The 57,671-nt window shown below is 33.8% G+C and carries 55 protein-coding genes (1 of these 55 running past the window's edge); 37 read left to right on the top strand and 18 right to left on the bottom strand.

What is annotated here, in order from left to right:
- The 4 genes from M0D21_RS00275 to M0D21_RS00260 all read right to left on the bottom strand — a co-directional run.
- A protein-coding gene (locus M0D21_RS00275) for an HAD family hydrolase (protein ID WP_248325399.1) crosses the window boundary here: on the bottom strand, positions 1 to 581 show its 5' portion. It extends 106 nt beyond the left edge of the window; only the first 581 of its 687 coding nucleotides appear in the window; the start codon lies at positions 579 to 581; its stop codon lies off the left edge, out of view.
- Positions 582 to 613: 32 nt separating this feature from the next.
- Positions 614 to 2,305, bottom strand: coding sequence for an energy-dependent translational throttle protein EttA (gene ettA / locus M0D21_RS00270; protein WP_248325397.1), 1,692 nt, complete (start codon positions 2,303 to 2,305; stop codon positions 614 to 616).
- Positions 2,306 to 2,348: 43 nt separating this feature from the next.
- Positions 2,349 to 2,531: a CAL67264 family membrane protein gene (locus tag M0D21_RS00265; RefSeq protein WP_103068099.1), complete on the bottom strand. Its 183-nt coding sequence runs from the start codon at positions 2,529 to 2,531 to the stop codon at positions 2,349 to 2,351.
- 204 nt (positions 2,532 to 2,735) lie between these two features.
- On the bottom strand, positions 2,736 to 4,151 hold the full coding sequence (locus M0D21_RS00260; protein ID WP_248325396.1) for a DNA/RNA non-specific endonuclease: 1,416 nt from the start codon (positions 4,149 to 4,151) through the stop codon (positions 2,736 to 2,738).
- A 217-nt stretch (positions 4,152 to 4,368) separates the two neighbouring features.
- Between M0D21_RS00260 and M0D21_RS00255 the strand changes: the two genes are divergently transcribed.
- The 15 genes from M0D21_RS00255 to M0D21_RS00185 all read left to right on the top strand — a co-directional run bounded on the left by M0D21_RS00255 (position 4,369) and on the right by M0D21_RS00185 (position 19,696).
- Positions 4,369 to 5,997: an acyl-CoA carboxylase subunit beta gene (locus M0D21_RS00255; RefSeq protein ID WP_248325394.1), complete on the top strand. Its 1,629-nt coding sequence runs from the start codon at positions 4,369 to 4,371 to the stop codon at positions 5,995 to 5,997.
- An 8-nt stretch (positions 5,998 to 6,005) separates the two neighbouring features.
- Positions 6,006 to 7,841: a tetratricopeptide repeat-containing sensor histidine kinase gene (locus M0D21_RS00250; RefSeq protein WP_248325392.1), complete on the top strand. Its 1,836-nt coding sequence runs from the start codon at positions 6,006 to 6,008 to the stop codon at positions 7,839 to 7,841.
- A 23-nt stretch (positions 7,842 to 7,864) separates the two neighbouring features.
- The gene (locus M0D21_RS00245; RefSeq protein WP_248325390.1) at positions 7,865 to 8,620 is read left to right on the top strand and encodes a LytR/AlgR family response regulator transcription factor; all 756 of its coding nucleotides are present in this window, start codon (positions 7,865 to 7,867) and stop codon (positions 8,618 to 8,620) included.
- A gap of 132 nt (positions 8,621 to 8,752) precedes the next feature.
- The gene (locus M0D21_RS00240) at positions 8,753 to 9,382 is read left to right on the top strand and encodes a hypothetical protein (protein ID WP_248325388.1); all 630 of its coding nucleotides are present in this window, start codon (positions 8,753 to 8,755) and stop codon (positions 9,380 to 9,382) included.
- Between the two features lie 99 nt (positions 9,383 to 9,481).
- A complete protein-coding gene (locus M0D21_RS00235) occupies positions 9,482 to 10,117 on the top strand; it encodes a VWA domain-containing protein (RefSeq protein ID WP_248325386.1) in 636 nt (211 codons plus the stop codon).
- Positions 10,118 to 10,122: 5 nt separating this feature from the next.
- Entirely contained in the window at positions 10,123 to 10,833 is a 711-nt protein-coding gene (locus M0D21_RS00230) for a TapB family protein (RefSeq protein ID WP_248325384.1), read from the top strand.
- A gap of 64 nt (positions 10,834 to 10,897) precedes the next feature.
- A complete protein-coding gene (locus M0D21_RS00225; RefSeq protein ID WP_248325382.1) occupies positions 10,898 to 11,209 on the top strand; it encodes a hypothetical protein in 312 nt (103 codons plus the stop codon).
- A gap of 174 nt (positions 11,210 to 11,383) precedes the next feature.
- Positions 11,384 to 13,129 carry a helix-turn-helix transcriptional regulator gene (locus M0D21_RS00220; protein ID WP_248325380.1) on the top strand — a complete coding sequence of 582 codons (1,746 nt, stop codon included), beginning with the start codon at positions 11,384 to 11,386 and terminating at the stop codon, positions 13,127 to 13,129.
- 115 nt (positions 13,130 to 13,244) lie between these two features.
- The gene (locus tag M0D21_RS00215; RefSeq protein ID WP_248325378.1) at positions 13,245 to 14,771 is read left to right on the top strand and encodes a CARDB domain-containing protein; all 1,527 of its coding nucleotides are present in this window, start codon (positions 13,245 to 13,247) and stop codon (positions 14,769 to 14,771) included.
- 36 nt (positions 14,772 to 14,807) lie between these two features.
- The gene (locus tag M0D21_RS00210) at positions 14,808 to 15,005 is read left to right on the top strand and encodes a hypothetical protein (protein WP_248325376.1); all 198 of its coding nucleotides are present in this window, start codon (positions 14,808 to 14,810) and stop codon (positions 15,003 to 15,005) included.
- A 306-nt stretch (positions 15,006 to 15,311) separates the two neighbouring features.
- Positions 15,312 to 15,938 (top strand): hypothetical protein, encoded by a 627-nt coding sequence (locus M0D21_RS00205; protein ID WP_248325374.1) that lies wholly within the window; start codon positions 15,312 to 15,314, stop codon positions 15,936 to 15,938.
- 50 nt (positions 15,939 to 15,988) lie between these two features.
- Positions 15,989 to 16,528 (top strand): hypothetical protein, encoded by a 540-nt coding sequence (locus M0D21_RS00200; protein WP_248325372.1) that lies wholly within the window; start codon positions 15,989 to 15,991, stop codon positions 16,526 to 16,528.
- Positions 16,529 to 16,809: 281 nt separating this feature from the next.
- Complete coding sequence (locus M0D21_RS00195; protein WP_248325370.1) at positions 16,810 to 17,901, top strand: hypothetical protein; 1,092 nt, start codon at positions 16,810 to 16,812, stop codon at positions 17,899 to 17,901.
- A gap of 91 nt (positions 17,902 to 17,992) precedes the next feature.
- Positions 17,993 to 18,157: a hypothetical protein gene (locus M0D21_RS00190; protein WP_248325368.1), complete on the top strand. Its 165-nt coding sequence runs from the start codon at positions 17,993 to 17,995 to the stop codon at positions 18,155 to 18,157.
- A 12-nt stretch (positions 18,158 to 18,169) separates the two neighbouring features.
- Entirely contained in the window at positions 18,170 to 19,696 is a 1,527-nt protein-coding gene (locus M0D21_RS00185) for a PI-PLC domain-containing protein (protein ID WP_248325367.1), read from the top strand.
- A 38-nt stretch (positions 19,697 to 19,734) separates the two neighbouring features.
- Here the strand turns inward: M0D21_RS00185 and M0D21_RS00180 are convergent, their stop codons facing one another.
- From M0D21_RS00180 to menA, 6 genes are all read right to left on the bottom strand, one after another.
- Positions 19,735 to 21,051, bottom strand: a complete 1,317-nt coding sequence (locus M0D21_RS00180) for a M24 family metallopeptidase (RefSeq protein ID WP_248325366.1) — start codon at positions 21,049 to 21,051, stop codon at positions 19,735 to 19,737.
- 127 nt (positions 21,052 to 21,178) lie between these two features.
- Positions 21,179 to 22,291: an AMP-binding protein gene (locus tag M0D21_RS00175; protein WP_248325364.1), complete on the bottom strand. Its 1,113-nt coding sequence runs from the start codon at positions 22,289 to 22,291 to the stop codon at positions 21,179 to 21,181.
- Positions 22,292 to 22,346: 55 nt separating this feature from the next.
- Positions 22,347 to 23,270 carry a CPBP family intramembrane glutamic endopeptidase gene (locus tag M0D21_RS00170; RefSeq protein ID WP_248325362.1) on the bottom strand — a complete coding sequence of 308 codons (924 nt, stop codon included), beginning with the start codon at positions 23,268 to 23,270 and terminating at the stop codon, positions 22,347 to 22,349.
- Positions 23,271 to 23,283: 13 nt separating this feature from the next.
- Positions 23,284 to 24,324 (bottom strand): o-succinylbenzoate synthase, encoded by a 1,041-nt coding sequence (locus tag M0D21_RS00165; protein WP_248325360.1) that lies wholly within the window; start codon positions 24,322 to 24,324, stop codon positions 23,284 to 23,286.
- Complete coding sequence (locus M0D21_RS00160) at positions 24,324 to 25,004, bottom strand: metal-dependent hydrolase (protein WP_248325358.1); 681 nt, start codon at positions 25,002 to 25,004, stop codon at positions 24,324 to 24,326. Before M0D21_RS00160 ends, M0D21_RS00165 begins: the two co-directional genes overlap by 1 nt.
- A gap of 32 nt (positions 25,005 to 25,036) precedes the next feature.
- On the bottom strand, positions 25,037 to 25,975 hold the full coding sequence (menA, locus tag M0D21_RS00155; protein WP_248325356.1) for a 1,4-dihydroxy-2-naphthoate octaprenyltransferase: 939 nt from the start codon (positions 25,973 to 25,975) through the stop codon (positions 25,037 to 25,039).
- 84 nt (positions 25,976 to 26,059) lie between these two features.
- Between menA and M0D21_RS00150 the strand changes: the two genes are divergently transcribed.
- From M0D21_RS00150 to M0D21_RS00130, 5 genes are all read left to right on the top strand, one after another.
- Positions 26,060 to 27,253 (top strand): helix-turn-helix domain-containing protein, encoded by a 1,194-nt coding sequence (locus M0D21_RS00150; RefSeq protein WP_248325354.1) that lies wholly within the window; start codon positions 26,060 to 26,062, stop codon positions 27,251 to 27,253.
- A gap of 81 nt (positions 27,254 to 27,334) precedes the next feature.
- On the top strand, positions 27,335 to 29,041 hold the full coding sequence (locus M0D21_RS00145; RefSeq protein ID WP_248325352.1) for an alpha-amylase family glycosyl hydrolase: 1,707 nt from the start codon (positions 27,335 to 27,337) through the stop codon (positions 29,039 to 29,041).
- A gap of 133 nt (positions 29,042 to 29,174) precedes the next feature.
- Positions 29,175 to 29,699: a DoxX family protein gene (locus M0D21_RS00140; protein ID WP_248325350.1), complete on the top strand. Its 525-nt coding sequence runs from the start codon at positions 29,175 to 29,177 to the stop codon at positions 29,697 to 29,699.
- 32 nt (positions 29,700 to 29,731) lie between these two features.
- Positions 29,732 to 30,613: a GIN domain-containing protein gene (locus M0D21_RS00135; protein ID WP_248325348.1), complete on the top strand. Its 882-nt coding sequence runs from the start codon at positions 29,732 to 29,734 to the stop codon at positions 30,611 to 30,613.
- 363 nt (positions 30,614 to 30,976) lie between these two features.
- The gene (locus tag M0D21_RS00130) at positions 30,977 to 31,345 is read left to right on the top strand and encodes a hypothetical protein (RefSeq protein WP_248325346.1); all 369 of its coding nucleotides are present in this window, start codon (positions 30,977 to 30,979) and stop codon (positions 31,343 to 31,345) included.
- A gap of 49 nt (positions 31,346 to 31,394) precedes the next feature.
- Here M0D21_RS00130 and M0D21_RS00125 read toward each other — a convergent pair whose 3' ends face one another.
- The 4 genes from M0D21_RS00125 to M0D21_RS00110 form a co-directional block, all read right to left on the bottom strand.
- The gene (locus M0D21_RS00125) at positions 31,395 to 32,195 is read right to left on the bottom strand and encodes an alpha/beta hydrolase (RefSeq protein ID WP_248325344.1); all 801 of its coding nucleotides are present in this window, start codon (positions 32,193 to 32,195) and stop codon (positions 31,395 to 31,397) included.
- Complete coding sequence (locus M0D21_RS00120) at positions 32,188 to 33,057, bottom strand: alpha/beta hydrolase (protein ID WP_248325342.1); 870 nt, start codon at positions 33,055 to 33,057, stop codon at positions 32,188 to 32,190. Before M0D21_RS00120 ends, M0D21_RS00125 begins: the two co-directional genes overlap by 8 nt.
- Before the next feature lie 102 nt (positions 33,058 to 33,159).
- Complete coding sequence (locus M0D21_RS00115) at positions 33,160 to 33,750, bottom strand: outer membrane beta-barrel protein (RefSeq protein ID WP_248325341.1); 591 nt, start codon at positions 33,748 to 33,750, stop codon at positions 33,160 to 33,162.
- A gap of 118 nt (positions 33,751 to 33,868) precedes the next feature.
- Positions 33,869 to 34,219, bottom strand: a complete 351-nt coding sequence (locus M0D21_RS00110; protein ID WP_248325339.1) for a 4Fe-4S dicluster domain-containing protein — start codon at positions 34,217 to 34,219, stop codon at positions 33,869 to 33,871.
- Positions 34,220 to 34,285: 66 nt separating this feature from the next.
- Here M0D21_RS00110 and M0D21_RS00105 point away from each other — a divergent pair, with 66 nt between their 5' ends.
- From M0D21_RS00105 to M0D21_RS00080, 6 genes are all read left to right on the top strand, one after another.
- Positions 34,286 to 35,347, top strand: coding sequence for an acyl-CoA reductase (locus M0D21_RS00105; protein WP_248325337.1), 1,062 nt, complete (start codon positions 34,286 to 34,288; stop codon positions 35,345 to 35,347).
- A gap of 126 nt (positions 35,348 to 35,473) precedes the next feature.
- Positions 35,474 to 36,538, top strand: a complete 1,065-nt coding sequence (gene serC / locus M0D21_RS00100; protein WP_248325335.1) for a 3-phosphoserine/phosphohydroxythreonine transaminase — start codon at positions 35,474 to 35,476, stop codon at positions 36,536 to 36,538.
- Positions 36,539 to 36,600: 62 nt separating this feature from the next.
- Complete coding sequence (locus tag M0D21_RS00095) at positions 36,601 to 37,551, top strand: D-2-hydroxyacid dehydrogenase (RefSeq protein WP_248325333.1); 951 nt, start codon at positions 36,601 to 36,603, stop codon at positions 37,549 to 37,551.
- A 173-nt stretch (positions 37,552 to 37,724) separates the two neighbouring features.
- Entirely contained in the window at positions 37,725 to 38,363 is a 639-nt protein-coding gene (locus tag M0D21_RS00090; RefSeq protein WP_248325332.1) for a DUF937 domain-containing protein, read from the top strand.
- 22 nt (positions 38,364 to 38,385) lie between these two features.
- Positions 38,386 to 38,889: a DUF6146 family protein gene (locus M0D21_RS00085; protein WP_248325330.1), complete on the top strand. Its 504-nt coding sequence runs from the start codon at positions 38,386 to 38,388 to the stop codon at positions 38,887 to 38,889.
- Positions 38,890 to 38,918: 29 nt separating this feature from the next.
- A complete protein-coding gene (locus tag M0D21_RS00080; protein WP_248325328.1) occupies positions 38,919 to 39,440 on the top strand; it encodes a DUF6787 family protein in 522 nt (173 codons plus the stop codon).
- Here the strand turns inward: M0D21_RS00080 and M0D21_RS00075 are convergent.
- From M0D21_RS00075 to msrA, 3 genes are read right to left on the bottom strand one after another with little or no spacing between them, the layout of a single operon-like run.
- The gene (locus M0D21_RS00075) at positions 39,437 to 39,745 is read right to left on the bottom strand and encodes a hypothetical protein (RefSeq protein ID WP_248325326.1); all 309 of its coding nucleotides are present in this window, start codon (positions 39,743 to 39,745) and stop codon (positions 39,437 to 39,439) included. The genes M0D21_RS00080 and M0D21_RS00075 overlap by 4 nt on opposite strands.
- Before the next feature lie 57 nt (positions 39,746 to 39,802).
- Positions 39,803 to 40,399 (bottom strand): GTP cyclohydrolase I FolE, encoded by a 597-nt coding sequence (gene folE, locus M0D21_RS00070; protein WP_248325324.1) that lies wholly within the window; start codon positions 40,397 to 40,399, stop codon positions 39,803 to 39,805.
- Positions 40,400 to 40,406: 7 nt separating this feature from the next.
- The gene (gene msrA, locus M0D21_RS00065; RefSeq protein WP_248325323.1) at positions 40,407 to 40,949 is read right to left on the bottom strand and encodes a peptide-methionine (S)-S-oxide reductase MsrA; all 543 of its coding nucleotides are present in this window, start codon (positions 40,947 to 40,949) and stop codon (positions 40,407 to 40,409) included.
- A gap of 157 nt (positions 40,950 to 41,106) precedes the next feature.
- On the opposite strand from msrA, the gene M0D21_RS00060 reads away from it, so the two are divergent.
- The 7 genes from M0D21_RS00060 to M0D21_RS00030 all read left to right on the top strand — a co-directional run bounded on the left by M0D21_RS00060 (position 41,107) and on the right by M0D21_RS00030 (position 51,624).
- Entirely contained in the window at positions 41,107 to 43,539 is a 2,433-nt protein-coding gene (locus tag M0D21_RS00060) for a DUF5916 domain-containing protein (RefSeq protein ID WP_248325322.1), read from the top strand.
- A 54-nt stretch (positions 43,540 to 43,593) separates the two neighbouring features.
- Positions 43,594 to 44,475 (top strand): ABC transporter ATP-binding protein, encoded by an 882-nt coding sequence (locus tag M0D21_RS00055; RefSeq protein ID WP_248325321.1) that lies wholly within the window; start codon positions 43,594 to 43,596, stop codon positions 44,473 to 44,475.
- 5 nt (positions 44,476 to 44,480) lie between these two features.
- The gene (locus M0D21_RS00050; protein WP_248327245.1) at positions 44,481 to 45,245 is read left to right on the top strand and encodes a TIGR02757 family protein; all 765 of its coding nucleotides are present in this window, start codon (positions 44,481 to 44,483) and stop codon (positions 45,243 to 45,245) included.
- A 206-nt stretch (positions 45,246 to 45,451) separates the two neighbouring features.
- A complete protein-coding gene (locus M0D21_RS00045) occupies positions 45,452 to 46,654 on the top strand; it encodes a sensor histidine kinase (protein WP_248325319.1) in 1,203 nt (400 codons plus the stop codon).
- Positions 46,655 to 46,875: 221 nt separating this feature from the next.
- A complete protein-coding gene (locus M0D21_RS00040; protein WP_248325317.1) occupies positions 46,876 to 48,333 on the top strand; it encodes a PhoX family protein in 1,458 nt (485 codons plus the stop codon).
- A gap of 3 nt (positions 48,334 to 48,336) precedes the next feature.
- On the top strand, positions 48,337 to 50,178 hold the full coding sequence (locus M0D21_RS00035; protein ID WP_248325315.1) for a cytochrome-c peroxidase: 1,842 nt from the start codon (positions 48,337 to 48,339) through the stop codon (positions 50,176 to 50,178).
- A 240-nt stretch (positions 50,179 to 50,418) separates the two neighbouring features.
- A complete protein-coding gene (locus M0D21_RS00030) occupies positions 50,419 to 51,624 on the top strand; it encodes a sensor histidine kinase (protein ID WP_248325313.1) in 1,206 nt (401 codons plus the stop codon).
- A 4-nt stretch (positions 51,625 to 51,628) separates the two neighbouring features.
- Here the strand turns inward: M0D21_RS00030 and M0D21_RS00025 are convergent, their stop codons facing one another.
- A complete protein-coding gene (locus M0D21_RS00025) occupies positions 51,629 to 53,185 on the bottom strand; it encodes an NAD(P)/FAD-dependent oxidoreductase (protein WP_248325311.1) in 1,557 nt (518 codons plus the stop codon).
- Positions 53,186 to 53,370: 185 nt separating this feature from the next.
- Here M0D21_RS00025 and M0D21_RS00020 point away from each other — a divergent pair, with 185 nt between their 5' ends.
- The 4 genes from M0D21_RS00020 (at position 53,371) to M0D21_RS00005 (ending at position 57,571) form a co-directional block, all read left to right on the top strand.
- Positions 53,371 to 53,889, top strand: a complete 519-nt coding sequence (locus M0D21_RS00020; RefSeq protein ID WP_248325309.1) for a porin family protein — start codon at positions 53,371 to 53,373, stop codon at positions 53,887 to 53,889.
- Between the two features lie 128 nt (positions 53,890 to 54,017).
- A complete protein-coding gene (locus tag M0D21_RS00015) occupies positions 54,018 to 55,943 on the top strand; it encodes a vWA domain-containing protein (protein WP_248325307.1) in 1,926 nt (641 codons plus the stop codon).
- The gene (locus M0D21_RS00010; RefSeq protein ID WP_248325305.1) at positions 55,940 to 57,193 is read left to right on the top strand and encodes a dihydroorotase; all 1,254 of its coding nucleotides are present in this window, start codon (positions 55,940 to 55,942) and stop codon (positions 57,191 to 57,193) included. The genes M0D21_RS00015 and M0D21_RS00010 overlap by 4 nt, the downstream gene beginning before the upstream one ends.
- A 51-nt stretch (positions 57,194 to 57,244) precedes the next feature.
- Positions 57,245 to 57,571 carry a DUF4870 domain-containing protein gene (locus tag M0D21_RS00005; protein WP_248325303.1) on the top strand — a complete coding sequence of 109 codons (327 nt, stop codon included), beginning with the start codon at positions 57,245 to 57,247 and terminating at the stop codon, positions 57,569 to 57,571.
- Positions 57,572 to 57,671: the final 100 nt, after the last annotated feature.

Below are 57,671 nucleotides of genomic sequence, written 5' to 3'. Positions count from 1 at the left end.
TGAAACGCATAAGCTCCTATATTCAAAACAGGTAAAATATCTGATTTTAGAGAATTTCCTACCATTAAGAATTCTTCTTCAGCAATATCTAGATGTTTTACCAACTTACGATATTGCTTTTCTGTCTTGTCTGACACAATTTCAATATGATGAAAGTACTTTTCTAATCCTGACTTAATAAGTTTACGCTCTTGGTCTAACAAATCTCCTTTGGTCGCCATGACCAATCTATATTTCTGCGATAACACATTAAGTGTATGATCGATACCATCAATAAGCTCAACTGGTTCCTCTAGCATTTGCTTTCCTTTTTCGATAAGCTTTTCTACCAATTCGATGGTCATATTACCATTAGAGATTTTTATTGCCGCTTCAATCAATGATAATGTAAAAGGCTTAATACCGTATCCGTAGAGCGGTAAATTTTGCATTTCGATATCAAAAAGCAATTTATTAGCCTCTTCTTTGGGCATATAATCTTGCAATAATTCACAAAACTCTTCTTCTGCTCTTCTAAAAAAAGTTTCGTTCACCCAAAGGGTATCATCTGCATCAAAAGCAATAACTTTTATATTCTCCACTAGTATGTTGTGATTAGTTACTAAACTTCTGTTTATCTCACCAATTTCTTATACTTAATTCGTTTTGGCATGAGATCACCACCCAATCGTTTCTTTTTATTTTCTTCATAATCTGAGAAACTACCTTCAAAAAAGTATACTTGAGAGTCTCCTTCAAATGCCAGAATATGTGTACAAATTCTATCTAAAAACCAACGGTCGTGTGAGATCACAACAGCACATCCTGCAAAGTTTTCCAACCCTTCTTCTAAGGCCCTTAATGTATTGACATCTAAATCATTAGTAGGCTCGTCTAAAAGTAAAACATTACCTTCTTCTTTAAGGGTCATAGCAAGATGCAAACGGTTTCTTTCTCCTCCAGAAAGAGTCGATACTTTTTTATTCTGTTCACTACCGCTAAAATTAAAACGACTAAGGTAAGCTCTAGAATTTACTTGTCTACCTCCCATCATAACGAGCTCTTGCTCTTCACTAAAGTTTTGCCAAATCGTTTTGTCAGGATCTATATTACTATGACTCTGATCTACATAGGCTATTTTTGCTGTATCTCCTACTGTAAAGTTACCCTTATCAGGATTTTCTTCATCCATGATCATTTTAAAAATGGTTGTTTTACCAGCACCATTTGGACCGATTATTCCAACAATTCCTGCCTGTGGTAATTTGAAGTTTAAATCTTCATACAACAATTTATCTCCAAAAGCCTTACTCACTCCTGTTGCCTCAATAACATTTGTTCCTAGTCTAGGACCATTAGGAATGTAAATCTCTAGCTTTTCATCGACTTGCTTTTGATCCTGATTCAATAATTTGTCATAATTACTTAAACGAGCTTTTTGTTTGGCTTGTCTTCCTTTAGGAGCCATACGAACCCATTCTAGCTCCCTTTCCAGAGTTTTTTGACGTTTAGAAGCTTGTTTTTGTTCTTGTGCCAGTCTTTTTGCTTTTTGATCTAGCCAAGAAGAATAATTTCCTTTCCAAGGAATTCCCTCTCCTCTATCAAGTTCTAATATCCATCCAGCTACATTATCAAGAAAATACCTATCGTGAGTTACTGCTATTACAGTACCTTTATACTGCTGTAGATGGTGTTCTAACCAATGTACAGACTCCGCATCAAGGTGGTTGGTTGGCTCATCAAGCAAAAGTACATCGGGTTCCTGAAGCAAAAGACGACATAAAGCTACTCTACGTTTTTCTCCACCAGAAAGTACCCCAATTTTTTTATCAGGTTCTGGAGTTCGCAAAGCATCCATTGCTATTTCTAGTTTGGTGTCTAGTTCCCATGCATTACTTGCATCGATTTGATCTTGTAGCTTTGCTTGCTTATCCATAAGTTCCTGCATCTTATCTGCATCCTCATAAACTTCAGGAAGGGCAAACATATCGTTAATCTTATTGTATTCATCAAGAACAGCTACGGTCTCTGCAACACCTTCTTTTACAACATCTAACACCGTTTTTTCTGGATCTAACTGAGGTTCTTGCTCTAATAAACCTACGGAATAGCCTGATGCAAAAACAACATCTCCCTGGTAGTTTTTATCAACTCCAGCTATTATTTTGAGTAACGTCGATTTACCAGAACCGTTAAGTCCCAGAATACCAATTTTTGCTCCGTAGAAAAAACTAAGATAAATATTCTTAAGTACCGGGGTATTGGCACTTTTATAAGTTTTACTTACTCCAGACATGGAGAAGATTACTTTTTTATCGTCTGACATAAGCCTTAATTAAATTTTTTAATTTGATGAATTGTATTGAAGATTATACTCTTCCTTTTAGTGCATTAAAAACCCATGCAATTGCAAAGAAACCTACTCCCACAGCAGCAAATCCGTATCCAGATACATCTCTATATCTAAAAGCTCCTAACGCTATAAGTGATAACCCAACGACAATCATTATAAATGTAGCCCAGGCTAACACCGTATTTTTATTCATTCCCATAAAATGTTATTTAGTACAGTATAGTTGTGTTATTATAAATAATAAGATGCAAATATCGGTATTTTATCTTCATAACATATATTTTTACCGAGTAGTTAAGATATTAATTTAGCTTAGTATTTGTTTTACAGTTAATTAAAAATTAACTTTTTATAAAAAACGGGCATTTCTTGCAAAACACCCGTCTTTAAAATATTTTTAAGTTTATAGTGCCACATTATCAATACGTGATTCTAATACAGCTTCAATAGTATTAGGGATATTTTCGAACAAATCATAACCAGTAAGACTTTCAATCGTATTCACAGTAGTTTTAAACTGAGTCCAATCACTACTTACCCCTTGGTCATTAGGAACATTTATAGCTATTACTCTGGTTGATGTGGTCACCCTATTAATATCATTTGATCCGTTCGGCAATATTAACGCTACTTTCCAAAAGGAGTCTGGTACTGTGATATTACCTCCATCTATAGTTGAAGCAAAACCATTGCTTCCAGTTCCACCACTACCAGCAACTCCTGCGACAATATGAATTTCATTTCCTTCTAAAATTAATGTTCTTAAATAGTTTTCAAAATTAACCCAAGTTCTGCGGTTGTTATCAGGAGATTGAGGAGCTATATTGGTCATAAAGTAAGTGTTTTCATTAGATGCTTCACTGCCATTTCTATCGGCCGAAGGACATATATGCCCTCTATCAAATCCAGAACCGGTATAATCGCTGGTAGTAGCTCTAAAAAAATTACTGGGTAAGGTTCTATCTTGTTTAAAACAATTGCAACGCGGGGAACTACCTGTCCAAGCACTACTTAAATGCCAACTTACCCAATTAGGAGTTCCTTTACTATTATTGTATGACAAAACGAAATCGGGTTTTGATAAATAATAATTATTCGATGAAGAACCTGCGTTAGAAGGGTTTCCAAACGTAATATTACTATCTCTGGTAGCAGCACCTCCTCCTCCAGTTGTACTAGTTATTATTTCAATATTATCGATATTAATCCTATTTGAGCCTCCCGATGTTTTGTAGATACCATATCGTACCTGCTGGTTTTCATTCACATCAAAACTTACAGTATTCAAAGTTGTTGATGTAGTATTAACCGTAGACCCCACATAAAACCAGGATCCTCCGTTATCATAAGAAGCGATTAACCTCCAGGAAGAATTTCCATCATTCCCATATTTGGCATGACGAACTCTTATCGTTCTTGCTCCATTATCCATATCAAAAGACATGGTAATGTATCCGGTATTTCGTATACGTGCAGATTTAGATCCAAATTTGCGATCACTAGACAATGTACCAATTAATGCATCATTGAAATACCAACTCCCGGAGTTTGATAAATTAATGGTTGCTCCTGCATAACTTCCTTTAGAGCCTGATTCTAGGGTTTCTGTAAATCCAGCTGATCTTTTCTCTGAAAAATTATGTTCGTGCGGCCCCATATTATCATAAAAATTGGTTTCCGCTTTTAATTCACCGTTTATATTAATTTCTTGTACTGATTCGATTGATTCGAACACATCCTGATCGTCTGTAGAACAGGCAGAGAAAATAAGTGAAAAAATGAATAATTTGAAAATGAAATTAATGTGTAATAGTCTCATTAGTAAAATGTTTGGTTTATGAATACCTCAAATTACTCTCAAAAAGATTACGAGATTGTTAAACACAAACCAAGAAATGGTTATTTTATGCAATAAAATGTTGATAACTTTGAAATATAACTAAGCTCACAACGACTCCGTTAAACATTTCTAAATTGATTGAAGTTCCTGTAAAAACTCAGTGTTTTTTGTATTTTCGTGCAAACAATACACACATATGGATTTAAACTTCAACAAGAACGAAGATCACAATAAACTTTTAGTATCAGAATTACGCCGAAGACTTACCAAAGTGAAATTAGGAGGAGGCGAAAAAAGAATTCAAAAACTACATTCTAAAGGCAAAATGACTGCCCGGGAACGAATTGATTATTTATTAGATAAGGATTCAAAATGTATTGAGGTCGGAGCTTTTGCTGGTGAAGATATGTATGCAGAACATGGAGGGTGCCCAAGCGGTGGTGTTGTTGTGAAGATAGGATATGTTAGTGGTAAACAATGTATCGTTGTAGCAAATGATGCCACGGTAAAAGCAGGAGCTTGGTTTCCGATTACCGGAAAGAAAAACTTAAGAGCTCAAGAAATCTCTATTGAAAATAATCTTCCTATCATTTATTTGGTAGATAGTGCTGGTGTATACTTACCAATGCAAGATGAAATTTTTCCTGACAAAGAACATTTCGGAAGAATATTTAGAAATAATGCTGTAATGAGTAGTATGGGTATTACACAAATTTCGGCGGTTATGGGTAGTTGTGTAGCTGGAGGAGCCTACTTACCAATTATGAGTGATGAAGCACTTATTGTAGATAAAACCGGAAGTATCTTTTTAGCAGGAAGTTATTTGGTAAAAGCAGCTATTGGTGAAACAATAGACAATGAAACTCTTGGTGGTGCAACAACACATTGCGAAATTTCTGGTGTTACAGATTACAAAGCCAAAGATGACAAAGATGCTTTAGATACTATTAAAAACATCATGTCTAAAATTGGAGACTTTGAAAAAGCAGGTTTTAACAGAGTGAAGCCTGTAAAACCAAAACAAGACCCAAAAGACATCTATGGGATACTACCCAAAGCCAGAAATGAGCAGTATGATATGATGGAAATCATCAACCGTCTTGTAGATGATTCTGACTTTGAAGAATATAAAGCAGGATATGGTCAAACCATTATTACTGGTTATGCTCGTATAGACGGATGGGCCGTTGGAATTGTAGCAAATCAAAGAAAGATTGTAAAAAACAAAAAGGGTGAAATGCAATTTGGAGGAGTAATTTATTCAGACTCTGCAGATAAAGCTACTCGATTTATTGCTAATTGTAATCAGAAAAAAATACCGCTGGTTTTCTTACAGGATGTTACCGGATTTATGGTAGGTAGTAAAAGTGAACATGGTGGTATTATAAAAGATGGTGCCAAAATGGTAAATGCGGTTAGTAATAGTGTAGTACCAAAATTCACTATTGTAGTCGGAAATTCTTATGGTGCTGGTAACTATGCGATGTGTGGTAAGGCATATGACCCAAGGTTAATTTATGCATGGCCAAGTGCAGAACTTGCTGTAATGGGAGGTGCACAGGCAGCAAAAGTATTACTACAAATCGAAACTGCTTCCTTAAAAAATAAGGGCGAAGAATTATCTAACGAAGATGAAAAAGCTCTTTTTGATAAAATCAAGCAGAGATATGACAAACAAATATCTCCGTATTATGCTGCGGCCAGAATTTGGACCGATGGAATTATCGACCCTCTAGATACCCGTAAGGTAATCTCTATGGGTATAGAAGCAGCAAACCATTCCCCTATCGACAAGAAGTTCAATTTAGGAGTGATCCAGGTATAATTAAATTAATGCAGTTTACACATTTCATTTTCATTTTGGGGCTATGCTTTTTACCTTTTCAAGGTATAGGGCAATTAAAGGGAAAAGAGCAAAAGGTTGAGCAAAAACTGAAGAAATCTAAGGAGCTATTACAAAAAAACATCGATAGTTCCCTCTATTATTCAGATGAAGCTTTGGCACTATCAAAAAGTCTAGCTAATGATACATTATTAGCTAAATCTAATTTACAAAAAAGTAGTGTACTTATCCTTAAAAGGAATTTTTCTGAAGCCGATTCATTGTTACAAGATAATCTCAGCAAGCAGCTGCCAAAACATATCGAGGGGCAAACCTGGCATAATTTGGGAACAATTCAATATTATAAACAGGATTTTCAAAAAGCTCTTGATATTTATCTCAAGGCAGCTAAAGTGCTAGAAAAAGCCAAAAACTCTAAACAACTTGTAAACACATATACCAATATTGGTTCTATAAATGCATCATTAAAGAACTTTAAAAATGCTCAATTATATCTGGAAAGAGCATTGCCTCTAAGTGATTTCAATGAAATTTTAAGGCTACAAATCCTTGTTAATCTTAGTACAATTTACAAAGATCAAAAACTGTTTAAGAAATATACACGTAGTGTTTTTGAAGCTGAAGAACTAGCAAAGAAATATCAGGCTAAAAGTATTCTTTCAGTAATCTACAATAATCTTGCTACCTATTATACTGAAGATGTTTCAGATTATGATAAGGCTCTTTCGTATGGTAAGAAAGCTATAGCTCTTAAAAAGGAATTGAACCTTACTCAAACGTTGAATGTTAATTATAACAATGTAGGTCTCGCTTATCTCAAAAAAAATGAGTATCGTAAGGCTATTTCTTATCTCGATAGCGCTATCCCAAATGCCAAAGGCACCTTACACGTTTATGTTCTCAATAACCTAAAGGAATCTTATGAAGGTCTAAATGATTATAAAAAAGCAATATATTATGCCGATTTAAAAGACAGTCTTAAAGATTCTATAACAGAGGCACAACAGAGAGAGAAAGTTGCAGAACTAACCGAAAAATTCGAATCTGAAAAGAAACAACAACAAATTGATATTTTAGATACCAAAAATGAGTTACAGGCACTTACCATATCTCAACAACGCTATGCTTTAATCATATTTGCTATACTGGCTTTGTTATTTTTAGTTTTGGGGTATTTAGGGTTTAAAAGTTATAAGACTAAACAACAATTAAATACAGTACTCCTTCAGCAAAAACTTAGAAAAACTCAACTCAACCCGCATTTCTTATTTAATGCTTTACAAAGTATTCAAAACTATATCTACCAAAATGAGAAAGAGAAATCTGGAGCTTATCTCACCAGCTATTCAAAGCTCATACGAATGATACTTGAAAAATCGGAAGATAATTTTGTTTCCGTAGCAGAAGATAAAACGGCATTAGAGTCATATTTAAAATTACAGCAATTAACCCATAACGATTCTTTTTCATATGAAATCGAAGTTGACTCTAATATTGAAGAAGACTTTGAAATGATTCCTTCATTAATCACCCAACCCTTTGTAGAAAATGCCATTTTACATGGAATAAAAGATATTGTAGATGGAAAAATAAGGATCAAATACTATAAAAATGCAGATATGATTTACATCTCCATTTCTGATAACGGTAAAGGATTTACTACGAAAACGGAAGAATCGAAACGTCTTCATAAATCTATGAGCATGGGTATTATAAAAGAGCAATTAAAAAATCTTGGTCGCTCTTCCAAAGGTTTCGATGGAGATATTGCAATTAATTCTTCTACCTCAGGTACAGAAGTTGTATTGTCTTTTACTGCTGCTTAAAAATTGAGTAGTATATTTACCTTATGAATCACACCCAAATATCATGTTTTATTGTAGAAGATGACCCTCAGGCACTGGCCTATGCCTCTTCTATCATAGAAAAGAACACCTCTATTGATATTATAGGGAATTCTGACTCTATACAAGAGGCTTCAGAAAAAATAAAGCTCTTAAAACCAAATTTTATTATTCTTGACGTTTTCTTGACCGATGGTAATGCCTTCGAATTTCTTTCGCTATTCGACACCATTGATTTTAAGATCATTTTCACCACTTCATTTGCCAAATACGCCATAGATGCTTTTAAATTTAGTGCTTTAGACTATTTACTCAAGCCCTATGCAGAGGAAGATTTAAAATTTGCTTTAGACAAGGTATTAGCAAATATACAGCAGCAAGATTATCAACTACAATTATCTACATTACTTCAGAATTTTTCAAATAAAGAACAGCCTAAAAAACTTGTTCTAAAAAATGTAGATGAGATTAACATCGTCAAAATCACAGACATACTCTATGCGCAATCTGATAATAATTATACCACTTTTACCTTAAAAAAAGGAAAAGAGATATTGGTATCTAAGCCATTAAAATCTTTTGATAATAAATTGAGCCCATTCGGTTTTCTAAGGATTCATCAAAGTTTCCTCATCAATCTGACCTATATTACCTCATTCAATAAAAGAAATGAAGAGGTAGTCTTAGATCAGACCTACTCTATTCCTGTAGCACAGAGTAAAAAACGGCTTTTAATCGATCAAATAGATAAATATCTATAAAACTCTCACTAGATTAGCCCTATTACTAAAATTATCAGTTCAAATTCTCATTGAACCAAAATCTTGTGATTTTAACATTTAACTTAGTTCGTAGAACTAATTTTTATATCACAACAAAATTCACCAAAAGCAATGAAAAAAACGATCATTATGTTGTTTTGTCTTGTATTTTTTATTTCCTGTGGGAAAGACAAAAAAAAGGACGAACCAGGGATACTTGACGCCATAGAGAGTGTATCAGACCTAAACAATTTTGCTAAGGAAGCAGAAAAAATTGAAGAAGAAAATGAAAAACTTCTTACAGCTACACCTATTTCTAATGAAGCTCTCAAAAAATTATTACCAGAGGATATACTCAATTACCCAAGGAAGAAATTTTCGATTGGAAACCAGTTTATGGCAGACATCGCTATGGCCGAAGCAGAGTATGAAAATGAAAACGGAAACCTTATCTCGTTCTCTATTGTAGATGGAGCTGGAGAAACAGGAAGTGCAATGGTTACTTTGGCTCGATTAGGGTTTACCAGAGATTTTGAGGAACAAAGTGATCGAGGATATCGAAAATCGACCACTATCAACGGGTACAAAGCTGTTGAAGAAGTTGAAAAAGATGACTATAACGATTATCAAAATTCAAAGATTGATCTTATGGTAGCGAATAGGTTTTTACTGTCGATCGAAGGGGAAGGATTATCAGTAAGCCAACTAAAAAAGGCTATAGAAGAATTAGATCTAAAAGCACTGGAGAAACAAGCAAATTAATTTTATTACACCACACAAAATTCACATTTGAAAATGAAAAAAGTAACAAAACTCTTATTATCCATCTTGGTTTTATCAACATTTCAATCTTGTTATGTTATGAAAAAATCAGATCAGTTTTTTGGAATAGAAACCTCAACCAACAATACCTTGTACCTTATAGATATTTCTGGTAGTATGGAAGGTATCGATGAAGGCTCAATAAAAGATCAAGTAATGCGCGAAGCTGGGAACAAAGCAGGAAATGTAGTAAGCAATGCGATTGGAGGGAAAATTGGAAATATTCTTGGAAAACAAGTTACCAAACAAGCCACCAAATTAGGTGCCGTTAAACGAAAACTAATTCCGGCGATAAAAGGATTACCTGATGGAAAAAAATTCGTTGTTTTTGCATATAACAACGATGTCACAAAGCAATCTCTAGAACTTAGAGTAGCCAATAATATGGCCAGAACCTCAGCAAATATTTTTGTAGAAAACCTGAAAGCTGGCGGTGGCACCAATACTGCCAAAGGTCTAGCTGAAGCTCTTTCTACTCCAGGAGTTCAAGAAATTGTATTGATGAGTGATGGTCTTCCCAATGGAGGTCCTGCAGCAGTATTAGAAGAGATAAGAAGGATAAATACCAATAACGTTATCATTCATACTATTGCTTTCGGAGAAGATGCAGATCATAATTTCATGAGAACTCTAGCCCAAGAAAATAATGGAACATTTATAACTTCTAAAATGTAACTTATATGCTTATTGATCATAATTATATAAGAGTTATTTGTAGTACCCTATTTTTTATAGGCTTTTCATCAATAGCCATTGCACAAGATTGTAATGCTGTCCCCTTTATGAATACAGGTGCTTCACTAGAATATACTTCTTATAACAAAAAAGGTAAGAAAGAAAATACTACAACGCATGAGACGTTATCTGTCACAGGAGAAAACAATGATCTTTCTGCACGTATCAAGGCCACGGTTAGAGATCAAAAAAACGAGGAAACCTTTAGTACAGAATACAATGCTACCTGTAAGAATGGATTATTTGCATTAGATATGCTGCGTTTTTTCAACTTTGATAAACTTTCAGAACATAACAAAAATAATTTAAGCCTTAAAATAGATGGTGATGTCTTGGAATTTCCTGTGGGAATGAAACCAGGAGACCAACTTAATGATGGTAACATTGCCATAAAGGTAAACAGTGATAACTTCACATTGGTCACGATGACTTTCAAGGTTTTTAATAGAAAAATTATCGGACAAGAAACCATAACTACCGCTGCTGGCACCTATAATTGTCAAAAGGTGACGTTTAATTTTGAATCTAAATTTGGGATCATAAATGTAAAAGGCACTGGTGTAGAATGGTATTATAACGATGCAATGGTGGTTAAGTCTGAATCCTATAATAAAAAAGGAAAACTTATCGGATATCACGAATTAACTGGTATTTAAACGTCGTTTGGACACTGAATACAATTAAAAAAGAGAAAATTATTACAAACTAAAAATATAAATTATGATAGTATGGTCAGGAAGAGGGTACCTAACAGTCGTGGTACTTGCTGTAATTCTTTTTGGTTTAACCTCTGTGCTTCCCAAGGAGCAAACCAATTTGTCATATGCGATAAGTCTTTTCGCTTCGGCAATTTTTAGCTGGTTTATGGGTAAAAAGTGGAATGAGTCTAACCTAAAAACAATGGTTGACAAAAACACAGGAGAAGAATTTATCTTAAAACCCAATCACAGCTTATTTTGGATCAAAATGCAGTACTGGGGTATCATCTTTGGTATCCTTGGAATAGTTATGCTGGTTAAACAATTTTCGTAAAATAAACGGAATACAATTATTGGTTTAACAACCAAAAACTCTTAACAAAGAGACACTTCTATTAATATTTTTGAGGGAATAGACCCCAATGTATTCAAAATGAAATATTTTGATATATTGGGGTTAATTATTTCATAGATAATAGTCGTCAAAAAATTAATTCAACCATCTCCAATGAGACATTCTCATTATATCTTTTTTCTAGTTCTTTTTTCAATTTTATATGTTGATGCTGCTCAAGAAAATGAATCATCTACTTATACCCAAAAATCAAAAAGAGAGGTCAAACATTTTATTCTGAATACTAAAAATACAGATTCGATTAAAAGCTTTCTATCCAGCATCCTTTCAACAGATATAGATTTGGCCAAAGAGTATTATCTTACTTTTTTAGAAAGAGGAGTAACAGAAAAAAATCAAAACATTCAATTTCATGCCAATTACTATTTAGGCGACATTGCTTATACCAAGGGTGATTATATAACTGCGCTAAAGCATGGAGATATTGCCACAAAAATAGCAGAAGAGTTAGACGACGTAAGTCTCCAATTATCTTCTTATACGCTAACGGGTAATTCTTTTTTCGCGATAAGATACTATAACAATGCTAGTACACAATATCAAAAAGCCAGGGAGGCTGCAAAAATGTTAAACAATAAAGAAAGTGAAATAGCTAGTGAAATTAACATCAACAATTGTTGGGTCAGAATAAATCGATATGACGAAGCTTTACAATCTTTTGCAGAAATCGATAAGAAATTGCAGCTAAAAGAATATCGCGGATATTTATATTACAGTAATTTTTTATCTACTCAAATTGGTGCTGGGGTGTGTAATTATAAATTAGGAAACTACCCCGAGGCTATTTCCTACTATAAAAAAGGACTTGCCACAACAAAAAACCTTCAACTAACCGAAACGCAGGCAATCTTTCACAACACCTTGGGTGAAGCTTTTACGGCAAAAAAAGAATATCAAACAGCCATACAGCATTTAGACACGGCCAAGGTTTTGGCTTTACAAACCAACAAAGTTTTTGATCAAAATTTATTTACCACTAGCTACCATCTTGCCTCTCTCTATTTTCAAAAACAAGAGTTCCAAAAAGCTCTTGATATCTTAAAAGAAAATTTTAATACAATATCTTCTGAAAAAGAAGAAAAACAGGTTGAGAAAATAGATGAGATGTATGATATGGCAAAGAAATGCGCCAAAAAACTAAATGATCCTGAAAACCAATTAAAATACAGTAATGCCTATAATGATATCATCGCTACAAGACATGAAGACGATATCAGGACTAGAGATCTACTATATGACTATGATCTATTGCAACTAGAAGAAGAGAAAAATATTTTGCAATCTAAAAACAGCTTTTATATTATCGGACTTGGAATAGTCATATGCTTACTCCTATTTTTCTTTATTTATCATATTAAAAAACAGAAGAAGAATAAAAAGATCTTTGCAGAACTTCAAAAGAAATTAAATAAAGAAGTAGACGAAGAAAACACTTCTTCTAAAAAGGAGTTTGTTACCGATCAAAAAGTAAAAGACTTATTCCAAAAACTCCAAAACCTCGAAGCTACTCAATTTTATTTAGCTGTAGACTGTAATTTATATACGACTGCCAAGCAAATAAACACCAACACCTCTTATTTGTCTAAAATGATGAATACTCATAAAGCACAGTCTTTTAATGATTACATCAATGCATTAAGAATTAAACATTGTCAAGAACAACTTAATACTGATGCAAAATTTAGATCCTATACTATTAAAGCAATAGCTAATGAATTAGGATATAAAAGTGTAAACACATTTGCATCGGCATTTAAAAAACATACGGGACTGTCACATTCGTATTATATAAAACAAGTACAGATTTCTGTTGCTGAACAAAAACAGCTAATTCCTTAAAAATGAAATACTAAATATTATCAATTTTATAAAATTGATAGAATTACAACGTATTTATTATCACTTAAACTAGGAAATATTCTATTTTTCACTTTTAATCATACAACCAAAAAAAATGAGGACAAATATTATTTTATTTTTATTTCTTTTGATGAACTATTCTTTATTCTCTAATTTCACTGGTAGCTTTTACGATAATAAAAGTGACAAAAAAGATAATAAAGAGATATGTTCACCTTTTAGTTATCAAATATCTATTACTGTTGAAATTTATAAGGATAAAGCGTTTTTAATTCCACCTAATGACTTTAGAATTGATGAGTACTCAAATGTTAGTTTGAACGTTTATTATCAATATAAAACTGAACAAACGAACCTTAGTGACGTAAAATTGGAAATTGCTCCTTCAAGTACCTCGCTAATACCCGTAAAAATACCACCTCCAAATCAGTCTTCGGGAAGAATGATAACAATAAATCAAAACTCAAAAACTTATCTTGGCACTTTTACAGTACATAATTACAGGAATTCAACACCAGGAAGTAAAAGTATCGGTTTTGGACTAGTTGATTGTAATACCGAAAATTGTGACCTAACAAATCCTAATTACCTTTACCAAACATCGGTAGATTACACTGTTTATGAATATAAAGACCTAAGACCATATTATAACGATTATACTGTTACTGGCAATACAGCAATATTCGCTTTAGGAGTTTGTGACGATTATAGAGGGGAATATGAGAATGTCAACAACGATGTACATATCTATATATCAGACGATAAAACACTGGATAATACCGACTTACTTGTTTACACCAAACGTTTAACCGGTTTTCATGATCCAAACGACTATTTTAACTCATGTGTTTCCGCAGATTTTCGTGTTAATATCAGTCTACTGTCAACTTGGGTTTCACAAAATAAACATCTTATTTTAAAAGCGGACGCAACGAATAGACATTATGAAAGTGTTGAAGACAACAACATCCTATCTATTCAACTTCAACCTGAACTTGAGATATCTGATATTAGAGCCTACAAAAGACCCGATACTAACGTAATCTTATCTAGTACTATCACAAATACAGGAAACGTACCTTCTGAGGTGTCTAAGTTAGATTTCTATGTAGAGCGATATCCAAGAACATTCGTATCCAGACGTACAGTGCCTTCGCTACAACCTGGTGAGTCTTATACAGTTAATTCATTGGTTACCTGGCAATATTATTCTCTTGTCTTACATGGTCGGGATTTAATCGTTATCGCAGATGCAGATAATAATGTAACCGAAATTGATGAGACCAATAATGAGAAAATATTTAGAATCCCAAGAAACTTAGGAAGTTCAAACAATGAACAAACCTATGTAACCATAGCACCCAACCCCTACTCGTCTTATATTGAGTTTCATTACCCTGTAAATTATGTAAACACCGATATTAAATTAAGCATTTATGATCAACGAGGTGTTCTACAATATCATACCAGTAAATTTCATGAAGAAACCGGAAATTTTAAATTTAAAATTTATGCAAATGAAATTAATAATGGAATAAATGGCGTATATTACTATTCCTTTCTATTAGGACGTTTTAACACCTCATATTTTCCTTTTACCGGAACCATTATAAAGCAATAAACCATTGTATTTTCAAATATCTTAAAACCCTTATTTATGAAAACTCAAATTTTAAATTTAAAAGATGTAAGAGTCCTATCAAAACAAGACCAAAAAACCATTCATGGTGGTTTTTTTGGTTGCCAACCTCAAATTATCGAGTGTAATTCTGATAGTGATTGCCCTTGTTCTACATGTGGCGTCACTTTTAGTAATAATGGAGTAGATTACTTTATTGATATCTGCGCTTACTAAGTCTTAAAAAAACTTACTTAAAATCACCAAGAGGCTTCTGCCTTTGGTGATTTTTTTATTGCAAATCTTATATTAGAGTACTGCAACTCCTACTGGTAGTCTTTTAAAAACCTTTCTTTTATTCTTCTTTACCTAACAATTGGGAATCTAGAATTACCATCACGCTCTTTTCTCGCTAAAACATATGGTCAATTTTATAAAATTGACCACTCACCTTTTTTAAAACCAATGTTTTACATCTAGTTTTACCCTAAACAATTTCAGCTGAAACAATATCAATTTATTAATCTATAAAACTATAATCACATGAATCTTACTAGAGGAATTATTTTTCTCATCTGTGCTATTGCATTTATGAGTTGTCAAAAAGAAGATGATTTGTTCCTAGAAGAAACCACAAACCTGGAAGTTACTGATAACAGTTTTGAGAATGAGGTTTCATCAAAATCATCTGTGCAAACCATTTGTTATGGAATACCTATTCCTGAAGGATATATTCCCGTACAATATGTCTATCGTAATTTTTGCCCATATATTCAAGGGATGACTTTCAATGCAATAGTGATAAAGAAAGACGACTCCCCAAGAATCATTAATGCTGGAGCAGGATGCGACGATAATTATTGCATATGGATTGTTGGCGAAAACTTTGAACCCGATGCCTATATAGATATCAGAACGACAACTGGCGAAACTATTATTGGTACGTACAGAGGTGCAGATAGGCAAATTAATATTTCTCCCAATGGAGATGACACCATGTCCATACGATTGCGCACCGATTTAGAAAGATCAGAATTTGCAAGCAGAGGCCTTAGAATTTGGGTGGTAAATCCTGAAGCAAGAAAATGGGCAGATGGAAGAACCGTAAAAAGACCAGGAAACCCTAATCCCAATGATGATTGCAACGGAGGAGATTGCATAGATCCATGAAACCCAATTTTCAGTTAAACTCATAATACTATATTTTAAAAACCATCAAAATGAAAAAAACATCAATTATACTATTTTTTATTACATCGATAATATTATGCTCTTGCGAGAAGGAAAATATTGATAATCCAAATATTCCAGAAATCTCTACCGAAAATTCAAACACTGAGATTAATCCGAAATGGCTAACCTATTGTAACAGTTTTAAAGGACGTGTTAATTTTAGACAATCGATAGGTTTAAACAACAGTATTCCCACAGCTCCAACAGGTACTTTTATACTAGAAAATTGTCCTAACGGAAATGGTTCGTGTTTTCAAGTATTGCAGAGAACGGTTAGAAATGGAGAGAACTTTAACTTTTATGTATTAGGAGTAGATTTTAACGATCTTGATACATTTAGAGTGAAACTCTATCCAAACGACACCAATCAAACTTCTACCGATTTCACATTCATGTACTTAGGACCGCAATTTGGTACTGAAAGAAATTTAGGGGCTAGAAATGTAGAATTAGGTCAAGCTGTTTACAACAATCTTAGTTTTGATTTCCCTGGAGTATGTAATGACAACACAGGTGTACAACATTAAAAACAATTCTGGATGTAAATAGAACATCCCATTCAAAACATATGTTTGTAGAGAAGCGTGTTGGGGTATGCTTACTCTTGATAAACAGGTCATCACTGGCCTGTTTATTTCCATTATGTTGTCATAACTATATAATATTAATAGGACTACTATTCGAAATTCTGGAAAATCAATCGAAATTCCAGAATCTCCAGAAATGTTATTTGCTCTAAACACCCGTACTTAAATAAGTTTGAAAACAATCTAATAGAGCACTTTCTAAACTTAAAACTATTAAAATCATGAAAAACAACATCTTAATTTTTCTAACCTTTATTTCAATAACGTTGATCACTTCTTGTGAAAAAGACACTCTAGAAGAAATCAAATTGGAATCTGAAGCATTAAATAAAAATCGTCTCATAACCGTGACTCCAAAAGAAGTAGGTGGTTCAAATTATGTAATGTTCGACACTCAAGGGTATCAAAACACTGGGGTTTGGAGCAGCCCAGACAATTTAAAATTGGTTGTAGGACATTATCATTTAGATCCTGCCAAAGTAAATACTCAATTACGTACCATGTATCAAAATGGTCAACGTAAAATTGCATTAATGATATGGTATACACATTTTCCTTCACATTGGCCAAACAGTGATACTCACATTCACACCATAAGAAGTAATGCTTATCGATTACCCGCACAACAAGAACAAAACCTAAAAAATGTTTTGGGACTAATAAAAAGTATTGGATACAATGAAGTGGTGTTACGCTTTGCACAGCAAGGATTAGCAGATCCAGGAGGTTGGTCTTCATGGAATGAAACGCAATTTCAAGAAAACTGGAACTTTATTTATCATGCCATTAATACAACCGAAACAAAACTGGGGAACCCATCTTCTATCAAAAGAGTGTATGATCTTGGTGTAGAATTAGGAGGCATAACAAGAGGACAATCTATACCTTATGTGGATAAATTATGGAGAAATTTCTCATTTAGATTTCCTCATCTTAAAAGTACAGGTTTTTCTGTAGCCTATGCCCCGGGGAGGTTAGATAAGCTCATTAAAACACTAAAACCTACAGGAAGAACTCCAAACGAATATGCCATAGATATTTACGGTGGCGCAAGTAATGCTATACGAACGGTAAAGAATGAATTATCAAGAAATGGAGATGCAAACAAGACAGTGGTAATTCAGGAAACTTATTATAATGATGCATTACAATACAACCAATTCATTAGTAGTATAAAAAGTAACAGGCTTAATGTAAGATATATTATGCAGTGGCCATTAAGGAGAAATTACCACAGAGCACACTTCAGTGAAAATTACCCTAGATATTTCGACAATTATCTTCCATTAGACGTTGAGCACACCGGACGATAATTATAAAAGAATTGCGTCCAAAACATTTTAAATAATTCTCCGGAGATCGACTTCGGAGAATTCTAAATAACAATCTTAAAATTCAAAAATTATGAAAACATATTTCGACAGAATAGACTATAAGATCATTTCAAGGCCCCAGCAAGCAACAATCTGTGCGGGTCAAACTATCGTAAACTGGGTATGTGCAGAATACCATAAAGAAAATGGTAATGATAGTTCCCAATTCAAGTCACTCCCTAGTGGATGTCAATAAAAAACAAAAATTATGATTAAAAGTATCTCATTTCTTATAATGACTGTATTGTTATTGACAGCGTGTAGCTCAGATAATGATGTAGCTACAGAAACCGATTTTGAATATTCAGACAACAAAAGCAGCCAAGCTTCTATATGGAATAACCTCAATAGAAGTTTCCCGAGTTCACCAACAAGTAACAAAATAGGCGTTTCATGCCATAATTGCTACGCTCCCGAGAATAGCGCAAGGCTATCCCCTACTTTAGATATTATTCATGCTGCTCAAGATGCCGGAGCCGACCTTATTGAACTTGATGTATATCTTCTCAACAATACAGTTTATGTAAATCATATACGACAAAACATAGGTACATTAAAATTGGAAGATGTACTCAAAGATTCAAAACTCAGATATGGAAATCAACCATTGTTCATAGAGATTAAAGAAGCTAATGACTCAAGTATAGGTCAAAAGTTAATCTCACTTTTAGATCAGTATGGGTATATATCAAGTGGTAGGCCAGTAGTTATAAGATCTTTTTCTGATGCAAACCTGGATCATGTAAAAAATTATTTACCTACATATTCTTTACGGAATTATGTTCATTTGAGTAGATTATTTGGTGAAGGTGCTACCGTAAATGACCTTCAATGGCATAATGATATTCGAGCACAACAACAAAGAGGAAGAAAAATGGTTGAATTCAACTATCGGTCTCCAAATTTGATGTCTAAAATCATGTATGCCAAATCTCTTGGACTTGCCACTAACTTATATACACTTACCAATTTTGCCGAAGTATATGTGGCTGGGTTGCGTAACGAATTGGATGCTGTAACCATTGAAGCTGGATATAAAAGTAAAACTAGTAATATAAATCTTTCAAGAAGGGTAATTTTAGAAAACTCTCAATTAGTATACTCCAATTTTGCATTACAATCATTTTCACAAAACAGATATACAGTATATGACCAAAACCAAGGAAGAAGCTTTTATCTTTCATCAATAAACTCCCCTACTCTTGAAAATCTTAATACCGGAAGAGATCGGTTTGGAAAATCTTTGGTTTTCAACACTCCTGATCAGGAGTTTATTAGAACCTGGGATCGCGATAATAACCATAGTGGAGGCTTTTTGGTTACTGCCGTCGTAAATTTTGATGATCTTAATCTGGCCCCAGGAGAAACACAGGCTATTGTTCAAAAGGCAGATGCCGCGGGTTTTGCTCTAGAGCTTCATAGAGCAGGTTCTGGAAATACGGTATTACGATTCGGAATTCACAGAAACGGGAGATATCATTACTCTTCTCTTCCTGTGACCAACCTAAATACAAATAACTCTTATATACTCATTGGTGCATATGATGGGAATGGAGGAGTTCATCTATGGGTTGATGAGAATCATGCCCAACCATCTTCAACGGTAATTGGTGGAGTTACTCAAAACAACAGTCCCATTATTATTGGTGCAGATCCGCAAGGTCCTAACAATACTAGATTCCATTTTTCAGGTAAAATTCAAATGGTAAATGTAATTAAATGGAATAATCATTAAACTTTAGAAGATAAAGTCATCATTCAAAATTGGTGACTTTATCTTTTCGGAATGGTAATCAGTTCTGTTTGTCGTTCATTTACATACCTGAAACCGTCTTTACCCCAAAAACCTGCCTCTTCAAGCATAATTCTAATATTTTTCTTCCATTGCGGTAGATTTACAGTGGTATTTAATTCTATTGCATATACTGTATTTTCATATAGCGGATAATCTCCTGTACCAGGAACTCCTTCTTGCGAATCCCACATTCCGATAGTTGGCCCAGAAGAATGCCCATAAAATCCCAGAGGATGTGTATAAATAGATGGTTCTAATCCTTGGTTTCTTCCATCTGACAAAGATTTAAGTAATATTTCATTACCTGTCTTTCCTGTTTCAAAATTACCCGTTAAAATATCCTGTACCTTGTTTCCATCGGCGAATGCCTGTTCCAGAAAATCTGGTGGTGCAGTTTCTCCATTTTTAAGAATGTATGCGTGTTGCTGGCAATCTGTATTTAATCGCAAATAGGTAATTCCAAAATCGCAATGAATTAGATCTCCTGGTTGAATGATTTTATCTTTTGGTCGATCAGAAAACGATACAATATGACTTTGCAATGCTTCCCCACTACGCTGAATATCTACGGTAGGATGAAACCAGGTTTTCAGTCCTAAATCTGTAGCCTTTTGACGTAACCACCACACTACATCATCTGTTGTTGTTTCTCCGGGTTTAATAACAGACATACTGAAAGCTTCGGCTATAATATCATGAGTTATTTTAACCAATTCTTTATAAATTTCCATCTCCTGCTCTGTACGGGTCTCTATCCAAGCAATAGCAAGTTTTTCAGCAGAAACAACTTTAGGATGAAAAGCTTCTGGTAAAGATTGCATAAACTCTTTATAATCGGTTCTTACAATTCCATCTGCAATACCAAAATTGGGCGAATAATTAATTCCTATCTTTTCTGGATTCCTTTCGGCAATAATATCTACCAAGGCCTTCCATTGGTCAGGTTGTTTTTCTTTATCCCATGCCGAATCTATATTTTTTCCAACATTATATCTTGCAACCGCAAGTTTTTCCATTTTATTGTCAGTCTTATTTCTATAAAACACTAAAATAGTTCTTCTTCGCGCGTTATGCCATGTAGATGGTAGCATAGTCCTAAGTACCGGATCTTCATTATATTCTCTCGAAATAATCACCCACATATCGATACCTGTTCTATCCATTAACTGCGGTAATAGATGATCAAATCGATCTTTTAACATCATATCTATAGCTACTGCACGTTGACGCTGAGGCAGTATTTGAGCTTGACTAGCAAAATGAAAGAATACGAATAGAATGAATAATTTCTTCATAAGTGAGGTAGTGTATTTGTGTGAGTTTATTGGTGAATTAAAAGTATCACAAAATTAAGTAGTCTCAAAACTACTATGTAGAATTCTTACTATAACCCTCAAGTTAGAACAAAAAATAAACTATGATTTATTGTTTAGCAGAAACTAACTCCAACGTTTTTGATCTTTGCACCTTGCCATTTTCGGTTTCTATAAACTGTGGAAGAAAGTATATTTCTTTAGGAATTTCGTATTTTGAAATCGTTTTAAGATCATTTATGGCTTCTTTTAAGCGTAGATATACGATTTCATCATAATCGGTCTCAATTACTAATACCACTTTATCACCTAATACATCGTCTGGAATACTACTCACAAAAAAACGGTGCCCTATTAAAAGCTGCAGCTTGGTTTCTATTTCTTCTGGATACAACTTTACCCCACCGCTATTGATAACATTATCAATGCGTCCTTTCCAAGCGAATTTTTTATAGGTTTTCAATTCGGCTACATCATTGGTAACTATTACCTTTTCGTTTAGCTCTGGAGCTTTTATTACCAGACAATTACGTTCATCTAAACTCAGAGTGATATTAGGTAATGCCTTAAAAAGACCAGCATCTTTTTTTTCTTTTTTCTTCGGATTTACTCTTCTTGCTGCAATGTGGGATACGGTTTCAGTCATCCCATAGGTTTCAAAAATCTTTGTCTTTACCCCTTGAACCAACTCTTTTAAGTTTTCAGATACCGGACCACCACCAACTATTAGTTTTTTAATAAGATGCAACCGATTTAAGGAGTTATCTAGTTGTAGAGGAACCATTGCACAAAAATCGTATTGTTTATATACAGTATCTAAGGGATTTGTTCTGGGAGGTACCAAATCTATCTTCCAACCCAAGACCATAGCCCTTACTAGCATCATTTTACCGGCAATATAATTTGCAGGCAAACATAAAAGGGCTGTAGTACCTTCTTCTATTTTAAAGAACCTACCCGTGGCTTTGGCACTATTGATCATATGCCGCTTAAAAACCTTAATTTTCTTTGGTTTTCCTGTTGAACCAGAAGTTTGGACAACAATATGATCTTTATCGTTTAACCAATCTATTAAAAAACTACCAGCCTCTTGCTCATATACTTCTCCTTCTTTTATAAAAGTATACGCAATACGTTTTAACTCCTCATTATCTGGAGATTGCTTGTTAATAGAGAAACCTTGATGTATTTCGGGGGTAGAAAATGTATTCCTTGTTTCCATATCCAAATTTCAATTTTCTTACATCCTCTTAGGTTATCTACATGTAAAGAGTCTATTATTCTTTTGTTATCTCTTCGATATCAGTTTGAGTATCTACTCTTCCAAAGAGTTTTTCTTTCCAGTTGGTCCATTTATATTTTTTAGATAAAATAAAGAGAAACAAAGGAAAAATAATCAAAACCGGAATTAGTACCTGAAACCCTGCACCAGGGTCTGAGGTATCAATAAGTATAGAATCGGTTTGTAAAGCTGTCCAGTTTGCCGTTACCAACAATACAGTTATTAAATTATTGGCAGCATGAAAACCTAAAGCTAGTTCCATACCCTCATCCATTAGCGTCATAATTCCCAAAAACAAACCAGTACCAATATAATACACCATAATAATCGGTCCTAGAGTATCAACCTCTGGATTGGCAGCATGCATAACACCAAAAATAACTGAAGTGACTACTAGTGGAATCCATCTTGTTTTGGTGGCTAAACCAAGCCCTTGCATCATATATCCTCTAAACATATATTCTTCAAACCCTATTTGAATAGGTATTAGAACAACAGCCATAGCTAAAAGAATAAAAAAGGATACCGGTTCAAAATTGAATATATAATCCTCTGGGCTTAGATAATAATCCAACCCTGTAGATAGAATTATAAATCCTGCCATTAATGAGAACACAAAGAACACTCTTTTCCAATCAATTTTTTTTCTTGAGGTTGTTAAAGATCGAATTGATTGTTGGTGTACTACTTTTACCCAAAAAAACAATCCTCCTAGAAACACTACAAATGGAGCCATTGATAAAAGAAATACTCCTTTTTTTCCTATCATTTGAATTTGTTGATCTATAGCTTCTTTACTATCAATATTCATCATTTGTGCGAGCACATAATTCGCCACCATAAATCCTATAAACCCTAACGGTAATGGGATATACTTCCACATTCCTAATTTACCTTCTAATCCTTGTTTTATATACATAAACTGTAATTATTTAATCTAGATATGTTAAGTTCCATTCTTTTTGTTTGTTTACCACTAAAGTACCTTTTTTAACTTCTAATGGGCACTCTATATTATTGGTAAATAATCCTCCGGTTCCCAACCCTTGTGGCATTTTATTATTGAGTGTATAGGTATACTGCGCTATTGCATTCAAACCTATATTACTTTCAAGGGCACTAGTGATCCACCAAGGGATATCTAAAGACTCTGCAATAGTAATCCACTCATGAGTACCTTTAAAACCACCTATTAAACTCGGTTTTAGAATTATATATTGTGGTTGTATTGTTTGTAGCAATTTTCTCTTATCTGTTACATCAAATACCCCTATAAGCTCTTCATCTAGTGCAATTGGCAAAGGAGTTCTCAAACATAATTCTGCCATTTGCTTAAATTGACCTTGTCGTATCGGTTGTTCTATACTGTGCAAACCAAATTTTGAAAGCCTTTTTAACTTTTCTAATGCTTCCTTAGATGAGAATGCCCCGTTTGCATCTACTCTTAATTCTATCTCTTCTGCAGAAAATTTCGATCGTATGAAAGACAGCAATTCTAGCTCTTCATCAAAATCAATCGCACCAATCTTCATTTTTATACAATTAAAACCCTGATCAATCTTAGTTTTAATTTGGTCAAGCATAAACTGTTTTTCTCCCATCCAAATAAGACCATTGATCTCAATACTATCCGCTCCTCCAGTAAAATCTGAAGGAAACAAATGAAAAGGTGTTTCACTTTCCAAAGATCTAAATGCCATTTCTACTCCGAATTGTATACTTGGGAATTCTTTTAATTCAGGTAACAATTTTTCAACTCCAAGTTCGATATGTTCGCAGGTCCATTTTAGCTTTTCCTCATAATCTGGTCGGTCATCGATACTAAGCCCTCTAAGAATTCCGCATTCACCAATTCCTTTCTTTTCGCTATCATCGATTACAATAAACCAGGTTTCTTTTTGCTTAAGGATACCTCTAGAAGTACCACTTGGTCTTTTAAAATCAAGAATATGTTTATGATAAGTAGCTTTCATTACAATTCTATGCTCTTTCCTATATCCAATAATATTAAATCTTTATCCTTTGCAGAAAATTTCTGTTTTGCCTCGTTATGGTCTATTTCTATGAATCCAAAGGTATCATAATGAACTCCCAGCACTTGATTACATTCAACAAAATCACTAGCTATTACAGCATCATCAATCCCCATGGTAAAATTATCTCCTATTGGTAGAATTGCCAGGTCCAATTTAGTGGTCAAAGGGATTAATTTCATATCCATTGTAAGGGCTGTGTCACCTGCTATATAAATACTTTTAGTTTCCCCTTCTATTACAAAACCACCAGGTTGCCCTCCATAAGTACCATCGGCAAAGCTACTAGTATGTATTGCATTCACATATTTCACCTTTCCGAAAGGAAAGTTCCAGCTTCCTCCATGATTCATAGGATGCACTTCGATACCTTTTTTTTGGTAGTACATCGCTATTTCATAATTAGAAACAATAGTAGCATGATTTTGTTTCGCTATAGATTCAGCATCCAATACATGATCTTGATGTGCATGAGTCAATAAAATATAGTCTGCCTTTATTGAGCTTATATCTATAATATCTTTTGCCAGAGGATTTCCTGAAATAAAAGGATCTACAAGAATATTGATGTTTTTGGTTTCAATCAAAAGCGAGTTCTGACCATAAAAGGTAATTTTCATTTGTGAGGGTATTAATGATTTGTGTGCTGAAATTATAAAATCTGACCGATACTAAACAAAATTGATAGCAAAAAAGTTGTTAATGCTACTTTTTTTAGTTCTGGATCTAAGAGCTCTGCTTCCCTATTTTTATAAACTGTCTTAAAATGTATGAGTAAAGGAATAAATGCAATAAGAAACAATGCTTGAATTGGTTTTTCATAGGTAACCGTAAGAAAAATAATCATAGCTAGCATTGCTACAATTATAATGGTAAGATGATATCGTTTTGCTTTATCAATGCCTAACTTCACTACAAGTGTGTTTTTACCTACATTTTCATCATTTTTATGATCTCTCATATTATTTAAATTCAGCACTGCAGTGCTCAAAAGGCCAATAGTTATTCCAGGTAAAAAGATCAAACCATTTAGATGCTTAGTAAAAAGGAAATAGCACCCAACAACGCTCACCAAACCAAAAAATACAAAAACAAATACATCTCCTAATCCCTTATATCCATATGCAGATTGCCCTACAGTATATTTTATGGCTGCAACAATAGCTATTACTCCTAGCACAAAGAAAAAAGCTGAATACAAAAAATTCTCCCTTCCAAAAGAAACATAAATTAATGCTATCGCAAAAATTAAAGTAATCAAAGATGTAATCACAATACCAATAAACATTTGATTTTTACTAATTGTACCACTCTGTAGTGCTCGTTGTGGCCCCACTCTATCTGCATTATCTGTACCTTTTACTCCATCTCCATAATCGTTGGCAAAATTCGAAAGTATTTGCAAGCCTAATGTAGTCGCAATGGCTAACCAAAAAATCGAAGTCTGATAGAAATCTGCCACTATTTGATTATCTGAGTTTTCAATCAATAATTGTTTAAAACCCAATGCTGATCCCACAATAATGCCAGATACTGATAAAGGTAATGTGCGAAGTCGTGCAGCAGAAATCCAAGCTTTTACTTTACTCATTTGTGCTATTTAAGATTTCAAAGGAACAGTATTTTCTTTGAAAAAAAAACAAAAACTATTTTTTCAATTTTTTAAATTAGCAGAATGCATCCAGTATTTGCTTTTGAATTTCCTTCTTTTAATTTGTATAGCACACCGCTTCTTATTCTGGTGCTACAAGCATTTGTGTTTGCCACCTTATTGGTATTGAGGTACTTCAAGAAAAAATATATCCCCGCTCTTATTCTGGCATTGTTAATATTTATTACTGGTTATCATAGAACTACCTATACTATTGGCTTCATGGAATGGTACGATACCTATAGAAATACCAAAATTAATTATTGGTTAATTGCATTAAGTCTAGCCGTTGGACCATTGTTATATTTTTATGTAAAATCTATTACCACGCCCAATTTTAAATTCAGAAAAAAAGACTTTTTTCATTTTGTACCAGTACTGGTTTTTGTAATTTATAAAATATCCATATTCATCTATGATGCCCAGCAACCGGGGTTTGATCAAACTCAAAATGGGTATTTAAAGATAAATCTAGACGAAAAATATATTCAGCCGCTTGTAGGGATCATTGAAAATATACAAATGCTATTATATCTCGCTTTTACGCTTCAGATATTTTATGCATACAAAAAACGAATTCAAGAGTTTTTCTCTAACACTTATGCCCTTGAACTAAATTGGATGCGTAATTTTCTGTTTATTTATTCCTTTTTGTTTTTATATAGTATTTTTGAAAGTACCATAGGGAATTTAATTATTGATTTACATTGGACACAGCGTTGGTGGTACCAGTTTTTCTCTGCGCTTGCAATCATATATATTGGAATAAAAGGATATTTTACCAACACCAATACACTTAACAATCTTGATTTCAATATCACTTCCAAAAAAACCACCCAATCAAATTCTGAAAAGGAAACAAATGCTACCCTAGCAGATAGCAAAACCAAAATAGAACATTATATACAGGAACATAGACCTTTTTTAGATCCCGACCTAAATCTAACTCAACTTGCGAAAATGCTTAAAATGTCTGTTCCTGAATTATCTGAAACTATTAATTCTGGATTCAATAAAAACTTCAACGACTTTATTAATGAGTACAGGGTTCATGAAGTACAAAAAATGCTTAGGGAAGGAAAACAAAAAAAACTATCGCTACTGGGCATAGCTTACGAATGTGGTTTTAATAGTAAGGCTACATTTAATAGGGTTTTTAAAAAGTTTACAAATACATCACCATCACAATATGTAGCGCTGAATACTACGGAAATGTAATTTTTATGAATTTCGCAATTTGTATTCTTCACGTTTTTGTGAGAGTTTTCATAGATTAGCCCTTTAAACCACTAGAAACCTATGAAGAATTTTTATAGAATAAGTACTTTTTTATTGTTGTTTTTAAGTGCTTCTTGCAATAACACTTCAAAAAAAGAAAAAACAACCGAATCTCAAGAACAAAAGAAAAGTGTATCTTCTGTTGTAGTCAATAAAGAAAAACCATTTATTTGGGAAGGAGCCAATGTATATTTTTTACTTACAGACAGGTTTAACAATGCAGATACAGAAAATGATAACTTACTTGACAGAACCAAAGAAACTGGAACTTTAAGAGGTTTTGAAGGTGGCGATATAAAAGGGATTATTCAAAAAATTGAAGATGGATATTTCAAAGATTTAGGAATTAATGCACTCTGGTTTAACCCCGTTGTAGAACAGGTACATGGTAGTGTAGATGAAGGAACGGGTAACACTTACGCCTTTCATGGGTATTGGGCCAAAGATTGGACCAATATCGATCCAAATTTTGGAACTTACGAAGATTTAAAAAACCTAGTTTCTGTTGCCCACAAAAATGGAATTCGAATCTTAATGGACGTTGTTATTAATCATACTGGTCCCGTAACAGAACAAGATCCTGTATGGCCAGATAATTGGGTAAGAACATCGCCGCAATGTACCTACAAAGATTATGAAAGCGCAGTAAGCTGTACTTTGGTAGAGAATTTACCAGATATTAAAACCGAAAGTGATGAGGAAGTAGAACTACCAAAAGTACTTATCGATAAATGGAAATCTGAAGGTCGATTAGAAATTGAATTAGCAGAAATAGACATTTTCTTTACCAAAACCGGATTAAAAAGATCTCCAAAAAATTATATAATAAAATGGTTAACCGATTATGTAAGAGAACTAGGAATTGATGGATATAGAGTCGATACCGTAAAACATGTCGAAGAAGATGTTTGGAAAGTACTGGCAGAACAAGCTAAAATTGCATTTGCCGAATGGAAATCTAAACACCCTGACCAAGTATTGGATGATAACGATTTCTACGTACTAGGTGAATTATACGGATATGGAATAGATGGAAAAAGATACTATGATTTTGGAGATAGAAAAGTAGATTACTTTGCGCATGGTTTTGATAATATGATCAATTTTCAGTTTAAATACGATGCAAAGCAACCGGAGTACGAAAAGTTATTCAAAAAGTATAGTGATATTTTAAATACCAATTTAATTGGTAAAGGTGTAATGAACTATATAAGTTCTCATGATGACGGAGACCCTTTTGATAAAGATAGAAGCAAAACCTTTGAGTCTGCCACTAAGTTATTACTTACTCCAGGTATTTCACAAATTTATTACGGCGACGAAACTGCTCGATCTCTTATTATTGAAGGCACAGAAGGAGATGCGACTTTACGTTCAGTAATGAACTGGCACGATTTAGAAAAAGAAGAAACAAAAAAACTATTGAAACACTGGCAAAAATTAGGTCAGTTTAGAAAAGAACACGCTTCAATAGGTGCCGGTAAACATAAAATAATTTCTAAATCTCCATATACCTTTTCAAGAACTTATAATAAAAACGGTTTTTCTGATGCTGTAGTGATAGGGTTAGATTTACCAAAAGGAGAAAAAACATTAGAAATTAATACTATTTTTCCTGATGGAAGCACTCTTATCGATGCTTATTCTGGAGTTAAGACTAAAGTTTCTGACGGAAAAGTAACATTTACCTCAGATGAGACTATAGCGCTTTTAGCCATTGATATATAGCTCTTTACTGTTTTTTTATTAAAAAATAAGACGGCTCAAATCATAATTTGAGCCGTCTTATTTTGTTATGAGGCGCAGAAGCTCATAATCATTCAGACATTTGACCTGTTGAACAATCAAAATCTTAGAACAGATGAAAAATGTACTGAAAAAAATTATGACACCCGTTACTACCAAATACTGGTATACAGATCTTCTATTTGCCATCCCAAGAATACTATGTGGCTACTTCTTAGCGGTAAACTTTGGAGGAAGCAAATTTGGTGTACCATGGAGTCCAGAAGGCTCTCCCGATTTATCTCTATTTGAAGTAGTAGATTGGTTCCCGCAAGATATAGCAGAATATGGCGGGATATTCGCAATGTTCCCTGTGTTTTTTGCCTGGATGGGGGCAGCTAGTGAAGCCATTGGAGGTGTATTCCTTGCTCTTGGTCTTAAAACGAGAATAGCATCATTCTTCATTATGTGTACCATGTTGGTAGCCATTTTTTTCCAAAAATGGGGAGATGGCATGTGGGGAATGCTTCCTGCTATGGGGTTTTTATGGCTTTCCATTTACAACTTAGTCTTGGGTTCAGGAAGGTTTGGACTAGATTACATTCTTACTCAAAAACTGACTTTTCTAAAATTTAAAAGTACACTGCTAAAACTCATTTAAACACTAATACAATTACTAAAAAAAACAAAATTATGCGTTACATATCACTATTGCTTATACTAGTAAGTTTAACCAGCAAAGCACAAATAAAAGGAAACGGGATCATAGAAACAAGATCGTATACTGTAGGAAATTTACAAACGATCAAAATAAATTTATATGCAGATATTAGTATCGATACATCAATAAAAGAAGAGATTATCATTACGACAGATACCAATATTTTTGATTTAGTCGATAAAGAAGTGGTTGATGGTGTCCTTAAATTAGAGCAAATAGAGTGGATACAACCCTCTAAAAGACCTAAAATTATTATTGGTGCTCCAAATCTAACAATGGTAGAGCAAGGCACTAATAATACCGTAAAAATAGTAAACATAGATAACGAAAAACTGCAGTTGACTGCTTTGATAGGAAAAATAATAGCAGAAGGAAAAGTAAAAACTCTAAATGTAAACGCCGAAACTGGAACTGTAGATGCTTCAAAATTAGAATCGCTCAATGCAAATGTAAATATTTGGAATCGTGGAAAAGCTATTTTGAATGTAAAAAATGAATTAGACTCAAAATTAGATACAAATGCTAAAATTAGGGTAGTGAATACTCCTAAAATTTTGAAGGGCGACTCTAAGAAAAGCTTAGCCCAATCCAAAACTCTATCGAATCAGGATTCGGTAAGGTATATTAAGTTTAAAATCAAAAATAATTCGTTATCACGCAATCAATTTTTCGTAGTGGGACCAAAACCTGATGGGGGCAGTTTTGGTTATGGTTTCCCTATGATGCCTCAGTCAACTCGCAAAGAAACCTGGACAACCGGAACCAAAGTGTATAAGGTTAATGCACTTGGTTTTCGTAAGCTTCTGATTACCATTACACCAGAAAATGAAAACCAAACTGTGAAGCTTTTTTAATAACACTTACCCCTATAGAAGAACTTACCTCCTTAGGATTAAGGAGGTAAGTGTTGGGGAAAACAAAAAAAGTAAGGGAAAAATTGTAATTGGAATACTTTTCAAAGATAAAGAGGTTTGAGGCATATACGGTTACGGTTTTACCTCAAACTTTAGCTGGAATACTAGTATTCATTCAGGTAATTCAGTATAAATCATTGATTATCAAATATTTAATAAAAATAGGCCGAATTGTTAAATTATCGTAAACTGAAAAATAATATCCTCTTTTAAATAAATAAAGGTTTCAGAGTACTTAAAAGTTCAGGAAAAATTTAAATTTGCAATAATTATTTAGTTAACCATTATTATAATTCAATATCCTTGGAAAATAAAAAGGCCATCAAATTAGTAGACAAAATTGTTACCGACCTTGATAAGAACGGAATTAATAAAGACACTTTGATAGACGATCTTAAAAGTCTTAGAGAATTTGCATTAGAAGAACAAATTCCTTTAGTGGTAAAAGTATTACGTTATACTTATGAGCATATAGAGGAAAACGATTCTTTTCTTATTCCTATTCCAGATGATGAGCCTGTAGAAGAAGATGAAGAAGCAACTGCAGACAATACTTCAAATTCTGATCCTGTTGAGAGTTTAAAATATTTGGTTTCTCTTACCAGAAGTGTGAATAACAAAACGAATGTAGCAGACTTGAGAGAGTATAGAGATGCTCTAAAAGATTTCTAGATACTTATCTTATATTTTCATAGTACTAAATTTTAGCTAGTAATAAGTTTTATAGGTAAAGTACCTTATCTATAGATTCCCGGTACTGTTTAAAGTTAACCAGGTTATTATGTGAACCTCCGGGAATTATTATCATTTGCTTGTTAGGACCAGAAATGTATTCAAAAAGCTTTTTGCCAGACTCAATAGGTACTACTGTATCATCGGTACCATGAAAAATGGTTACTGGGCATTTAACATTTTGGATAAATTCGTTTGAAGGTATTTTGTACTTAAGCAATAACCCAACTGGTATAAAAGGTACTTTTTCCTGAGCTAAGGTTGTCATGCTATTATATGGCGTTTCTAGAACCAAGGCTTTAGGTTCATTTTCTGATGCTATTTTTGTAGCAATACCAGTTCCTAATGATCTCCCGTATATTAAAATTTGATTTTCGGGATACCTTTCTAATACATACTCATAAAATAATTGTGCATCACTATACAATCTAGATTCACTAATATCTCCAGTACTTTTCCCATACCCCCTATAATCCATTACCACTACATCATATCCCTTATCTACAAAAAAGGTTGTTAACTCTCCCCACCTTCTCAAGCTACCACTATTACCATGAAAATATAGGATAACACCTTTAGTAGTTTCTGCCTTAAAGTGCAAACCATTTAAACGAGCACCATCTTTGGTATCTAAAAAAAACTCTGTAAATCTATGATCAAACTGAAAAGTAAAATTTTGCGGGAGTTTTTCTGGATGAAACAAGATTTTTTCCTGAAAAAAATAGAGCGCAAAAAAAACTATCAGATATAATACACCACAGAAAAGAAGTATTTTTTTAATTCTACGCATTTACCTTTTTTGATGAATGCATAACTCCAATACTAGTATTAGAAAGGTTAATTTTTTTAAGTCTTGAATTAATGATTTCTCCCAGCATACGATGGTACGATTCAAAATTATTCAGATTCTTGTGCCCTCCCCCTATTACAGTATAGAGCCTGGTGAGTTTAGGTCTAACTTTAGATAACTTAACGCTAGATTTAAAAGGAATCAGTTTATCATGGGTACCGTGTATTATATGAATTGGACAGTTCACATATTTTAACCATTTATAGGTAGGAATAGGATATCGCATAATTAAAGAAACGGGCATAAAGGGAATAAACTTGGCAGCTACTTTGTTTAAACTGTAATAAGGAGCATCCAGAATCAACATTTTCGGACTGTTGATAGACGCTAGTTTCGCAGCAAAACCAGATCCCATAGAACGCCCATATAGAATAATGTATTTCTCATCTACCTTATCCTTAATTTTATTATAAACAAACTGTAAATCTCGTTTAATGGCTTTAAAAGACCTTCTTCCTGTACTCTTTCCAAATCCGCGATAATCCATCATAACTACATCATAATTATGTCTTGTAAAATCTACCGCAAATTTCCCCCACCCCTTTATACTCTTAGAATTCCCTTTAAGGTAAAGTACAACTCCTTTAGGATTTTTCACTTTAAAATGAAGACCATTTAGAATCGCTCCATCTCTAGTTTCTAGATTATACTCTTCAACTTCCTGATTCTTATAGTGAAATTCAAAATCTTTGTCTAATTTTTCAGGTTTGAAAATAAAATATTCTTGAAGATAATATAGAGCTATGCTTATGGCAAAATACACCAAAAGCACAATTATCGCAATATATCCCCAACTAGACATTTTAATTTATTTATTTCCTAAGTAACTAATTTACAAAAAATTAAATAGCAATAAAAATCCCGCCATATGGCGGGATTGTATACTATATTTTAATAAAAAAGCTTATCTTCTTGCGTCATAAATTCTAAAACGAACACCAACACGAGCATAGATATCAAAAAATTTACTATTGGTATCGGTAATATTGTCTACGAAATCGTTCATCACTCCTACCTCTGCCATAATATCGAACATCTCGCCTATCATCTGAGAAAAACCTGCACCATATACACCACCAATAACGAGTTTTTCATAAGCATCATCCTCTAATTCTACATCACCTACTTCAAAATTGGTATTCACTCTAAACGATGGTCCAACATTAACAAATGCTCGGAATCTATCTTTACCTGCTCCAAACAAATATCTAAACTTTGGGTTAAGTCCTACCTGAAGTGTTTTTGCATCTCCAACATTTTCTATTTCACTAGTTCTTTGTAAAAGCTCTAATGAAAACACTATACTGGTCCTTGCTCTAACTCCCATTAGATATCCATAACCAGCATTTACATAAAATCCCGTCCCGCTACTAGTTTCAGCATCATCCAAATTTAATGTAGAGAACGTTGGTCCTGCAGAAACTTCCCATCGGTATTGACCATAAGAAGTAGTTATGCACATGATTAATAAAACAAAAAAGACTAGTTTTTTCATAATTTTCAGTTTTGATTTGGGTTGTAAGTCTTCGCGAAAATACTAAAATTAAAATAACGCCCATAAAAAAAACCTGTACAACGACAGGTTTTTTAATATACTAAGTACGATACGATACTTATTCTTTATGCATAAATGCTTGCTTTTGTAATAAAAACTCTTCGGTCTCTACAACATCCTCGTCCGGCACGCAACAATCTACTGGACATACTGCAGCGCATTGAGGTTCTTCATGAAAACCTTTACACTCTGTACATTTATCGGGCACGATATAATAGATCTCATCGCTAACAGGTTCTTGAGCCTCTTCAGCATTTACTTCTTTACCTCCAGGTAGCACAACATCTCCTTCTAAATCTGTTCCATCTGCATATCTCCAATCATCTGCCCCCTCATAAATTGCAGTATTCGGGCATTCTGGCTCACAAGCACCACAGTTTATACATTCATCCGTTATTATAATTGCCATAGCTCTTTTTTATTCTAAATTTGCAACACAAAAATAACTCGTAAACTAGTGATAAACAAATAAGAAATGGTATTAAATAATCGAATAAAAGCTTTTGAAGAACTCGGAAAGTTTCTTAACCAATTTAAACCAACTGGTTATGAGAAAGTTAATACTGTTTTACACAATGATCTTTTTTTTGAAAAAATGATTCAAAAAATAGAATCTGCTGAGCATCATAATGGTTGGTTCACAAAAGAAAATGTTCTTTTTTCGGTAACTCAGTGGGCAGAAGCTCTTACTACTTCAAGACTTAACAATTGGTTACAACAATATACTATTACCGATACCAATACAAAAACCATTGGAGTAATAATGGCTGGGAATATACCATTAGTGGGTTTCCATGATTTTCTTTCAGTTCTTATTTCTGGGCATAAAATAATAGTAAAACAGTCTTCAAACGATAACCAACTACTCCCCTTTTTAGTTTCTTATCTTGAAATGGTTGAAGCAAATTTTAAAAACTATATTTCCTTTTCAAAAGACAAGCTTACAAATTTTGATGCTGTTATTGCCACAGGAAGCAATAACACTGCTCGATACTTTGAATACTATTTTGGAAATGTTCCTCATATAATACGCAAAAATCGCAATTCGATAGCTGTTCTTACCGGTAATGAAACCAAAGAGCAGTTGCATGCCCTTGGAGAAGATATATTTAGATATTTCGGTCTGGGATGCAGAAATGTATCTAAGATTTTTGTACCTAAGGGATATGATTTTGATTTGTTTTTTAAATCAATGTATGCATACAACGATATTATAAAAGGTGCCAAATATGCCAACAATTATGATTACAATAAAGCTGTCTACCTAATGAGTAATTATAAGTTACTAGAAAATGGTTTCCTAATGCTAAAGGAGGATACAAGTTATGGTTCTCCAATTGCTACCCTCTTCTACGAAACCTATGATTCTCATTCAGAATTAACAAAAAAATTGGAAGCTGATAAAGAAAAAATACAATGTGTAGTATCAAATGGTAGTATAGAAAATTCTGTGGATTTCGGATCAACTCAAAGACCAGAGCTTTCAGATTATGCAGATGGGATAGATATTATTGAATTTTTGACAAAAATTAATTAAATAATTTATCATTTTAATAATGCATTTGTATAAGATAATTAGCACCTTTGTGGTGTTTTTTTCTTAATCGAATGAAGATAAAAAACAAGACAGAAACTGGAATAATTAATAATAACAAAATTTACGATGAAAAAGCACAATTTTAGCGCTGGACCCTGCATTTTACCACAAGAAGTATTTAAAGAAGCTTCTGAAGCTATTTTAGATTATAATAACTCTGGTCTTTCTATAATTGAAATTTCACATCGTAGTAAAGATTTTGTCGATATCATGGAAGAAGCCCGAAGTCTCGCTCTAGAATTATTGGGACTGGAAGGCAAAGGGTATAAAGCTCTATTTCTGCAAGGAGGAGCTAGTACTCAATTCCTTATGACAGCTTATAATTTATTACAAAACAAAGCTGGTTATATCGATACAGGAAGCTGGAGTGCCAAAGCAATAAAAGAAGCCAAATTATTTGGAGAAGTGGTAGAAGTAGCCTCTTCTAAAAATGAAAATTATAATTACATCCCTAAAGGATATGCTGTTCCAGAAGATTTAGATTATATTCATTGTACAAGTAACAATACAATTTTTGGTACTCAGATACATGAATTCCCAACTACTAACGTACCATTGGTATGTGATATGAGTAGTGATATATTCTCAAGACAACTTGATTTTTCAAAATTCTCTTTGATCTATGCAGGAGCTCAAAAAAATATGGGACCAGCAGGTACTACTCTGGTAGTGATAAAAGAAGATGTCTTAGGCAAGGTAAAAAGACAAATTCCTTCGATGCTAGATTATCAAGTTCATATTGGTAAAGCCAGTATGTTTAACACTCCTCCGGTATTTGCTGTATATACCTCAATGCTTACGCTAAGGTGGTTGAAAAGCAAAGGAGGAATTGCTGCTATTGAAGAATTAAATGAGAAAAAAGCAAAACTAATTTATTCAGAAATTGACGTAAATCCTTTATTTAATGGTTTTGCTGCAAAAGAGGATCGTTCTATGATGAACGCTACCTTTACATTAGCCAATGAGGACCTTAAAGAAACGTTTGATGCGATGTGGAAAGAAGCTGGAATAAATGGAGTTAATGGACACCGAAGTGTAGGTGGATACAGAGCGAGCATGTATAACGCAATGACCATAGAAAGCGTTGCTGCATTGGTCGATATTATGGGCGACCTTGAGAGAAAAGCATAACCAACATTAATAGTTAAGTGAAATGCAAATTTGCTCTTAACATTAAAACTTAAAAATTAAAAATGAAAGTATTAGCAAACGATGGAGTATCTCAGAGTGGTATCGATGCTCTAGAAAAAGAGGGATTCGAGGTATTAACTACTACGGTTGCTCAAGATCAATTGGTAAATTATATCAATGAGAATGAAATTAATGTATTATTAGTTAGAAGTGCCACAAAAGTTAGAACAGATATTATTGACAATTGCTCTTCACTAAAGATTATTGGTCGTGGTGGTGTTGGAATGGATAATATTGACGTAGAATATGCAAGAGAAAAAGGTTTACATGTAATTAATACACCTGCTGCGTCTTCAGGATCTGTGGCTGAGCTTGTATTTGCACATTTATATGGAAGCGTACGTTTTTTACATGATTCTAACCGCAATATGCCTTTAGAAGGTGATAGTAAATTCAAAAACCTCAAAAAAGCATATGGAGGCGGTATAGAATTAAGAGGAAAAACACTTGGAGTAATAGGAATAGGAAGAATTGGCCAAGCTACTGCAAAAATTGCAATAGGAGTTGGTATGAAAGTTATTGCCTATGATCCTTTCATTGAAGAGGTAGACATTCCTTTAGAATTTTATGATGGACAGTCACTTAATTTTAAAATTAAGACTGTAACTAAGGAAGAAGTTCTTAAGAATGCAGACTTCTTTACGCTTCACGTACCAGCACAAAAAGAATATGTTATTGGAAAGGCTGAAATTGCCCAAATGAAAGACAGAGCTGGAGTTATAAACGCTGCACGTGGTGGTGTGGTAGACGAAGTAGCTTTGGTAGAAGCTCTTGAAAATGAAAAACTTGCTTTTGCCGGATTAGATGTATTTGAAAATGAACCTAGTCCAGCTATAAAAGTATTAATGAATAATAAAATATCTCTTACTCCTCATATTGGAGCAGCAACGGGTGAAGCTCAAGATAGAATTGGTCAGGAACTAGCTGAACAAATTATTTCTATTTTAAAATAAGATATACTTTTTATCATATAAAAGCATCGTTTTCGATATGAAAACGATGCTTTTGTTTTTAATCGCCAAAAACTGTATTTCATCTGTTTTTACAGAAAATAAAATATATACAAATTATAGATCATAAAGTTAAAAGGCGTAAATTTAAATACGTAAAATTAAATAATACAACTATGTCAGGAATTTTAGATCTTTTAAATAGCCCAATGGGTAGACAAATCATAAACGGAGTTAGTTCTCAAACAGGGCAGCCTGCAAATAAAACAGGCGACTTGTTAAGTATGGCAATGCCAGTTTTAATGGGTGCTATGCAGCGTAATGCTTCTACACCTGAAGGTGCTTCAGGGTTGTTAGGCGCTCTTTCTGGAAAACATACAGGTGGTATTTTGGATAACTTAGGAGGTCTATTTGATGGTGGCGTAGATCAAAGCGTAACCGATGATGGTGCTGGAATTCTAGGGCACATCCTTGGAAGTAAGCAACCTGCTGTTGAAAATGCACTTAGCCAAAAATCTGGAATAGATGCAGGGTCGGTAGCAGAAATTTTAAAGGTTGCTGCCCCTATCCTTATGGGAGTTCTAGGAAAACAAGCTTCTCAAGGCAACGTTAGCGATGCTAATGGCTTATCTGGTCTTCTAGGCAGTATGTCTGGTGCTCAAAGAGGTTCGAAAGAACAATCTCTAATTGAATCTTTTTTAGATGCAGATGGTGATGGCAGCATCCTTGATGACGTAGCAGGAATGTTGTTGAGTGGCAGCGGAAGCAAAAAAGGAGGACTTGGTGGACTTCTTGGTGGACTGTTCGGAAAATAAGCAAACGAAAAGATCATAAATAATGGTTAAAGCCGAAGAAAATTCTTCGGCTTTTTTGTATTTTACTCATATGGAATACATTAAGAAATTGCTATACATAGTTATCATCAGTTCATTTGTATTAAGTTGCGCTACAAATAAAGACGGTAATGTAAATAACTACATCTCATACAAAGACAACGTAAAAGATGAAGTGTCTGACACCCTTAGAATTGCAAATGATAGTCTGGAATACGAAATTATTATTATAGAACCAGGTTTCAATCAGTGGTTGGTAACACAAAGGCCCAGAGGATACTTTGGAGAACAGTTTCTCGAGGTTAGAAATCAACAGTTTGTTGTGGAATACAATCAAAGAGTTTTACAACCGCAACGTTTTAGACCCGATTTGTATATCCAACAAATAAACTATGAACCTCATATTCATTATGGTTATGAGGTGAATTACTTGCTATATCATTACTTTCTATACTTTCAGCAACGATACCAACAAAATTTTTCATTTAGCAGGGGACGTAGGTACTAACTTCTTTATATTTTATTTATTTTTGCACCATGCAAAAATTTAAAAATCGCTGGGAAATACAGGCAAATTGGCAATTATTGTTCCCAACTCTGGGATTATTAAGTTTAGCTTTCTCAGGATATTTGATTAGTAAATCACTTCTCAAAGGGTTTGGTGTATCACCAGATGAAACTGCATACCTGGGACTATTGTCAGCTATTACAATTTTCTGTACCACTGCCCTATTGTTTATTACACTAAAACTATTTAACATTCTCGAATCAAGATGGGAAGTTACCTATAGATGGGAACTCATAGCTATTTTTATTGCTTTTGCCGTTACAGGATCTACCGCGGCAAGGGTTTCTGACCCGATACTCTCATTTATTGGGCTTCAACAAGAAACTACAAATGGTTGGATCTATTGGCCCATTAGAATTCTACTAATTTTCCCGGTGTATCAAGTACTCCTTTTAATTGTAGGATGGCTTTTTGGTCAATTCAAGTTTTTCTGGAACTTCGAAAAGAAAATGTTATCCCGAATGGGGTTTGCCCGATTTTTTAAAGATTAGGAAGCATCTACTTCAATAAAGTCCTCGGTATCTTCGGTTTTTTCCTTTTTAAACACATAAGTGTATAACCACATAATGGTGAATGTTGGTATTACGTCAAATCCAGGTAGTGCTTCTTCAATAAAAGTAAAAACTCCTGCTGCTTTTCCTACATTTCCTTGATACATCTTGGTCATAAGGAATCCCGCCAGAGGGGCCCATACTACATCACCAAATTCACCTATCATAGGTATAATAAAGGTCACCATTCCCAGTGCATCAAAAAGTAAGCTTAGTGCAAGTTTTTTGTATTTTTCTTTTGCCATATTTGTTATTTAGGTTAAATCTCTATTGAAATAAAGCAAATAGTATTCCAAAATAAATTATGCCAAATCGGCCGAAATAAGACGTAAAAATTCTGTTCGGGTTTCAATTTTTTCAAACTGCCCCCTAAAACCAGAAGTTGTAGTAGTAGAATTTTGTTTTTGTACCCCTCTCATCATCATGCACATATGAGAAGCTTCAATAACCACTGCTACACCTTTGGGTTTTAATGTATCATTTATACATTCTAAGATATCATGAGTAAGTCTTTCCTGTACCTGTAGGCGTCTTGCAAAAACATCAACAATCCTTGGTAACTTACTCAAACCAACAATATGACCATTTGGAATATAAGCAATATGCGCTTTTCCAAAAAATGGAAGCATATGATGTTCACAAAGCGAATACAACTCAATATCTTTTACTATTACCATATCATCATAATCCTCTTTGAACATAGCACTTCTAAGTATTTCTTCGGGGTTTTGATGATATCCCTGGGTAAGAAACAACATCGCTTTGGCAGCACGTTCTGGTGTTTTTAAGATTCCATCTCTTTCAAGATCCTCTCCTAAATCTCCAATAATAGATTTAAACTTATCTTTTACTTCTTCGGTAACACTTATGTTATATTCTTCAAAATTCTTATATGGCATGGTAATTCTAAATGTCTTTTTTTAATTTGCTCTTAAAGGTAGTATATAATTTATTAAGTTTTGGATTAATTACAAATTGACAATAGCCCTGTTCACTATTTTGGTTATAATAATTTTGATGATAATCTTCTGCATTATAAAATGCACCTAACTCGGTAATTTCAGTTACGATTGGAGCTTCAAAAATGTTCTGATCATTCAATGTTGAGATCAATTCTTCTGCTACCATTTTTTGATCTTCATCGATATAAAACACTGCACTTCGATATTGAGTACCCCTATCTGCACCTTGTCTATTTAAGGTAGTTGGATCATGAGTAGCAAAAAATATTTCTAATAGTTCTTTATAGCTTGTAATATTATCATCAAAAACAATCTTTATGGCTTCAGCATGACCTGTTCTTCCTGTAGTTATCTCTCTATATGCCGGATTTTTGATATTTCCACCAGTATACCCAGAAATTACATCTTTCACCCCTTCTATGCGTTGAAAAACTGCTTCAGTACACCAGAAACAACCACCTGCCAACACTGCAACTTTATCGTTCATTTTCCTATAATTTTGTTAAAAGTAATTTTTAGTTCAACTAAAATAAAGGTATACCAAACACTTTTGTCACTTTTTAACTTTTCATTAGTACCGGGAATCTTTCTACAATCCTAGTTTTGTAAGGAATTAGAAAAAAGTAAGGAATTTATTACAATCTATGGATACAACACTACGCTCCAAATTAAGTGTGCTATTTTTATGTTTTGCAGTAGTTTCTTTTTCCCAGGATAAAAAAGAAATTACGGCTGAAAGAATTGCTACCCCTCCAAAAATTGATGGTATTCTAGATGACGATGTCTGGCAAAACTTACCTGCCTATGGTGACTTCAACATGTGGCAACCAGGTAATGAAGGTGAAGTTCCCGAAAATTTAAAGTCTGAAGTAAAAATGGCTTATGATAATAAAGCTGTTTATTTTGCGGCCTACTTATATGATGATAAGCCTGATGAAATTCTTAGACAATTTAGCCAGAGAGATAATGTGTTTGTACAGGCAGATTTCTTTAGTATTGCCATAAATACCTATAATGATGGCATTAATGAAACTCGTTTTTTTATCACAAGTGCAGGAACAATTGGAGATGCCAGAGCAGATCAGTTTAACGAAGACTTCAGCTATAATGTGGTTTTCGATGCCAAGGTTTCCTATGATGATAAAGGTTGGTATGCAGAGTTTAAAATCCCATATAATGCGCTACGGTTTCCAGAAATCGAAGTACAGGATTGGAGCATTAATTTTTACCGAAGATTGCAAAAACGTAACCAAACACACACCTGGAACTTCATAAATAGAGAAATTGGCCAACAAACCCAATACAATGGTTTGGTGAGAGGGGTTAAGAACATTAACCCTCCGGTTAGACTTACTTTTTTCCCATTTTTACAAGGTTTAGTTGCTACAGAAGACGGCAATACTGAAACCGATTTTAGTGCAGGTATGGATGTGAAATATGGATTAAGTGACAGTTTTACTTTGGATGCTACGTTAATTCCAGATTTTGGACAGGCAGCTTTTGATGAAGTACGACTTAATTTAGGGCCTTTTGAACAAACTTTTGGCGAAAACAGACAGTTTTTTACAGAAGGTACCGAGCTCTTTAATAAAGGTGATATCTTTTTCTCTAGAAGAGTTGGGAACGGACCTTCTACTTCTATATCTGATGATGATCTTGAAGAGAATGAGGTTGCCGAAGATAACCCCTCAAAAGTAAATTTGCTCAATGCTTTAAAAATCTCTGGTAGAACCAAAGGAAATTTGGGTATAGGAGTATTTAATGCGATTACCGAAAAAACAGAGGTTGCTATTACAGACACTATAAATGGTACGGTTAGAAAAGAAACTGTAGAGCCTATAACCAATTACAATATTTTTGTACTTGATCAACAGTTTAACAAAAACTCTTCGGTCTCATTAATAAACACCAGCGTAATACGAAGTGGTAGTGATTTTAGAGATGCAAATGCTACAGGTTTAGTATGGAACCTGGCAAATAAAGCCAACTCCTACAGATTTACAGGTAGAACTATTGTAAGTCAGTTAAATTTACCAGACGATAACGTTGCTGGATTTGCTACTGAAATTGACTTTGACAGGATAAAAGGTAAGATACGATACGGATTTGGTTACGATTTAGCCAATAAAACCTATGACGTAAATGATTTAGGTGTTAATTTCAGAAATAACTTCAACAATTTCAGAGTGAATATGTCCTATCAAATTTTTGAACCCAAAGGAATATTCAATAATTATAGAATCAATGTTTTTGCCCGGCACAGAAGGCTCTATGACCCTAGTGTACAAACACAAAATACGATAGGTGCAGATTGGTTTTTTGTAACGCGAGAGCGCTTTGCCTTTGGAGGTTTCTCTAGTTATAATTCTGATACCGATAATTATTTTGAACCAAGAGTAGATGGAAGATTCGTGACTTACAGCGAAAATCTGGGAGGAAATATGTGGATTTCATCTGATTTTAGAAAGAAATTTGCCTTAGACCTAAGGGCCTTCTATAGAAACTGGTTTGCAGATCCTCAACAAAATTATGGTATAAATATCTCTCCTAGATACCGATTCTCTGATAAACTTTTGGTTATCTGGAGCACCGACTATTCTTTTAGAGAAAAGACATTTGGGTATATTGATAATGATGATAATGATGTCTTTTTGGGACAAAGGGATATTACCACCATAGAGAATTCTATAAATGCGAGTTATAATTTTGACCCTTACAAGGCCATAAATTTGAGGTTTAGAAACTTTTGGAGTACGGCAGACTATTCTGAAGATACCTTCTTTGTTCTTAATGAAGATGGTACCAGAAGTCAGATAGATTATGATACTTCAGAAAATGATCCGAATAGAAACTTTAATATCTGGAATCTTGACTTAAGCTTTAACTGGAGGTTTGCTCCAGGTAGTGAAGCGACTCTACTCTATCGCAATCAGATCTTTAATGAAGATGAATTCTCAACGCTAAATTATACAGACAGTTTAGACAATCTTTTTAATCAGCCCATACAGCATACGTTGTCTTTACGAATCGTTTATTTCTTAGATGTGAATAATTTAAAACGTTCTTCCAAGGGATAATCTTGGCGATTGATAGGATATTGATTACTTTCACTGCTTGTAAGTAAATAATACATGATTAAAGCAAATAACATTCATAAAAATTATGGAGATTTACATGTCCTAAAAGGTGTTAATCTTCATATAAAAAAAGGTGAAATTGTTTCTATTGTTGGTGCTTCTGGAGCTGGTAAAACTACACTTTTACAAATCCTGGGTACTCTAGACAAACCGGATATACAAGAAGGTTCCTCTTTGATCATTAATGAAACAGATATTTTTGAGCTTCAGACAGAAGAAAACGAAAATCAAAAATCTAAAACAAATTCAAATTTACTTTATTTTTCTCTTTTGGTTTATGTAATTTTCCTACCTATTTCATGGTTTATTTCTCCGGATATCATAGACGATTATGTTAAAACAGTGGTTAGAATTTTACTTTTGATTCCGGTTTTGTTTTTTGGCATACGAAAATTTTTAAGAAAAAATAAAAGAGATAAAGGTCTGTCTATCTTTAGAAACGAGCAATTAGGCTTTATTTTTCAATTTCATCAATTATTACCAGAATTTACTGCAGTAGAAAATGTATGTATTCCGGCGCTAATTAAAAAAACATCAAAGGCAAAAGCAGAAAAAAGAGCGAAAGAGCTTTTGGACTTTTTAGGTTTGTCTCATCGTTATGATCACAAACCAAGTGAACTCTCTGGAGGAGAACAACAACGAGTAGCTGTAGCCAGAGCTTTAATTAATGACCCAAAAATTATTTTTGCAGATGAACCATCGGGTAATTTGGATAGTGAAGCTGCCGAGAATCTTCATAAATTATTTTTTAAGCTTAGAGATGAATTTGGACAAACATTTGTTATTGTAACCCACAATAAGGAGCTTGCAGATATGGCAGATCGTAAATTAGTTATGGTAGATGGTAATATAATTAACCAGGAAAAAGATACGTGAAAAAAATAGCCAAAGCTGAGCTTAAAGATTTTCTAGACGAAAAAGCGGCTTTTTATGAACAACCAAAGTTTATAGAAACCGATCCAATACAAATTCCTCATTTATACTCAACAAAAGAAGATATAGAGATTTCGGGGTTCCTTACCGCAACAATTTCATGGGGAAATAGAAAGAGTATTCTCACCAATGCCCATAAACTTATGAATCTATTGGGTAATACTCCTTATGATTTTGTAATGAATCATACCGAGGAAGATATAGAAAAACTGAATGGCTTTGTTCATAGAACGTTTAATCATAATGATCTATCTTATTTTATTATAGCACTACGTAATTTGTATCAAAATTATGGGGATATGGAAGCTTTTTATACACGTTATGCAGATAAAGAGAATTTGCAACATGCTATTCACGAATTTAAAAAAGAATTCTTTTCTCTTCCACACCCTGCAAGAACTCAAAAACATGTAAGTGATCCTCTTAAAAACTCTGCCGCTAAAAGAATTAACATGTTTCTAAGATGGATGGTACGTAATAAAAAAGCTGGTGTAGATCTTGGGATTTGGAACAGTATTTCTCCGTCCAAACTCTCCTGTCCCCTGGATGTACACTCTGGAAACGTGGCCAGAAAATTAGGATTACTAAAAAGAAAACAAAATGATGGTAAGGCCCTAGCTGAACTTGATAACAACTTGAGAATTTTAGACCCCATAGATCCCGTAAAATACGATTATGCCCTTTTTGGCTTAGGCGTATTCGAAAAATTCTAGGTACGGACTAAAAATAGGTCCAAAAAATCATAAAAATTTATTAATTCACTATTCTTTAAGTAGATATAATGTTAGCAAGTCTTTAATTTATCGTCTAATTTTACGTTATCATAAGAATATCAATTCATTTAATAAGATAAACTTATGATTGGCATAATGATTGCATTTGTAGATCATTTATTTTTGAATTAAATAAGGAATACAAGATGATAGCCCCTAAAATTCCGACAAATGAATTTCAAAGGCAAAAAGCTGTTGAAAAATATGGCCTTTTAGATACTTTGCCTGAGGAAAGTTTCGATAGCATTACCAGATTAATAAGTTATATCTGTAATGTTCCTATAGCATTAATTACATTGTTAGATAACGACCGTAATTTCTTAAAATCTCACCATGGTATTCCTTTTAACGAATCCCCCAGAGAAATTTCTTTTTGTGGCCATGCTATAAATTCCGAAGAGCCGATTATGATTGTAGAAGATTCCCGTAAAGATGAAAGGTTTCATGACAACCCTTTGGTAGAAGAACATGGTGCAATTTTCTATGCTGGAGTTCCTCTGGAAAATAATGACGGATTTAAACTTGGAACCTTATGTATTTATGACAATAAACCCAGAAAATTAGATGATGGGCAAATTAGTGCTATGATAGATCTTTCGAAGCAAGTGATGAATCTATATGAGCAAAAATATAATAATATTCAACTCAAAAAATTTCACACGCGTTTACAAGAACGCAATGAAAATCTGAGAAAGTTCGCAAGCGTAGTGTCTCATGATTTAAAATCTCCTCTATCAAACATCGTAATGTTGACCGAACTCCTGAAAGAAGAGAATAAAGGTAATTTAAACCAAGAGTCTGAACAGTATTTAAATTACTTGAGAACATCGTCATTATCTCTACGTGATTATATTGATGGCCTTTTACAATTTTATAAAAGTGATCGAACTATAGACAAAGGCAAAGAGGAAATTGATTTAAAATCCTTCTTTGAAAATATAAAAGAACTAAGTACAGCTGGTTCTGAGGTGAATTTTCAATATCCTGAGACCTCAAAAATCATTAGAGTCAACAAAATTGCTCTAGAACAGGTGTTTCTCAATTTGGTTACCAATGCTGTAAAGTACAATTCAAAGGACTTTATAGAAATAACTATTAGCTTTCAGGAAACCGGTAGTCATTATATCTTTTCTGTAAAAGATAATGGAAACGGAATCTCTGAAAATGATAAATCAAAGATTTTTGATCTATTTACTACTTTAGGTAAAGAAGACCGTGAAGGTAATATAGGCAGTGGTATAGGCTTAGCTACGGTAAAAAAGTTAATCACTTCTATGGAGGGAGATATTCATATTGACTCCGAAATTGGCATAGGTAGCGAATTTAGATTTTCGGTTTGTAAAGGGTAAAAGTTTCTCTTTACTAGGATCAAAATAACTAAGTTCAACAAAATCAGGCTTCAAAAGCCAATAAGTATTGTATTATGTTTAGACTCATTCTAAAGAGTAATGATTCCTTTACATTCTAAACATTGGGATGATATTTCTTTAATAAACATTAAACATGGTGGTAAAGTTGTTCAGGTGCACCTTGAACTAAATTTGTGAAAACAAAAAAAACTCACACAACCATGAAAAATCAGTTTATAATTGCTGCTCTTGCATCAGCGTTTGTTGTTGCATCCTGTGATGTTGATGACTTTACAGGTAACCCTAAACCTCCTACAGGAGACATTGAATTCAAAAACCACTCTATTTCTCCTGTTTTATTAGAAAAGACTCCAGAATTTTCTGATGTCGAAATTTATAATATCCTTTCTTCAGAGGATACGTATATACCTAACTTTACTTATGGTTCTATGGCAGATGGTGCCGGATTACTACGTAATAAGAATGGTACATTCTCTTTAATTAACAATATCGAAGCAGATTATTCTGTAGCAAGAATCACTTTAGACAAAACTTTCAAGCCTGTAGAAGGAGAACATATTCTTAATGCGGTAGCAACAGCAAATACAGCGCAATGTTCTGGTTCTATGATCACTCCTAAAGAACATGGTTTTGGTCCTCTTTACCTTTCTGGTGGAGAATGGGGAGGAAACTCAAAAGGAGTTTTTGCAACCGATCCTTACAGAGATGCATCAGAGGCTTCTGCACCTAGAATGTTACCCGCAATGGGGCAATGGTCTACAGAAAATGCTGTAGCGCTTCATATGCGTGCTTATCCTGGTAAAACTGTAGTATTTATTGGTGATGACAATAGTAATAATGAAATTCCTTCAGGGCAACTAGGAATGTATGTTGGAAGACATGGAGACTTAGAAAACGGAAAATTATACGGTCTTAAAGTTACTTCACCAGATGTAACTTATGAGGTAGACATGAAAGAAGGTGTAGCCTATGACATGGAGTTCGTAGAACTAAAAGAAAGAGATATCGATTTACTTGATGCGGAAGCAAAAGAAAAAGGAGTAATGGGATTCTCTAGATTAGAAGATTTAGACTGGAGAAGAGGTTCTAGAAAGAACATGCAAGAACTATACTTTGCAGTTACGGGAAGAGAAAAAGATGGTTTAATCGGAAAAGGTACTTTAGCAGGAAGAATCTACAAAGTGATTTTAAACCCTAGAAACCCATCTGGACCTGGTAAAATTGTTTGCGTACTTGACGGAGATGTTGAAGGAGGAAAAGCTGAAGCTTTCCATAGCCCAGATAACATCTTAGTGACAGAAAACTACGCATACATTCAGGAAGATCCTAACGGAATTTCTAAGCCAGCTGCCAACCACTATGCAAGATTATATCAATATGATCTAAATACTGGGGCATTAAAAACTGTACTAGAGTGTGATCAGTTAAAAGCTGCTTCATTAGGTTACGGACCAGCAGATAGAACCTGGGAAATCACTGGAATGATCGATATTTCTGAAACCATCGGAGTTGATGAAACTTTCTTACTTATCACTCAAAACCACGGGTGGGAAAGAGAAGATGGAACTCCATTTACAGACCCTACAGCAAACCCTGACTTGGCAAATAGCCGTAAGGAAGGAAGTATGTTATATGTAGTAAGAGGATTAGAGAGATAATATATGATCAATAATCATCTATCAAGATATACCAAAGGGGCTTATTTTATAATAAGCCTCTTTGGTGTTTTATCTATTTCATCTTGTTCAAGGAATAAAGGTGAAAAAGCAGTAGTAAATGCAGAGTTGCCATATACCGTACAAATGAAAGAGCAATTCAACACTGATATATTATTGGCGATTAATTATCTGGACAGTATTTCTAAAAATACCGAGCGAGCAAAGGACTTTTACCTACAATCCAGAAAGTATTTTAAGAAAATCGAGCCAGTCCTCTCCTCTATTGATGTCGAAAATTATGGTTTTTTAAATCAGCCAAATATTTTAAAAATTGAAGAAGAAGATTTTACTGATATAAAAATTAAAAACCCAAGTGGATATCAAGTATTAGAAGAAGAAATCTATGCCGACAAAATGGATGCTGCCATAGTTAAAAAACATGCAGACCTAATGCTAAACAGACTCATATTGGTAAAAAGTAACACCAATTTCAGCCATTTAAAACCATATCACTTCTTGTGGATATTTAGAAAAGCTTTTATAAGAGTTGCATTAACCGGTATTACAGGTTTTGATTCTCCAATGCTGGAAAACTCTCTTGAAGAATCAAGAATCGTCTACAACAGTCTTAAACAATCTCTTGCTATCTACAAAAGTGAATTTAAAGACCCTAAGTTATTCGAACAATGGAATAACGAAATAGAAGCTACCATAGCAGATTTATCAGGAGATTTTAACACGTTTGATCGGTATGATTTTATAAAAAACCATACTCACAAACAATTAGGTCTATGGAACCAAACTGTAAGCAACTGGAATGTTAGTTTTCCTTTTGAATTAGCCATAAAAAATAATGCTACATCCTTATTCTCTGACCAAACATTTAATCTAGCTTATTTTTCAGATAGAAATTCCGGAAAAATAACCCCTGAAAAAATAGACCTCGGTGAAAAACTGTTTTATGATGCAAATCTTTCTTCGAATAAGAAAATGAGTTGTGCTACCTGTCATCACCCCGATAAGGCGTTTACCGATGGCCTTAAAATTGGAGCAGGTGTCACTCGTAATACTCCTACTCTATTCTATGCAGGATTACAAAAAGCATTCTTTTATGATAAAAGAGCAGGAAGCTTGGAAGGACAAATAGTTTCTGTAGTAAAGAATGAAAACGAATTTCATACCGATTTAGAGACACTAAAAAAGGTAGTCTCCCAAGACAGTGTATATACCAAACAATTTGAAGAAGTTTTTAATACCAAAGACATCGGTAATGCTCACATTAGAAATGCCATTGCATCGTATGTGAGAAATCTAAACCCTTTTTCTTCAAAATTTGATCGAAATATAAACGATCTTGAAAACTCTTTATCTCAAAGTGAAATCAATGGTTTTAATCTGTTTAATGGAAAAGCAAAATGTGCAACCTGTCATTTTGCTCCGCTGTTTAATGGTACAGTTCCTCCAGATTATAAAGAGTCTGAAATCGAATTAATTGGTGTTCCTGATAAAAATGATACCATTAATGCTAAAATTAGTCCAGATTTAGGCAGATATTATGTTTATAATACCCCAGAACGAAAACACTTTTTCAAAACGTCTACAGTAAGAAATGCAAGCAAAACAGCACCCTATATGCATAATGGAGTTTATACTACTCTTGAAGAAGTTGTCGATTTTTATAATCGCGGAGGTGGATCTGGAATTGGTATCGAACAGGAATATCAAACATTGCCTCCTGACCATTTAAATTTAACCGATCAGGAACTGCAAGATATTATTGCTTTTATGAGATCTTTAGAGGATCAAAATCTTGACAATTCGCCAGATTTGGCTATCAAAAACTAACTAAGTTTTTAATAAAAGCTATCATTCTAAGTTAGTTTAAAATTTAACCTCAATAAGTGATAACGTTAATAATATTATAAGATAAAATAGCGTTATCACTTATTTATAAGGGTTTATACCTTAAGCATTACTGTTAATACACAAAAATTAGCATATAAGCCAAATAATAGTATCATAATTGGTTAATTTTTGTTAATTTTATTAAGAATTGTTCGCACGCAAATCAATTCAACAATAAGAATGATATCACCTGCTTTACCCATAAATGAAAACTTTAGATTAGAGGCCCTAAGAGCATTAGATATTCTCGATACTGAAACCGAGAAAGAATTTGATGAGATTACAGCACTAGCTAATTTTATTTGCGATACTGAAGTAGCACTGATTTCTTTGGTTGATAGAGATCGCCAATGGTTTAAATCTAAAAACGGAGTGGAAATTTGTGAGACACCACGTAACAACTCTCTTTGCTCTCATGCGATACTTAATCCAGAACAACCTCTTATCGTAAAAGATACTAGAAAAGATGAACGATTTAATAAAGATGTCATTCGATTAGAAGATAAACCTGTCATTTTTTATGCAGGGATTCCTCTGGTAGACAAAAATGGATTTGCCCTAGGAACTTTATGCGTGATGGATTGTGAACCTAGAGAATTATCTCAAAAGCAGTTGGAATCTCTTAACTCCCTGGCTAAACAAGTCACTATTCTTTTTGAACTCAATAAAAAGAATAATGACCTAGAAAAGGTTCAACAAAAATTAAAAAAGAGGAATGAGTCATTAAGAGAGTTTGCAAGGGTTATTTCTCATGATTTAAAAATGCCTCTTGCCAATATTATAACGACTACTGATCTTTTAAAACTTTTGCTTGGTAAAAAACTAGACAAAGAGAGTATGGAATATTTTGAATATATCAAAACATCCTCTTTTTCTATGAGTAGCTACATTAATGATGTACTGGATCATTATGAAAGTGAAAATTTACTTAAAAATAAACCAGAAGAATTCGAATTAAATGTATTGCTACAGGAAATCGTTGATTTATTAAGTATTAAACCAGATTTCAATATTACATTTCCAGAGAACAATCCTTTAATTCAATGTAATAAATCTGCATTAAAGCAAATCTTCTTCAATTTAATCGGAAATAGTATTAAATATAATGATAAAGACCAAATCATTATTTCGATAGAAACGTCTCAAGACGATAAATACTACTATTTTAGAATTACCGATAACGGCATGGGAATTCCAAACGATAAGATTGAAACTATATTCGACCTATTCACAACCGCGGGTATAGCAGATAGAAGTGGTAACAAAGGAAATGGTATTGGTCTATCTACCGTTAAAAAGATTGTGGAGAAACTTGGAGGTACTATTGGTGTGACCTCTGAAGAAAAAATCCAGACTACCTTCCATTTTAGTATTAAAAGAGGTTAAGTTTTTATTGGCTTACTACTGCACAGGCCTCTGCACATTTTTCACCATCTATTGCCGCAGAAATAATACCTCCGGCATACCCTGCTCCTTCTCCACAAGGATATAATCCTTTAATTTGAGGATGTTCTAAAGTTTTTCTATCCCTTGGTATTCTAACAGGTGATGAAGTTCGGGATTCTGGGGCATGAGCTACTGCCTCATTCGTTAGATATCCCCTCATACTCTTATCAAAAGCTTGAAACCCGTTTTTGAGAATGTCATGAATAAACTTTGGGAATACCGTTCCCATATCGGTGGCTGTTAGCCCTGGTTTATAGGAAGTTTCGGGAAGATCTATAGAAACATTCCCTTGTACTAAATCTACCAATCGTTGTGCAGGCACTCGTTGCGTTTCTCCTGCAACATGCCATGCTTTTTGTTCTATACTTTTTTGAAAATACATTCCGGCTAGTGGTCCATATGATGAAAAATCTTTAAAGTCTTCTATTTTCAATTCTACCACAATACCGCTATTAGCCGTAGGTTGATCTCGTTTAGAAGGCGACCAACCATTGGTAACTACTTCTCCCGGACTAGTAGCACATGGAGCTATAACACCTCCCGGGCACATACAAAATGAATACATGCCTCTACCGTTCACTTGTTTTACAATACTATAAGGAGATGGAGGTAGATATGGTCCTCTACTTTTACAAGAATATTGTATTTGATCTATTAATTGTTGCGAATGTTCAACCCTTACCCCTAAAGCAAAGGGTTTTGCTTCAATACTGATGCTTTTACGATACAATAGTTCAAAAATGTCCCTTGCAGAATGCCCTGTTGCCAGTATCACTCTTTTGGCAGCAATAGAACTCCCATTATCCAAAATCACCTCATTGATTTGGGAATTTTTTATTCCAAAATCAACTACACGAGTGTTAAAATGTACTTCTCCCCCATGTTCTATGATTTTTTCTCGAATTGAGGCTATAATGCCGGGTAATTTATTCGTTCCAATATGGGGATGAGCTTCTACCAAAATTTGATCTGTAGCACCAAAACCTACCAAAAGCTCAAGAATTCGTCGTACATCTCCTCTTTTTTTAGATCGAGTATATAATTTTCCATCACTATAGGTACCTGCACCTCCTTCACCAAAACAATAATTAGAATCAGGATCAACAACATGATCTCTATTTATAGCTTTTAAATCCCTTCTTCTTGCTCGCACGTCTTTTCCACGCTCCAGAATAATAGGTTTACATCCTAACTCTATACAGCGTAATGCTGCAAACAAACCTGCCGGTCCTGCACCAATGATCACAACCTCTGGGGCATTTGTTACGTTAGGATATACAGGTAATTCAATAGGAGATTCAACAAAAGGTTCTTGCACATAAACCTTAACTTTTAAGTTAATTTTTATAGCTCTTTGCCTGGCGTCTATAGATTTTTTTAAAATTTGAAGGTGAGTTATTTGATCAACCTCAATCGCATTTCGCTTGGCAATAGTTTTCTTTAATTGCGAATCGTTAGCCGCAATTTCTGGAGATACTTGTATGGTAAATTCGTGTTGCAAAGTAATCTTATTATTTTTTAAGATTTCAGCGAATATACAACATTATACCCTTCTGCAAAGTCTGGTCAAAAACACATTTTACAAGAGTGTAAAGTACCGAAAATACAGTAACTTTTTATTAGTTTAACCTTTTGTTAAGGTATTTGTCCCTATATTTGGATTAAACAAACCTTAAATTTACAATTATGAAAAAGCTATTTTTATTAGCGATTGCCGTAATCGGATTCACGCTTACCTCTAATGCTCAAGACATTAAATTTGGTTTCAAAGGTGGTGTGAACTTTGCAACACTTAATGGTGATGATGTAAATGATAACCTAGATGGAAGAACTGGTTATCACATCGGAGCTGTAGCTCAAATTAGTTTAATGGAAACTATTGCTATTCAACCTGAGCTTATTTACTCTGCACAGGGAATTGAAGATACAGACATCGACTATTTGAATCTTCCTGTTTTATTCAAACTTAAGTTTGCTGGTATTGCTAGTGTTGAAGCTGGACCACAGTTTGGATTTGTAGTAAACGACAATTTCGAAGTTGGTGAACCTGAAAGCTTTGATTTAAGTGGTGCTGTTGGTGCTGGAGTTGAATTTGGCGGATTTTTCGGACAGATTCGTTACAACTTTGGTTTAACAGACGTTATAGATGATGTAGAAGCTAAAAACTCTGCATTCCAGATTTCTGTAGGATATTATATTTTCTAAGAAAACAATAAATAATAAGTTGAAGCGGAAGTTATACTTCCGCTTTTTTTATGATGAATATTAAAATTCGTTAAAGCAAAATATGAATTCATAAATCTTATAGTATATTTGAAAAACTCTAAATACGAATGCAGTTTAAACACCCAGAATTCCTTTATGCTCTTTTTGCTTTAATCATTCCAATTCTGGTGCATTTATTTCAATTAAGGCGTTTCCAAAAGGTTGATTTTACAAACGTAGAATTTTTAAAAGCGGTTACTATACAAACTCGCAAAAGTTCCCAACTTAAAAAATGGCTTACCTTAATTACACGATTATTAATTCTTGCCGCAATTATTATTGCTTTTGCCCAACCTTATTCTGCTCAAGAGGATGTTGTGGGGAAACGCAGTGAAACGGTAATATACTTAGACAATTCTTTTAGTATGCAGGCCAAAGGATCCAAAGGGCCTTTGTTGAAACGAGCTGTACAGGAAATTTTAAATGACATTCCAGAAGAAGAAACATTTTCCCTCTTTACCAATACTGAAACCTTTACTAACATCTCAAAAAAAGATATTCAAAATGATTTGCTTCAACTAGAGTATTCTTCTAAACAAATACCCTACAACGCAGCTTATCTTAAAGCAAAACAGTTATTAAAGAATGATCCGGAAACTATCAAAAGGGTTATTATGGTTTCTGACTTTCAACAGAAAAAGGATGCTTTTTCTATACCTGCCGATACCCAGACCAAAACACATTTGGTACATCTGGAACCCGTTAGCAAGCAAAACATTGCTATAGACAGCCTATATTTACATAAAAACTCTGATAATGAGCTTAAGTTAAAAGTACTACTTAGTAATACAGACACCAATGCACAAAATATCTCTGTTGCATTATATAACGATGATAAGCTTATTGCAAAAACGGCAGTCTCTATACCAGAAAATGATAATGCACCAACTGAATTTCATATTCAGGAAAACACCAAAATCAATGGCCGTGTTACCATCGAAGATCCTGGTATTACCTTCGACAACTCTAGATATTTCACTATTAACACTCCTGACAAAATAAAGGTAGTAGCCATTAATGAATCGAACGATAGTTTCTTAAAAAACATTTTCACACCAGATGAATTTACCCTTATAAGTAATTCTTTAGAATCACTAAACTATAATGATATCGCGACAGCAAACCTTGTTATTTTTAATGAAATTAAGGAAATTCCTATATCGCTTATCAATACAATTAAGCCCTTTGTAGAACAAGGAGGTAGCGTTTGTTTTATTCCTTCAAATGAAGGAAATCTAAATTCTTATCAGCAGTTTATAAACTCTTTTTCTTCTCAGGTGTTACTCGCAAAAATTGATCAGGAGAAAAAAATCACCAACATAAACTTTTCTCACCCACTGTTTGTAGGTGTTTTTGACAAGCAAGTGAGTAACTTCCAATACCCAAAGGTGAATAGTTTATATGAGGCAAATGCTTCCAACATTATACTCTCTTATGAAGATAATAGTCCTTTCCTATATAAAACAGGAAGTATCTATTCATTTACAGCTGCTTTAAACAATGAAAATTCAAATTTCAAAAACTCTCCCCTTATCGTACCTGTCTTGTACAACATTGGGAAGCAAAGTTTACAATTAACCGATATATCCTACACCATTGGAAGCGTTAACACTTATGATGTTCCCGTATCATTGGGGCAAGATGGTATATTAACTCTTGTCTCTGAAAAAGAAAGTGTTATCCCATTACAACAAAGCTTATCTACCAAAGTGCGAATTACAACAAATGAAGTACCTACTACTTCAGGAATTTATAGTTTACAAGATAAAAACAAAGTAATTCAACATGTAAGCTATAACTATGATAGCTCTGAAAGTAATTTGCAATATTATAATCTTTCTTCTACCAATAATTATGAGGTTAGTGAATCTGTTTCTGATCTTATGAGTCAAATAAAAGAAGAGACAAGTGTGAATGAACTTTGGAAATGGTTTGTTATTTTTGCGCTGATATTTCTGCTAACCGAAATATTATTATTAAAATATCTGAAATGAACTTCTTACTAAAGGCTGCTACCATAATTGATCCTGCATCACCTTATCATGGTAAAACCGTTGACATTCTTATAGAAAACGGTACAATTACAAAAATTGAATCTAATATTACTTCAAACAGCGATGTTGAAGAAGTTATACTAGAAAACTTGCATGTTTCTCAAGGTTGGTTTGATAGTAGTGTAAGTTTTGGAGAGCCCGGTTATGAAGAACGAGAAACTATAGCACATGGTTTAGATGTAGCTGCTAAAAGTGGTTTTACTGGTGTTGCCCTGCAACCAAATACATTACCAGTAACAGATACCAGCTCCTCTGTAGGTTTTCTTATGGCAAAATCTCAAAATCATGCAGTGAACGTTTATCCAATAGGAGCATTGACCAACAAATCTGAAGGTATAGACATGGCAGAACTGTTCGATATGAAAAATGCTGGAGCAATTGCCTTTGGAGATTATAAAAAAGCGATCCAAAATCCTAATTTACTAAAGATCGCATTGCTATATGCACAGAATTTTGATGGACTTGTCCTCTCCTTCCCTCAGGAAAATAAAATTGCTGGTAAAGGAATGGTTAATGAGGAAGAACAAAGTACTTTTCTAGGGCTAAAAGGTATTCCTGCGATCGCTGAAACGCTGCAAATAGCAAGAGACTTATTTTTACTTGAATATACTGGAGGAAAACTACACATTCCTACGATTTCGACGGCAAAATCGATTGAACTTATACGGGAAGCTAAAGAAAAAGGGCTAAAAGTAAGTTGTAGTACTACAGTTCACAATGTAACCCTAACCGATTCAGAATTAGCAACTTTTGATACAGCATATAAAGTATTACCTCCGCTAAGAACACAAAAAGATGTAAATGCATTACTAGAAGGAATACATGATGGAACTATCGACATGGTTACTTCAGATCACTGTCCCATGGATATTGAACAGAAAAATGTTGAATTTGATAACGCCAGTTATGGTACAATTGGATTAGAAAGTGCATTTGGAGTATTGCAAAATGCTATTGGTTTAGAAAAAACCATACACGTCTTAACCAACGGTAAAACCATTTTTGGCATCAAACCTACCGAAATCGACACGGGTAACTTAGCCAATCTATCTTTATTTAATCCCGATGGCCACATGAATTTTGAACAACAGCATATTCTTTCTACCTCAAAGAATAGTGCTTTTACAAACAAACCTGTTAAAGGTTCTGTTTACGGAATTATATCAAACAACAAAATGATTATAAAATAATCTCAAGTTATCATAATCACTATATAAACAACTTTTAAACCATTTTACAACATGCAATCAGATTATGCAAAACAGGGAAAAACTCCAGCTATAGTAGCCTACATTACTATTGTGGGTACTATCATAGCCTATTTTATGAATAACGAGCATAAAAATCAATTTGCAAGTTTTCATATTAGGCAAGCTCTGGGTATCAATATTTCATTTTATGTAATTGGAGCAATGGTAACTTTTTTTGATTCATGGCCTATTTCCTCTGCATTTTACATTTTTATTTTTGTGCTTTGGGGGTTTGGATTAATTACTGCTTTTAAAGAAGAGCAAAAAACGGTTCCTATTCTCGGCCCCTACTTTCAAAAATGGTTTAGTAGTATTTGATAATATAAAAAATGCGAGCAAATTGCTCGCATTTTCATTTTTTTTATGGATTTGTTTTAGGACTCCACTTCAAAAAGTTAGGTTTAACTACCAACATAGC

The organism is Aquimarina acroporae, assembly GCF_023195925.1.
GTDB lineage: Bacteria > Bacteroidota > Bacteroidia > Flavobacteriales > Flavobacteriaceae > Aquimarina > Aquimarina acroporae.
The sequence above is the reverse complement of the archived record's forward strand: the minus strand, read 5'-3'. Positions and strand labels throughout refer to the sequence as shown.

Bases quoted from the DNA above. Each gene is read 5' to 3' on its own strand.
- ettA (WP_248325397.1), bottom strand. From the start codon at position 2,305: ATGTCAGACGATAAAAAAGTAATCTTCTCCATGTCTGGAGTAAGTAAA.
- M0D21_RS00265 (WP_103068099.1), bottom strand. From the start codon at position 2,531: ATGGGAATGAATAAAAATACGGTGTTAGCCTGGGCTACATTTATAATG.
- M0D21_RS00260 (WP_248325396.1), bottom strand. From the start codon at position 4,151: ATGAGACTATTACACATTAATTTCATTTTCAAATTATTCATTTTTTCA.
- M0D21_RS00255 (WP_248325394.1), top strand. From the start codon at position 4,369: ATGGATTTAAACTTCAACAAGAACGAAGATCACAATAAACTTTTAGTA.
- M0D21_RS00250 (WP_248325392.1), top strand. From the start codon at position 6,006: ATGCAGTTTACACATTTCATTTTCATTTTGGGGCTATGCTTTTTACCT.
- M0D21_RS00245 (WP_248325390.1), top strand. From the start codon at position 7,865: ATGAATCACACCCAAATATCATGTTTTATTGTAGAAGATGACCCTCAG.
- M0D21_RS00240 (WP_248325388.1), top strand. From the start codon at position 8,753: ATGAAAAAAACGATCATTATGTTGTTTTGTCTTGTATTTTTTATTTCC.
- M0D21_RS00235 (WP_248325386.1), top strand. From the start codon at position 9,482: ATGAAAAAATCAGATCAGTTTTTTGGAATAGAAACCTCAACCAACAAT.
- M0D21_RS00230 (WP_248325384.1), top strand. From the start codon at position 10,123: ATGCTTATTGATCATAATTATATAAGAGTTATTTGTAGTACCCTATTT.
- M0D21_RS00225 (WP_248325382.1), top strand. From the start codon at position 10,898: ATGATAGTATGGTCAGGAAGAGGGTACCTAACAGTCGTGGTACTTGCT.
- M0D21_RS00220 (WP_248325380.1), top strand. From the start codon at position 11,384: ATGAGACATTCTCATTATATCTTTTTTCTAGTTCTTTTTTCAATTTTA.
- M0D21_RS00215 (WP_248325378.1), top strand. From the start codon at position 13,245: ATGAGGACAAATATTATTTTATTTTTATTTCTTTTGATGAACTATTCT.
- M0D21_RS00210 (WP_248325376.1), top strand. From the start codon at position 14,808: ATGAAAACTCAAATTTTAAATTTAAAAGATGTAAGAGTCCTATCAAAA.
- M0D21_RS00205 (WP_248325374.1), top strand. From the start codon at position 15,312: ATGAATCTTACTAGAGGAATTATTTTTCTCATCTGTGCTATTGCATTT.
- M0D21_RS00200 (WP_248325372.1), top strand. From the start codon at position 15,989: ATGAAAAAAACATCAATTATACTATTTTTTATTACATCGATAATATTA.
- M0D21_RS00195 (WP_248325370.1), top strand. From the start codon at position 16,810: ATGAAAAACAACATCTTAATTTTTCTAACCTTTATTTCAATAACGTTG.
- M0D21_RS00190 (WP_248325368.1), top strand. From the start codon at position 17,993: ATGAAAACATATTTCGACAGAATAGACTATAAGATCATTTCAAGGCCC.
- M0D21_RS00185 (WP_248325367.1), top strand. From the start codon at position 18,170: ATGATTAAAAGTATCTCATTTCTTATAATGACTGTATTGTTATTGACA.
- M0D21_RS00180 (WP_248325366.1), bottom strand. From the start codon at position 21,051: ATGAAGAAATTATTCATTCTATTCGTATTCTTTCATTTTGCTAGTCAA.
- M0D21_RS00175 (WP_248325364.1), bottom strand. From the start codon at position 22,291: ATGGAAACAAGGAATACATTTTCTACCCCCGAAATACATCAAGGTTTC.
- M0D21_RS00170 (WP_248325362.1), bottom strand. From the start codon at position 23,270: ATGTATATAAAACAAGGATTAGAAGGTAAATTAGGAATGTGGAAGTAT.
- M0D21_RS00165 (WP_248325360.1), bottom strand. From the start codon at position 24,324: ATGAAAGCTACTTATCATAAACATATTCTTGATTTTAAAAGACCAAGT.
- M0D21_RS00160 (WP_248325358.1), bottom strand. From the start codon at position 25,004: ATGAAAATTACCTTTTATGGTCAGAACTCGCTTTTGATTGAAACCAAA.
- menA (WP_248325356.1), bottom strand. From the start codon at position 25,975: ATGAGTAAAGTAAAAGCTTGGATTTCTGCTGCACGACTTCGCACATTA.
- M0D21_RS00150 (WP_248325354.1), top strand. From the start codon at position 26,060: ATGCATCCAGTATTTGCTTTTGAATTTCCTTCTTTTAATTTGTATAGC.
- M0D21_RS00145 (WP_248325352.1), top strand. From the start codon at position 27,335: ATGAAGAATTTTTATAGAATAAGTACTTTTTTATTGTTGTTTTTAAGT.
- M0D21_RS00140 (WP_248325350.1), top strand. From the start codon at position 29,175: ATGAAAAATGTACTGAAAAAAATTATGACACCCGTTACTACCAAATAC.
- M0D21_RS00135 (WP_248325348.1), top strand. From the start codon at position 29,732: ATGCGTTACATATCACTATTGCTTATACTAGTAAGTTTAACCAGCAAA.
- M0D21_RS00125 (WP_248325344.1), bottom strand. From the start codon at position 32,195: ATGCGTAGAATTAAAAAAATACTTCTTTTCTGTGGTGTATTATATCTG.
- M0D21_RS00120 (WP_248325342.1), bottom strand. From the start codon at position 33,057: ATGTCTAGTTGGGGATATATTGCGATAATTGTGCTTTTGGTGTATTTT.
- M0D21_RS00115 (WP_248325341.1), bottom strand. From the start codon at position 33,750: ATGAAAAAACTAGTCTTTTTTGTTTTATTAATCATGTGCATAACTACT.
- M0D21_RS00110 (WP_248325339.1), bottom strand. From the start codon at position 34,219: ATGGCAATTATAATAACGGATGAATGTATAAACTGTGGTGCTTGTGAG.
- M0D21_RS00105 (WP_248325337.1), top strand. From the start codon at position 34,286: ATGGTATTAAATAATCGAATAAAAGCTTTTGAAGAACTCGGAAAGTTT.
- serC (WP_248325335.1), top strand. From the start codon at position 35,474: ATGAAAAAGCACAATTTTAGCGCTGGACCCTGCATTTTACCACAAGAA.
- M0D21_RS00095 (WP_248325333.1), top strand. From the start codon at position 36,601: ATGAAAGTATTAGCAAACGATGGAGTATCTCAGAGTGGTATCGATGCT.
- M0D21_RS00090 (WP_248325332.1), top strand. From the start codon at position 37,725: ATGTCAGGAATTTTAGATCTTTTAAATAGCCCAATGGGTAGACAAATC.
- M0D21_RS00085 (WP_248325330.1), top strand. From the start codon at position 38,386: ATGGTTAAAGCCGAAGAAAATTCTTCGGCTTTTTTGTATTTTACTCAT.
- M0D21_RS00080 (WP_248325328.1), top strand. From the start codon at position 38,919: ATGCAAAAATTTAAAAATCGCTGGGAAATACAGGCAAATTGGCAATTA.
- M0D21_RS00075 (WP_248325326.1), bottom strand. From the start codon at position 39,745: ATGGCAAAAGAAAAATACAAAAAACTTGCACTAAGCTTACTTTTTGAT.
- folE (WP_248325324.1), bottom strand. From the start codon at position 40,399: ATGCCATATAAGAATTTTGAAGAATATAACATAAGTGTTACCGAAGAA.
- msrA (WP_248325323.1), bottom strand. From the start codon at position 40,949: ATGAACGATAAAGTTGCAGTGTTGGCAGGTGGTTGTTTCTGGTGTACT.
- M0D21_RS00060 (WP_248325322.1), top strand. From the start codon at position 41,107: ATGGATACAACACTACGCTCCAAATTAAGTGTGCTATTTTTATGTTTT.
- M0D21_RS00055 (WP_248325321.1), top strand. From the start codon at position 43,594: ATGATTAAAGCAAATAACATTCATAAAAATTATGGAGATTTACATGTC.
- M0D21_RS00045 (WP_248325319.1), top strand. From the start codon at position 45,452: ATGATAGCCCCTAAAATTCCGACAAATGAATTTCAAAGGCAAAAAGCT.
- M0D21_RS00040 (WP_248325317.1), top strand. From the start codon at position 46,876: ATGAAAAATCAGTTTATAATTGCTGCTCTTGCATCAGCGTTTGTTGTT.
- M0D21_RS00035 (WP_248325315.1), top strand. From the start codon at position 48,337: ATGATCAATAATCATCTATCAAGATATACCAAAGGGGCTTATTTTATA.
- M0D21_RS00030 (WP_248325313.1), top strand. From the start codon at position 50,419: ATGATATCACCTGCTTTACCCATAAATGAAAACTTTAGATTAGAGGCC.
- M0D21_RS00020 (WP_248325309.1), top strand. From the start codon at position 53,371: ATGAAAAAGCTATTTTTATTAGCGATTGCCGTAATCGGATTCACGCTT.
- M0D21_RS00015 (WP_248325307.1), top strand. From the start codon at position 54,018: ATGCAGTTTAAACACCCAGAATTCCTTTATGCTCTTTTTGCTTTAATC.
- M0D21_RS00010 (WP_248325305.1), top strand. From the start codon at position 55,940: ATGAACTTCTTACTAAAGGCTGCTACCATAATTGATCCTGCATCACCT.
- M0D21_RS00005 (WP_248325303.1), top strand. From the start codon at position 57,245: ATGCAATCAGATTATGCAAAACAGGGAAAAACTCCAGCTATAGTAGCC.